Raw genomic sequence first — 57671 nt, forward strand, 5'->3', positions numbered from 1 at the left:
GGTACACGTTAGCGAGCAGTGGTGAAACCGATGCCCCTTGTGCTGATCCTTCGGTCGTCTTTGTGCACTTCGCATCCTCGATGACTCCTGCGGCCAACCATTTGTCGATCAGTCGCAGGATTCTTTTATCCGCAATGCGATGCTCGAGAAACTTCCTCAACCACGTCCGATCCAACTTGGAGAAGAAGTCGCTGATATCAGCGTCGAGTATCCAGTTCACCTTTTTCTCTAAGATCCCGACCGCCAGCGCATCAAGCGCATCGTGGGGGCTACGTCATGGTCGGAACCCGTAGGAGAATCCGAGAAAGTCTTCTAGTATATAGCGTTCAATACCTCCACCACCCAACGTTGGATGATCTTGTCCTCCAGCGTTGCGATACCGAGTGGGCGTTGTCGTCCATCTGGTTTTGGTATGTATACCCTACGAGAAGGGCTTGCCCGTTAGGCACCGTTGTGGACCCTTTGAAGAAGATCCTCGAGGTTCTCCCTCAGATTCTCTTCGTAGGAGTGCCATGTCACGTTATCGATTTCATGGCGCAGCCTTCGGGTTAATCGCTAAATAGGCGGCCTTCAGGCGGTCTGAGTCGATGTGGTGCAATAAGTGCTGTGAACTTTGCTTGCTTGTCCTTTCTTGCTACTTCGCGCACACGATCCAGCCCGTTTGACACACCTTGTCCGCAAGTGGGTCCGGTTCTGAGTCCGGGGCGTGTTAGGTCGGTCGTGTTCCCCTTGGCCAACCCCCTTTCCTCCACTACCCCCTTTCCTCCACTACCTCCTTTCCTCCACTACCTCCGCTACCGGTCCCCCGGTTTTGTTCGACAGCTTCGTAGGTAATATGGGGTTGTCTGACTTCCCGCGCTCGTTCATCTCAGGCGTACGACCTTAGCCTTTCCTGAGCGGCCCACTGGGTGATCAACCCGACTGGCGAGCGCGGGATCTCCCGGTTCTCGCGCATGGAGGTTCCGTAGGTGCCATGGTTCTCTGACCGCGCGGGGCCCACAAGCAACTTGCGATAGCGCTAGCGGTGGTGTTGCCTTCCGCTTCCATAGACAGCGTCGGCACCTCGAATTCTCTGATTACGCGCCTCAATAGCCTGGCCTGCACGTGCCCCTGTCAACGCTTCGCCTGCGTCCTCGCGGACGCCGACGCATGACTCGGGGTCATCGTGGTTCGCTAGACCTTCGATGTAGGGCTCTTTCATCTCTTCCTCCATACCGGTTTATCCCGGCGCACCTACTGGATGGTCCGTCCCCAATCCATAGGCATTTGGTACTTTCCCTCTTGTTGATCTGCAACTTGTAGGTTTTTCCTCATCATTGGGCTTAGCCCATGTAGGTTTTTCCTCATCATTGGGTTTAGCCCATGTAGGTTTAGCCTCATCATTGGGTTTAGGCCATGTGGGTTTAGCCCATGTAGGTTTAGCCTCATCATTGGGCTTAGGCCATGTGGGCTTCGCCAAGAACGTCTAGGACTGGGTTCTCATGTTCCACATAAACGCCTGATGTTAAGGTCATGCCACCTACACGCCGGATGGCACCATATAGCCAAAGGGAGCACTAATTGGGTTAGTCTCCAAGTTGTCCCGAGAGTTCCTAGTCCCTCGGTTTCGACATCATCTATATCAATTTCGAGACACTTGCCGTAGTTGATGAAGATGGTTCGTTTTCACTCGTCTTCTTAACTCATACCTGAAAGAGTCATTGCTCTAACTTTTCCGTACCGCTTTGGACAACAGTCTTTAGCTAATGCCCCGTACGGTGGTTTGGAATCTCCTCCCAAAAGGCGATCCCGGAGGGCGTAGTTCCATCATCTATGTAGCATTGCAGTGTGATTGTTATCAGCTTCTAGGTGATTTACAACCTCTTTCATTCATGACGCACTGCGAAAGATGGGGCTAAGTAACTGGGGCCACGAACTTCTGCAAGTTTCATTCAATACTGTTAAAGGCACAAAGTTCTTATCGCAGAGGCGTCACTTATCAGTTGAGGGGGTTGGAGAACCACATAATGGTTGGGAGAGCCGACATACCTGGACCCCGCTAAAAGCTGAAGGTCCAACTCAGAGTCCACTCGACCGAGTGAACTCACGGGATTATCTATAAATAAGAAGCATCGTTCTTGCGACAGTAAGTCTGTTTTTCATGCACATGGTTTGAGTAAGACACTTTTAGTGGCACTATCAGATGCTGATACAGAAAAGTGGGCACTCTTAGCGAGTCAGCCATTGCCCGGAGACCTTTTTTTGGTACCTAATGATCGACCAAATTCAAACGTGAACCACGGAGTAGTCGCTAAGATTCGTCAACGTCAAAAGCGGTTAACCTACCTCGAAGTAAACCAAGTTGTAGCTGCCTACTTCGGAGGATCGACTACATACGAAATCGCAAGCCAGTTTGGACTTCATCGCCACACAGTTAGTCGGCATCTCAAGGATCGCGGCATTCAGCTCGGTCGACGACGTTAACAGTTCTTTCTCGACGAAATCTTTCGGCCGACCAATTGTCTTCAACTAGGTTGTCAGAAAAGATGTTTTGGCGAAGTCTATTTTTACATTCTCGAGAGTTCATAATGCACATTTAGAGTCGTTTTGGCTTAAAGAGGGTATGGTGACATCTTCATTAGTAACTTGGAGTCAATATTCACGCTAATAAACTCAAGCTCTCGCCTTGTGCCTTTGTTAGCAGTCATGCTGATGGATGAGGTCTAGTCAGCATCGTTCATCAAAAATTAGTCGCTGTTCGTGTTCGCTTGCGGCGTTCTGTATGGTTAACCCCAAATACGTCACCAGTGTTTCCACGATTACTTCCAGCGGTTCAGTAGCATCGAGTACGATGTCGGCGATAATAGCGAGGCCAGATATCTCTTCTTCCACAGCGTGCCTTGGGACTCTCAATGCTTCACCTCGTTGGACAAGCCGTCCTTCCAACGTGTTGGCGTCGCAACTCAGGAATACAAGGACTACTTGAGTGTCCCTCATCACGTCACGTATGCCTGACAAAGCACCAATATGGCGAATCCCATCAACTATCAATACGTCAAATCCACCTGGAAGATCAACAAGCAGTTGGGATACGAACGCGTGCCAACCTTCACGGATCATGGCCGATCCGACTTCTTGCAGGGATAGACGCGTCGATGGCAGCCCTTGTGCTTGGGCTCTAGCGCGCACTACGTCGCCAAAGGACCGCACGTGGCAACCCGACAACGTCTCAGCCAAGGACCAGCAGAGCGTGGTCTTGCCGCTCCCAATGTGGCCACTCACGCATATGACGTGGGTCAAAGCTGCGAATCCTGCTTTTCGCCGCTTTGAGGCGATTGACGCAGGACGACCCATCCACGCTTATCGACTTTAGATACACGAACGCGTGGAAGCTGTGTTGCCATTTCCACCCCCAGAAGCGTCACGTAGTGCTTTCCAATGCGTTGCCGCCAAAAGTCCGAACTCTCAGCACAAATAGCATTAGAATACGTCATTCGTATTAGATCAAGCTCTTTCTTATTTTGGAGGGTTTTACAATCGACCGATGACACTGTAAAATATCCGACCACTGGCCCAGCTTTCAAGAAAACTAGATCACCTACCAACACTCGGTTATACGGAGCAATTGCGTGTTTTGAAAACCTAGATTCAATGGTCTTCTTCCCGCTCAAAACTAATGACAAAAATGGCTCGACAAAAATGGCAAGATGAATGCCCACCGCATCATCAGCGAAACGTGAGCCTAGTTCAGCCCACTCATTAGAACTATCCACTGCGGACCGCAAGTCTGACATAATCTGTTCCGTCGTCATTAGCCATGTTCTCGATCCATGTGTTCCTGAAGTTTGAGTAACAACACATCAAATAGTCGCCGACTCACAGAACTCGAGAAACCGATGCGTCGCCCATGATTAATAATATTGGACAAGGTGAATTGCATATGTTTAAGATCATCATTACACATTTCAATCAGAGTTTCAAGTGGCTTAGGATGAGCAACACCGAATATGCGATTTCCACTTGTCCAGAACCCGATTTGTTGGCGCACGGGATCTCGGCGACTTACCGTTTTCAAAACGTTCCCTGGCACAAGGCTCATTAGGTCTGTCGGTACTCCCGAGGAACGGATCTTTATTCGGACAGGTCCGAATTGAACCTCAGACCATTCCTCCCTTTTCGGAGGCGAAAGGGTTAAAGACGTGGGCCCTACTTTTGAGAGGACCAGTAGATCTCCGTGCCTCCAAGTGTCCGGTACTAGTACACTCACAGATGAGGCTCGTAGTGACATCGCTTCGAAATGCGGTGTTCTATATCCGATAGAGCGGATAATCTCGTCCACTTGGAGGAGACCTAATGCTGGCAAGAGTTCTAATAGCTGCGCTCTCTCTGACATCACGCCTGGACGTGTCGCTAGGCTCGGTTGGCAAAGCAGGACAGATGCGCCCATGCTACAAACACGAGAAGCGGCATCCAGGAACCACAGAGTGTCGTCAAGGTACCAAGGCGGATCGAGAATCGCGGACTCTGCCTGGAGGTATGGCACTTCGTCCTTTGACAGGTCGATAGCGAGAATTCTATGATCTTTACCATTAATCGTTTCTGTCAGATAACTATTGCGATCCAAGAGCACATGATGGTGTTGGGGAAACGTCGATACCCCTAGCCGGTATGTGCTATGTGTGCCAATGTGCACCACGGTCGATAAGTTACTTAGGCCATCAACTGCACGGGATACGAGCTCAGCAGAGCTATCGATAGTGAACCGCCAGTCTGCATCAAACGGATGAGATACCGGGAGAGGCTTATGTCGCGTTGTTGGCCCAGCGGATGATAAGGAAGGGAGATGTCGTCGTTGCGTCTCAAGCTCCCACAGCGTGAGTAGCGTGGTGGGATAATACCCTGGAGAGATCTCAAAGACAGCTTCTAAATCCACTATCGTGCTATCATCTAAACTAGTAAGCCAAACCTCTGCCTCTTCACGGAAGGCCTTATCCTCAAGGTCGAATAGCAAGACTAATCAGTCCTCAGCGATACCAGTGGCATTGACATAAGTAGCTCGTCCTCACGAAATCGCATGCGAAGTTCTTCATTCCAAGCTTGCACGGCCTCCTCCTGTACTGCCAATGAACGGCGGTGTGTCTCGCGAAGGCGAGGTTCAACAACGCCGAAAGGCTGAATTTGCAAAGGAACAAGTCTTAGAGGTAGGTTCTTGTGAATAACCTGCAATCGATCTACAAAGTCACCCATATCTCGTGTAAGTGATGGTGCTTCTGGAACGGTGAATGTGGCATAGGCGTACGTATCAATGCCAAAGTCCACCAGCCGCTTGAAGAGCTTAAACTGGCGGGCGAATAGTGTCTTATCGGCTTTAGTATTAAAAGTGAAGGAGGCTTCATTGAAGCCCTTGAAGCATCCAACTCGGCCATAAAGGCGATATTCTCGCACTAATTCTCGTTCAGAAGGTTGTAGAAATCGCCAAAAATAGTCGTTGCTTAGATTGTCGTCAGACCAAAGGTAGACTGCGTTATCCAATCCGCGCTTGCGCAAGGCCGTCATCATCCAGACGAGCCATTCAGGGGAGAGGTCAGGTTGACCACCAGAGCAATCTATTATTAGCGGGCGATCCGGCTCGCACATATACAAGTCCACTAGCTCTTGTGCCGTGAACCAGCCGGACCTAGTCTCGTTGGCTGAAAGCAAATTGTACGGCACGAAACAATACCAACAACGCCAATTGCATGCGGCAATCTGGAATACCTGCGCAGTCATCACATCTGTTGGATCTAGTGCCAGGCGATACGAGGCAGGTATGATTGGCAATGGATTGGCAGGCCAAGGGTGTGGTGCGCCAATCCGAAAGTGGTGCACACGCCCGTATCCTTTGCAATTTGTGGGCTGCGAAAGATCCTGTTCTTGAGCGGACTGTTCGATACGTGCCAGGAGAATCTCCTGTGTCGATATCCTTACGGCCTTGCTGCGAAGCCTTGCCGAGATTTGTTCATGGTCTAGTGAGGTCATGGCACTCCCAATTTGGTTGGCTTGATGTCTCGTCTCGGCACGGTCTCAAGGACTCCAACCCAAGCACTCTGATTGCTATCTTGCGTTCTACTCTGTTTCCCAATTCCGTCACCTTCACTCGTTGAACTGTACCAACTTGATCCCTAATTGGTACGATAGTGCACGCATCCTATATATGGGTGCTCATAGGTGATAAACCTACTGGTAGTGAGTTTCCTTTATTAAAGACACGCTATTTAGTTATCAGCATGGCATGATTCTACACCGTGTTAGTATTTAGGTCCAGTTAAGCGAAGGAAGTTATAAGGATCATGTGTCCTAACTGTATGTCCGAGAAGAACTTGTCTGTCAAGGAAACTCGACGTACGTATTCGGCGTCGATTTGGCGACTGCCTATACGATTTCGTAACGATCGAGCAGGTCAGTGGCGACCAGTTTCAAGTTCGAGAGCCTGACGGTCACGAAGAGGCGTTCGAACTTGCAAAGCTGCGCAAGGGCAAAGATGATGAACTTAGCTGTACATCCCGGGAAATAACAAGTCGTTCCCGAGAATGCGAACAGAGCCCTCTCAGTCCCAGTCCTATAATCGCGCTGTCCGGGAGGTGCCATTGTTCTACGAAGCCAGTCGAGACATCGTGTTGAGCCGCGCCACAAAAACGCCATTAAATTTCTGGACACCAAAATACATGGCAGATGAAACTTTCTTGCGGTGCAACATTGCAGATTACTTTAGGAAAATGTACAGTGCTCTTACAGCCGTTCAAATATGAAACCTTTTAGTCCCCAGTCCAAGATTGTCAAATGCTTGGCAAATTTATCATTAAACCAATTTTCTCTATCACGATCTCTACGGCCTATGGGATAGCGAGTAGGTTGAGCTTCGCTCGGAGATGGTAAGTCCCTGCTAGCAATACCAAACGTATCTAGGTTTGGATCATCGTAGCCCAATCGCCTCTGTCTCATAGTCTTCGGATGACCTAAACAACTTTGCGGTACTTGAAAACCTAAGTGCGGCAATATGGTCTACTCGACGCAAACATCGAATAACTTCGGCTGCGATCTGACTTGAAGTCACAATCGCCTGACCGCGAAGTTCCCTCTCAACCTCATCTGCGATTTTCGTTGCAAAAGTAAAGACCGTATTATCAGATTCTCCTCGGCCCTTTGATGCCACTCCAATAGATCGTTCCAGCTTTTTCCGATCGTAGCTTCTCCGATCCCCATTCCTTTTCACAACGTAATGAAGTGTAGTATAAGCTGGAAAATGCTTCAGTTCCGGGTAGGTATCGTGAAGCCAACGTCGGAAATCGTCAACGGTCCTCCAACCCCTCGTAGGCTCGCTTCGGTCCAAACGGCCTATTTGGGTAAGTGCATAACGAATATGCCACACATCATTAAAGGCTCTCAAATGAATGAGCACGATATGGCCAAGTTCCTGGCTTCCAATCACACTCTCATGAGAAACCCGGCGAGCCTCTAAATAGATGGATTCAATTAGTTCAGTGAGCCGTCCGTTGTTCGCTACCTCTACCGCAGCTTTCACTATTCCGTTTCTCAACTTAACACGGTCAAACGGCTCTTCCTTGCCGTTCCTCTTTCGCACCTTCAGCGTTATCTCGCTTACATGTTCCACGGTGGTAAAATCGTAGTAACACCCTCCACAGCGTCTTCGTCTCCGGATCCCGCCGTCAGCTGATCTCCGTGTTTCTTTCACAGACAAGTTCTTGCTGGACCCACAATTCGGACACTCCATGCTTCTCTCCCCTAATTATAACTATCACTAGTGTACTGTTCTAACCTACAACCTATGCCCCTACTGGTAGTGCACAACTAGATATGTGAGGTACTAGTTATAGGTTTCGCAAATACGTTCCACGCTTACTAGAGCTGCCTCGGATAGTATGGCGATTGGGATTAGAAACGATCCCAGTAGTAGAGAGGAAAGTAGACATGAACAAGGACCAAGCAATTCAGGCAGCACAGCAAGCGGGTGTACGGCCAGGAGATTACATCACATTGCAAAATCTAGGTCAGATCGAGCACGACCACTGGCATGCTGGTCGGACTTCAGGCCCTACGCACGTAGACGGCTGGAAGGTAGCCAACATCGGAGGCGACTGGCAAGCAGCAAAAATTCATAGCGACTAACACGCCATAGAAGACGGATCTTCAAAGCAAGAAGATCCGTCTTCTATTTTGGAAGCACAACACGTTGACATCCTTGTTCTTCGATTATAAAATGAAAGTTATTCTCATGAATAAATATTCAACCGAAGATGTAATATATAACAACGAACTTCAAATTGTCGAGTCGCTTTTCGCATTTCATCCACAATATTTTTCGATGATTGACTCCCGTCAGCTCGATGCTCTGTCCAGATACTATTTATTTAATAAGCCGTGCCCTGAGAACATATTCGCATATCGCCGCAACCTTGTAATACACGACCGCCTTATCGAACAAACAGCAAGAGAGACATTGTCGAAATTAATGCAAATTTCCGGAATGAATTGAGTCATTGTATATCACTGCTTGAGCGCGTCCTGAGTTGAATAATTCTTTAAGTTCCAAATAGCTGGTTTCTTCTTTCGCCCTAGATACCGTTATTTTCTATAGATATTCCGCTGATGCGATGGCAGAAGGTACGCTATGTCCTTTTACTTCCCTAGGGTCATTACACAACCATTCAAGATGTTACTCATTTTCTATACGACACTTTAACTCTTTATTTCTGAGCGAGCAATTCTCAAGTTTTCTTTGGTAACTTGTGTGGGTGACATCGAAATAGGGGGCTTAAGCTCTGGACTGAAGAACATCACTTCATTACCTCGATAACGATTAGCGGCACTATAACTTAGAGAATACTGGATTGATTGATACCCGCGATATAGGTCAAAGATCGGTGTAACGGCATCATAAGAAACGATCCATGAACTCCGAAGACTTGTTACTCGTATCGCAATCTCTTCGTGGTGCTTATGTTCATAAAAGTTCTTATAGAGACCTCTTCCTTTTTCGTAATACGGAGGATCAATATATGAGAGAGTGCGTTGAGCCGAATCTATTGACCCTGTCTGAAGGAAATCTTTAGCGTCCGCTTGAGTTAAGGTGATTCTATTTCTGAACCGGGCCACTTTTCTAATGCGCTGGATCAAATTAATTTTGTTATATCTTGCATCGAGTTTCCATTGACCATGCTGATCTTTCCCGCCTATTGGTCCACCTGTTATGATTCCCGATCTATTCGTTCGGTTGAGGAAGAAAGTGGAAAACGCAAGGTCTAAATTTGTCGGATCACTGGCTAGTTGTACATCGCGCTGCCGTTCCCATTCTTCAAAAGAGACCTCGGTATCATAAATTTTTCGACAAAGGTCCTCTGTGCAGTTGAGAACCGCATCCCAGAATGCAAAAATGCTCCGGTCCAAATCATTGAGATGAATAGCATTTACATATTCTTCGAAAAGAAGTGCCAATCCCACTGCCGCGCCACCTGCAAAAGGCTCAATATAGTCACATCCAATTAACTGGTTTTGAACGATTAAAAGCTTGATGAAGTTGGCTAGCTTTCTCTTTCCACCTGGATAACGCAGTGGCGACGGATATGTGATCAGAGAAGCGTAATTCAAGCCCAAATCGTCTCTAGAAAAGGTTGAAGTGTGTCCCATCCGGTCCTAATATCAGATGGAGTGGGATTAACGTGAAAATTATGAACATATTGATTGAATGTTGCAGTCGAGGCTTGGATCATGTTTCGGTCATTGTTCGCTACAAGCTCTATAGCCTTTTTAAGCTGATCATTGATTTGCTCTCTCACATAAAGATGCCCAGCTAGGACCTTCATTTTCTTCGCTAATGGGTCAGTTGACTGATATTCGTTGCTCAACTCACCATTGGATTGCAGACTATGCGTAATACTAAGTTCGAGGAACAATCTAAGAAGAATCGCGCCTGCATTAGGATATGTTTCAATATTAAGGGTCTTCAGTTCATTGTAGATCCTATTGATTCTTGGTGGCGGAATATTGAGCATGCAAGAAGAGGGTATAACGACGGTTCGTTCGACCGTATTGCGATGACGGCGACGTTTAGGTGTTTCAACTATTGGTGTGATTCGTCCAGTAACAAGTTCACCTAGCAGTGCAGGTGACTCCCAACGTTCGCTTCTTGGCACCATTGAATTAGGTATATTTTCTGCGAACTTTTCTCGGTTTGCGGCGTGATATACGTCATGCACGTTTGAAGTCCCACTTAGAAAACTTTCGACCACATACGAAAGTCCGTCGACCAGTTCGCTGACCGGATAATAACTTACGATTTGACCATCAACGATTTCAATGCCTAGCTTCTCTCTAACGCTTCTGCTAGAAAAAAGTCTCTCGATATTTGTCAGAATCTTCCGCCCAGAATTTTGTAATTCGGGTTCGAGTGATCCATATTGCAATACGAAGTCAATTACTTGTCCGGCAGGAGATCGGCTCCCGCTATGGCGAGCAGCAAATCGGTCTTTCTCATTCGAATTCCATTCAAACAAACCGGCACCATCATTTAGACCGGTGTGTCTAAGTTCAATCCAGTGATCGGCTTCTTGAGGATTATCAAAGAGACGTGCTTGGATTGTATCGATCGGCTTTTCGTGGAAGCGTGCTGAAAGCGTTCTCAAACGACGCTGATCCTTCGAGGATAGACATTGTTCTAAAATTGATGGCGTGTCTAACGCCTTGAGAGCTAAAACTCGTCTATTCCCTTCGATTACCTTGTATCGCATTTTTTGGTCTTTAGTGGGAATAATTGCAATTAGGTTCATAGGATCTAATCCATTTTTAATTATGTCGTCTGCAAGAACCACTACCTTAGTTCCAAGCATCTTGCCGAGTTCAATGTATACATCTTGCTGTGAATTTTGTTTTTGTCCTAGGCGGGGATTTTCTTCGTCAAGTAGTAAATCACTTACAACAACCTCGACAAGTTCAGCCATCGTTTCAACCCCCTGTAAATCGAACTTGACAAAGCATTCTGATGGTTCGTGATCAACCATCATTCTGCCACAAACCATTAATCGTTTAGATTCGCAGAACAGCTTATTCGTCCGAGAGATGCCAATTTGAGATTTCCGTCGAATTAAGAGTATTGCGTCATCAAAACCCAGCGATTCGGCGCTATGGCGAAGAATTGTCGCTCGAGAGTATTAGCGAACAAGGAATTCTCAATGCCAACGGTCTCAGATGAACTCAGGCTTAGTGGCCTGCTGATATAGGATACGTATCCGCATAAGTGGAAATCCTCAGATAAGAAGAAAGGACAAGAGCAAACTTTGTCATTCTGACATGCCTGATAGTGGCTTACCGGTGAAGGACTTCGTACCTAAACAGATACAGCATCGCTTGCATGCCGACGAGATTATTGAATTGATGGCAGCCTACCAAGCTGGAATCCTAATGAAAGATTTGGCAAAGCGCTACCAGATTGATCGCCGAACGGTATCAGCGATATTGAGGCGACAGGGAGTGGATAAGCGCCCTCGGCGGACCCGTTGATTGATTTGACTGAGAGATCTGTGGAGAGGTCAAGCCCCGCGGCACACTTCAATCCTAAGTCATCAATCATCGATCTTACAAATACCGCAGATTTTCCAACATACTCGCCGATTGCTAAACCAACCCTCAACTCACGAGCTATCATGTCTTTGCAGTACCTCAGGTGCATCTAGCTCCTCGGAGATCAGGATCCCTTGACACTGACTTGGGAGATGGGAGATGAAATATACTATGCCCCAGGCCAACATCGGATCGCTTCTTGGTGACTACCTCAGCGGGTCCTCCACCTACAAGCTCGCTCTCAAATATGGTCTAAACCGCCATACTGTCAGCAGTATCCTCGGAAAGTCTGGCATTCAGCCCGGTTGCCACCAACCCAGCGGCTGATCTTTGCTGAGTTCCCTAGACACTGGCAGAACGAGAGCCTATAAGTCCAGGCTACCTCGGAGGAAGAAGCCCAGTTGATCAAGACCTCGTCGCTACTAGCTCGAACCTCCTTCCATGTGCTGTCCGGCCTCGAGTCACAGTTCCGGAAAGAGCAACTAGTCTTGCAGTTAGGAACGCCGCGAAACGTGGAGTGTATGTGGGGTGTTAGTCCGCTCGATCCATTCGAAAGTTGAATATAAGCACTGGACCAGAGGCTGTCTACACACAGTCGCATTTGGAGGTGATTCTTGCCTCAATTGATTATTGCCGCAGGCAAGCCCTATTTGGTGATGCAGCCCGAACATCGAGCCGACCTTGAGAACCTTGTTTCCCTGCTGAGATCCGGAGGTCTCAGCGCCGACCTTCAGATAACTGAATACGATCCGGGGCGTAGAGGAATCAGTTTCAATCAGGCCGAAGCCGTAGCTATCTATATCGGTGGTGCCATGACCGTAACGGTGATCGCAAACTTGACAAACGATATTTACGACAGGGTCAAGAACTGGGCAATTGCACGCTTCCTTGCAAAGGTAAAGAATGATCCCAATGGCTTGCACCGTCCAGAGACTTTCACGATTTACGGCCCTGACAACGAGATCCTCAAAAGCTGGACGATCGACGACGGAGGCGAACACGAGTCCTAGCGAACGGTCTTCCATAACGACTTCCGTCGATAAACACTCCTGTTAATAGCTTCTCAGCGATTCTTTAATCAATCCGAACCCAAAGCTACTCCGCAACGACGACAAGTGCACGACGCAACGCACCAACTGCGTCGACAACGGCATTCATGATATCCTGATTGCCGTCCCAGAAGCCCAATGGCACAGGATGTTCCGAGGTTCTAGTTAGCGACTGAAGCAGTTCAACTAACCCACGATCCTCAAAGGTTAGTGCCGGATCGTTTCTTTTTCCATACCCCCGAAAAAGTCGCAGTTTCGGTGATCGAAAAGCATCGCCCGCGAGGTCGACCTTGAAAGGGTGGTCAAAAGCGAACAGGTCGTGAAACGCCTGATTCCGGGCATCAGCAATGACTGAACGATATCTCTCTAACGATGGCTTTCCCTTACCCACGAGCGAAAATGGCAACTTGGTGAAGCAATGGGCGAGCTCCACCTGCTCGAAAACTGTTAGCCAGAATATTAGCGGCTTGAGATCACAGATTCCCACCATAAGGCTTAGGAACGCGCGAGCACCGTCGGCAAAATTATAAGCCACCCTCAAGAGTTCGTTGTAGACCTCATCGTCGTCCGACTTGTCGCGGTGGATGAATAGCGCTTCCGAAAACGCTTTCACTTGTTGCTGTATTCGAACGAGCATGTTGCTGAGGATAGATGGAGCCTCGTCCACTATGTCTGTCAAGTCAACAGGACGAGCGACGGTCTCCTGGAGAGCATGAAAAGCAGTCTCAAAGATATCACTCAAGGCTGTGATGTCGATCTCGTGGTGAGCAGCTGTCGCTTGCACTGCCGCCCAAGTCGAATCCAAACTAGTAATGTCACCCAATATGATCGCATCATTCAACAACTCGGCCGCAGAAATTTGGTTTGGCGAATAGCGCAATACCTGAGCCCAAGAAACTCCGACGAGATCAACTTCTGCGGCTTCTGGATCGCCTATTCGACCAACCAAGCTAAACATAATCGAACCCAGCAGCGGCAATTGTTCCAAAATCGCGGTTCTAAGATCAGCGGTATCATACTCTCCAATCACTTTTGCCGGAAGGCGCTTGAATTGCGAAGTGATTCGACTTTTCATTGTTATGATGATCGGTGGTAAGAGGAAGCCCCCATTCTCGTCAACGCGAATCGCAAGATAATGAACGTTTTTGATAGTTGATTGACCCTCGCGAAGTAGAAACGAATTATTGAAAACTATGTGATCGTTAGGGCGAATGGACTCGGCACCCTTCCAGGCGTCGAACGCGTCCGACGCAAGAAGTAATTCGCACTGATCAACCACTGCTCGCTCAATGCGCTCGACTCGTTCCATCATTACCACCACCATGTATTTTCATAATTACTCTTGACACAAGATTCAGATCTTGTACTTCTCTTTGCGTTTCTGAAATGCCTCTTCTCCGCCGTCAAGAATTTCGCAGGCGTGCTCGCGAATGCCGTATCGACCGAGAGTTGTCTTGCTCTTCTCATTCTTTGGTTGGCTATGTTCAAGTGAACCAGTGAGGTACTCGAACGTTCGAGCGTCCCTGTTGGGGCGGTCAGCCCCATTACGGTTCGCCACTATCACCTCTTCGGAGTCAGCACCAATCACCAGGTTCGCGTTGTGACTTACCATGATGATCTGTCGCTCACGCTTCCGCTCAACGAGGTAGGGCACGACCGTGTTGTAGATCGACCGACTATCGAGATCGTCCTCAGGCTGATCGATCAGAAGTGGCCACGGCTCCTGCGACTCATTGAGGAGTAGAGTCAATGCGAAGAGGGCCTGTTTACCTGGAGTCATCGATGATCGACCGAAGCCGCCAATCTTGTCTTCATCGAGTTCTGCTGTAAAGCGAACTTCAGGAGCGGTCGCGAGAACGTTCACAACCGTATCGACGACGGCGTATCCCTTATTGAGCTTTTGCGTGCCGGAGCGAATCGCGGCTAGGAACGATCCAGGATCATCCTGCGCCTTCACGTAGTCAAGTGGCTGCCCAACTTTCTGCACGTAATCAGTGATCTCATTCTTGTTGAACGCTAGTGACAGAGACGTTACTGTATCAGGATCGACTTGAGCTTCCACTCCGAACACGAGGTCTTCCAGAACGCGTCGTTCCTTGGTGAAAGTAGACTTAAGTTGAACGAATGCTTCGCTTCGGGTATTTAAGCTCTTCGCTATCTTCGCCGCCTCATCAGATTGCGCCTTCTCCTTCTTGGTGCGGCTTGACTCTTTCTTGTCAATCTCCCCGAGCGCCTTGACTTGCTTTTTGTGAGCTTCGCTGAGCTTTTCGAGCTCAGCGTTAGCCGTGTGCTTCGCGATAAGCTCAGCGTTATCCCTGGTGATCCGCTCGATTTCGGAATTAAGCTTTGTCAGCACACCGAGCGTAGTAATGAGCGCCTCTGTTAGCTCTTTTTCGACACTCGCATTGAGGGCATCCTTTGATCGCCGACGCTGGTATTCTACCTTAGCGGCAACTACATCTGGCAATTGATCGCCTGACGGTTCCACTCTGACTGAGACCACGACTGAACCTGGCATCACGCTAGCTTCGTCATCGCCTGTCTTCACGGTATATTGAGAGAGCAGACGAACCTCCTCGTCAATTTCAGTCAGGCGAGTATGCCTTTCGTCGAGCTCTCCCGCTATGATTAGATATGAAGCGATCTCTTCGTCAGAAAGCTCTGATTCCTTCTTGATCTGGTCAATCTTCGCCTGAAGGTTGTCGCGTTCAGTCATAATCGCGTTCTTATCGCCAAGGTCGCGAATCGAGGCGCTCAACCCGTCCACGGCAGCTGCTAATTCGAACCACATAACAATGCCGGCACGGATGTCGACGTTTGCGGCCCGGACTTTTGTCAGAGCCTGATCATAGTCTGTCTTGAAGTTCGGGTAGTGACGAAATAGTGACGGCACGATCTTCTGCGTGACCTTGTCGGGGTGTTCGCTGATCACATAAAGTGAGTTCTGCGGTATGTAAATAACCTTACCGCTCGTCACTTCGGCCGACCCCCACTCGACTGAGCACACGACATCACTAACGTCTACCCAGCTCTTTCCAGCGGCCGGACCCACCATGTTGCGATCACCATTCGACACATCTATCTGCTGTTGAATCGTGTCTTCAGGATCAACAGCGTGAGCAATGAAGGCAAGCAATGCCGATTTACCAGATGATCGACTACCGATAATGGAGTTGAGATTTCGGTTGAAGACAATCTCCGTCGGGAAGTCTGCAGTGTTAGAGAACTTCACTCGCGAGATGTATTTGTATGGTTCCTTAAAATCAGGCTCGTTCGTTTGCATAACAACCCGTTGCGCCGGTTCGATGAGGGTCTGTAAAAGACCCTCATAAGTTAGATCTGCCTTAATCCAGGTAATATTCTGCCGCTGTCCTTCGGCATCGCTCTGCTTTCCCAATCCGCTTCGAAGAGTGTCGAAACTGTGGGCATCACAACCACCAAATACAGGCTTAGGAGTAACTTGTTCGTCCGATTCGAGCCGATCAGTGCTGAGAAAATAATCCCTAGATGCAGGTCCAGCAAAGAACGCGTGCGACATCTTGTCAGTCTCATCGCTGAGATTGTTCTTGCGCTTCTTGCTGCCCTTACTTTTATTTCCGGGACGAATGCCGTCTCCTTTGGCCGAAGTGACAATTAACACGTTGTCTTGGAAAATCGCACGCTCTCCGAATGTTTGCTTGATCGCGTGCTCGATACTCGCTCGAGAAACTGTTGCACTCTCAAATTCATTCGCGCTCTTGAGTTCGGCGCAGAAGACGGGCTTCTTCGCCTTCCCAACCGTTGTCTCCGTCTGCAGCGCCATCAGAAACTTGCGTGCATCTGACGCACTAAGATCGGGTCGGAAGAGTAGGTGAATATTTACCGACTGCCCAGCATCATTGAGTACCTCAGGCAGACGGAGCTCCAAGTTCGGGAAGAAAGCCTTGTCAATAAAGCCCGGATAAAAGGACTCGTAATGCTTCTTGAACTCGAAAAAACTGTCAAGCGAGAAGTAGTCTGTGATGCCCACTCCAGCAACATCTGAATCATGAATGACCTCGCAGAACTGCTTCCAGTCAAGATCTTTGTCCGACTTGGTGTACGCATCGCCCGACTTCGTACCCGGCGTGTGGACATGCAGATCCCACTTGCGCCACTCTGATCCGCGCGGAAAGTCCATTAACTATGCCCCTCGTCCACGTCGTCGAACTCATCTCTTCCTGATGCCACTAAGGGCACCTGTAGTGCAGGGGCGAACGACGATCGCGAAGGCGGGTCGAAATCCTCTTCGGCGGAAGCGACACGTGCTTCGATCCGCGCCAATGCGTCCTCCAATTGACATTTGACACCAGGATCATCGAATACTCTCAGGTACGCGGAAACAGTGTCACGAGCAAACTGGTAGCGTTCGGCGGGGCTCACTTCACTGTCGTATCCATCAGCCGACGAGTCGATGAAATCGTCGAGATCCGGTAGGCACTCCTCCTGGAAACGCACGAGTAACGCACCACTCTCCAACTCGGAGAATAACCCAACGACTCCAACATCCAACCAGGAGTTATCAAAATCCTCTATCGCAAGTCGCTCTAGCAATTCCACTGCCTGTAGCCGTAAGTGCTCTGGAAGAACTCCGGCTCGATGTAGACGTGCTAGGAGAAGCGGACGCCAAGAGACGCCCATAAATCCAGCGAAGTTAAGCAGTGTCTTCAAATCTCCGACATGGTCACCGACCCATAGTCGGAGGAAGTCGTCGGAACAACGACGACCGAGAAATTCAGCAAGAGGCGAATACCAGTTATCGGTATCGAGCGTATCGGTCAAACAAACGCGGGCTGACACCTTCGTATAAAGCGAGGCAGGAACAACCACGAGCAATCCTTGCTCTCCACCACCGCAATCGATCTGTCGGAGCATCTCATCGTTGGTCAGTCCGTCTAGAAGAATCTCCACCGCATTGGGATCGTCGGCGATCATAGATGCAAATCCCTCTCGAATGGTGGGATGTTGAAAGCGCCACAGCTGGTTTCCATCATCCGTAGACGACAAGGCCAAGAACGTCCCTCGCAGATGCTGAAAGGCGGTCAACACCTCCTGCTCGGTAGACCCCATTCTTGCCACGGCATGCAAGGCAGTTTCAGACAGATTAACTGGAACAGGAAGTCCATCTCCGGCCAGGTAGACGCATGCGAGTGCGGCGCGATCCTGGTCGGCAAGTTGAAACAACACATCCTTGAGGAACTGTGCCGGATGATCAAAGAAGTCCATCAACTTCCGGTTGTCTGTGATTGAAGTCGTGAAGCGAGTTTGACTCAGACGGCGAGCAAGTTCTGGCTGAAAGCGCTCGGAGACTGCTAGGTCAGGAAGGTTTGATCGCCAACGACGTAGTCTCTCACCGGGCTGATTTCCAGCCTTCAGATGGCTATAGAGTATTTGCCGCTTCTCGGAGTTCGTAAGTTGTGCAACATCTACGACAACCGCTTGCTCGTGTAACAATGGGTACACATACTCCTTCAGGTGCACTCTGGCTTGTCGATATATGTAGTCGCGGCTCGTGAGGATAATCTTGGCGCCGCCTTTCACGGCGGTCATTACTTGGTCCATACGCCGGGACCACTGGTCAGTCAATTGCGAATCATGCCGAATTGCACCAAACGCATCATCCACCCAAAATAGCTGGTCAGGTTCGCGTGGATTCCATGCAGCAATGAGTTCTTCCGCTGAGTCAACCCTTCGTACTCCACAACGCCATACGTCCAGTGCTACAACCGATAAGGTCGCTGCTATCGTCGACTTCCCTGCTGCGGGCGCTCCGAGCAACAATGTAAAGCCGTGCCCAGCCAGGGCGTCGGCGGCTTGCCGATAAGAAGCTGTTGGAACGAAGGTTGCAACGTCGTCGCCCAGCCGCGACAACAGTGCAATAGCCTGCTGCAACCGCCGATTATCTAGAATTTGACCTAGATCACCCAGGCCATAAACCCGAGGGACGTATCGGCGAAGGCCTGCCTCTTTGCTGATCTGTTGACAAATCCAGTGACCGTCGAACACTTCGACGGCATTGATTCCCCTCGCTCGTAGTTCCTCTTGGATCCATCCCTCGGTCTTGCCGGTGACTCGCAAATTCGTCATAAGTATGTAAGCATCACATAACCCGCGCTCATGAAGGCTGGCGGCTTTCTCGAGTTCCTCTGCAAGCGCACTGGGAGTCAGCGTTTCTCGGCCGGACGCACTGAATTTGCACTGCATGACAGTCGCGGCTGCTGGGGCAGCTCTGCTCGCTGCTCCCACCTCGGTCCCGAATGTCGTGGTCCAATTCCCGTAGAAGGCGCCATCACGACCGCCATCGTTACTGTCGGCAAATGTTTTAAATGTCGCGCCGAGGACAGTTTGGAGTATAACCGCGCTCAGATCCTGGAAGGCACGCCATCCAAGCTTGTGTAAGTCATAGGACAGCGACTCTGTCATGCAACCGCCCCCACGCGGTTGATAATCTCGCTAAGGACTTGAGGTACGATCCCCTTAGATTCCAGTGTCACCGTGCGGTATGCAGCCTGGTTTTTATTCAGAGACATGACCACTTCATTCTCCAATTCCTCATACGCGGCTATCCACTCGGGCCAGTTAGTCTCCAGGAATCCCTCGAGATGGTCGGATAACACCGCAACGGTGTTAGTCACCTGTTCCCCTGGAAAGTCAACTTCCGGAAGCACGAAATACTTGAGCAAGTTCCGGTTGCCTGTGATATGAGTCGCTCTCTCCGCGTCTATCTTCTCTTGTGATTTATTGATCGCATGGGCACGTGCCTCAAATCCGGAATCTCCATCGAATAGGGAATAAGTGGGAATTCCGAGCGATGTGAGGATCGCATGGGCAAGCGGCAGATTGGCCTTGCCCCCAACAGCCACGATCGAAGTCCCTAGTGCCTCCAACGCTCCAACGGCCTCACGATCACCAATGCCATAGAAGACCGCAACTTCGGTCAGCCCTTCCACTAATAGCACTCTGGTGGCAAAAAGTGCGACTGAGAGCTGGTTCGAGATTGTCCCGTCAAGTTGCCGATCAACCGTCGTTGGCTTCACGATGGTCGCCAACGCAGCCTTTACCTGCTTAAGAGACGATGAATGAACTGTGACTACTGGGTGTTCTCCAACTGTCCGAGTAAGTCGACGCACCTGTGCAAATTGCCGAGCCTCTACAAAATATGGACTATGTGTGGCGTAGCAGACTTGAATACGCTTGGTGTCGTCTTCGGCCAAAGAACGAAGGACTTTGGCGAAGGCTTGCGCCTGGATTGGATGCTGGAAGAGTTCTGGCTCCTCAATTGCAAGACAGATGACACCGTCGCTCGAAGCCGCTCCGGACTGCGCGAGTAGCTGAAGTGCAGAGATGAGGAGCGTCCTTTGAAAGCCATGCCCCTGGCGTTCGACCGCAGTACTGGTTACACCGTCGAGTACAAACACGTCGAATGTAGTCCTTGGTGCCTTTAGCTCGACATTTGAAGGAGTAATCGAGACTGAGCGCCCCGGGGCATAGCTACTAACAACATCATTCAAGCTAGCCGTCATAGCCTCGAGCTGTCCTTTGAACTTCTCGTCGTAAACCTTCTGTTGCGCGAGCTGGCTTTCTTTAACGATCTTGCCGATCTCTTCGTCGGCGGCGGCTCGATCAATGGATCGCTCGAGAATCTTGCCTATGATACTCGCCTTGACGTCCTGAGATTCCTCGCTTGCTCTCATATCGGCCGTGACTAGTACAAAGTCGAATAGGCCGCTCATCTTCCCGCCACTGTTGAAGCCGAAGAAATTGGTTTGCAAGCTTTCGGGCACATCCTCAAGCCTGTCAGTGTTGGACGCTTCCCACGTGGTTAGCGCCGAGTCAATCGTCGGCCCGGTGGATGCAGAGGGGAGCTCGAGTCCCGGCTGAGCCGTTCGAAGGGCGGCATAATGTTCCTTCTTTGCCGTAACCGTCGCTGCCGCTTTGATTTCGTTGAACACCGTATAGCCCTTTGCGTTCGCAGACAAGTACTCATCGCCCTCAGGAGTGCGGCGTTTCCACGCCGTAAAAGTATCGACTCCGTCAGGCGCATACTTACCAAGCTCGGCGCGATCAGCGTCGCTCAAATTCCCAAAGGTAACTTGTACTTCGATGTCTTCATCCACTGCTCCAAAGGAGCAGTCCTCCTCGGTGAGATCTCCATTCTTGCTTCCGTTGAAGAACCAGTTGAGCGCACGCAATACCGTGGACTTGCCGGTGCCATTGGGTCCAATGAAAGTAGTGACGACGTCGAACTCAATCGAAACGTCTTTCAAAGTCCGAAAATTCTTAATTCGAACATATCGAATTTTCACAGGACGCTCTCCTCGTTCGACGCAAACATCTCTGCCTGCTCAAGCACCAGTTCCACAGCCTTCTCTGACCGATCCGGCGGATAGTCGTACTTAGCGAGCAGTCGTCGAATCTTGGCTCTCATCGCTGCACGTACCGATTCCTTCAGGTTCCAATCGATGGTGGTACTGGTCCGAACTGCCTGGACAAGTTCAGCCGCAATCTTCTTGAGTGTCTCATCACCAAGCTCAAGGACTGCTGAGTCATTCTGGAGAATCGCGTCGTAGAGAGCTGCTTCTGGGATAGTCAGTCCCAGCTCTTTGTGACGCTTACCTTGATCTCGCATATCCTTGGCAAGCTTGACTAACTCAGCGATTATTTCCGCTGTAGTCAAGGACCGGTTCGTGTATCGGTTGATCGCCTCCTCAAGCTGCTCGGAGAACTTTCTTGCCTGGACAATGTTGGTTCGCTGGATGGTTCTGATCTGGTCGTTGATAAGCCGCTTTAGCAGTCCCATCTGAAGATTGGGCTTGTCCTTGCTGGCGAGAGACTCAAGAAACTCATTCGAAAGAATCGAAAGGTCGGGGGTCTCGATACCAGCGAGCTTGTAAATGTCTACTACTTCATCGGCAGCGATGGCCTCATTGACAAGTTGACCAATAGCGGTGTCAATCTCAACGGTGCCTGAGCCACCCTGTCCCGAATCAGGGTTCTGGATCTTTATAATCGCTGCCCGCACGTCAACAAAGAGACGAATATCGTCTCGGAGAGCCACGGCTTCGTCTCTGGCGCCGCAGAGCGCGTACGCCTTGGCCAGCGCTAGCACCTGATCGAGATACCGCTCGGTTCGATCGGGGTCTGCCATTACAAAGTCGAGCACCTTGGCGTGTTGTGATAGTCGGTCGGCAGAGGAGAGATTTGGGGAAGAATCGAAAATGCATCCGTGGAGAAGAGACAAGATAACGTCGTGCTTCTCCTCCATAACGGCAACAATCTCGTCGATCGGCACACCAGCTTGATCCCGATCGCTCGGCGAGTACTCGGCCAGGGCATCTTGGAGATTGGTAGCGATGCCGATATAGTCGACGATCAAGCCACCCGGTTTATCGAGGAAGGTGCGGTTGACTCTGGCGATAGCCTGCATAAGACCAGCGCCCTGCATTGGCTTGTCGACATACATCGTATGCATCGAAGGTGAGTCGAATCCGGTTAGCCACATATCCCTGACAATCACGAGTTCCAGTGGATCCTCTGGATTCTTTGCTCTTGCCTTCAGCTCCTTGCGGACGTCTTTAGAGTAGATATGAGGTTGGAATTCTGCTGGGTCAGCAGCTGAGCCGGTCATGACGACCTTGATCTTGCCTTGAGTCGGATCGTCGCTATGCCATTCAGGACGTAGGGCGACGATCTTGGCATACAGCTCAACGGCGATGCGCCGTGACATGGCAACAATCATGCCTTTGCCAAATAGTGCAGATCTACGCTTCTCCCAGTGATCGACGATATCCCGAGCTATAAGGTCGAGCCGGGCATCAGCTCCGACGATCGCTTCAAGACGAGCCCAACGGGACTTGGCCTTGTTAGCTGCTGACTCCTCCACAGTCTCGGTGATCTCATCGGCGAGAGCATCCAAGGTGGCATAGTCAGCGGCATCAAGAGCGACCTTGACAAGGCGGGACTCATAGAAAATACGGACGGTCGCACCATCTTCAACGGCTCGAGTCAGATCGTAGACATCGATGTACTCACCGAACACTGCACGAGTTGACTTATCGTTGGATTCGATAGGTGTGCCAGTAAAACCGAGGAACGTGGCGTTTGGCAGAGCATCACGCATGTGTTTAGCTAAACCCGATTTGAGGGTACCGTCGGGGTTCAGTGAGGCAGAAAAGCCATAGTGGGAGCGATGAGCCTCATCAGCAACTACGACGACATTTCGACGATTGGTCAAGATGGGATTGGAATCACCACCTTCTTCTGGGGCGAACTTCTGCAGGGTGGTAAAGACGATTCCACCCGAGGCTCGACGGAGCATTTCTCGAAGGCTGGGGCGAGAGTCAGCCTGGACCGGTCGCTCGGGGAGAATCTCAGCAGGTGCAAAGACTTCGCCAAAGAGCTGATCATCTAGATCGTTGCGATCAGTAATAAAGACCAAGGTGGGATTGCCCATACGAGGATCCTGCATAATCTTGGCGGCATAAAACAGCATTTCGATGGACTTACCAGAACCCTGAGTGTGCCAAACAACGCCTCCCCGGCGATCTCCGTTAGGGCCAGAGGCTTCAATGGTGGATTCAACCGCAGCATTAACAGCCCAGTACTGGTGATACTTGGCCACTCGCTTGACGAGACCCTTGGACTCGTCACTGAAGAGCACGAAATTCTGGATGATATCCAGAAAGCGTTTTTGGTCAAAGACTCCCTTGATGAGTACCTCAAGAGCCGGACGCTCGGTGATAACCTCCCGGCCGTCGATAGTCTTCCATGGAGCATAATGCTCGAACCCGCCCGAGAATGAGCTCATCGATGCACTGATCCCGTCGGAGATGACGGTAACGGAGTTGTGCAGAAAGATTGCAGGGATTTGATTCCGATAGGTCTGGATCTGGTTCCAAGCACCCCTGAGGGTGGCATTTTCGTCAGCAAGATTCTTGAGTTCCAGTAGGCCAATCGGTAGACCATTGATAAACACCACGATGTCGGGACGACGGTTCTTGTGATTCTCGATTACGGTGAATTGGTTCACCACCAGCCAATCGTTGTTATCTGGATGATCGAAATCGATGAGCTTGAGCTGCTCGGTACGAACCATACCGTCTTTGCCACGATGCTCTACCGGCACACCTCTGGTGAGCAGTTGGTGAACACGGGCATTCTCTGATAGTTCGTTCTGTGACTCAGCACGCTCGAGTCGCTTGATGGCATCGTGAATAAGAGCATCGTCAAACTGAGAGTTGATTCGCTCCGCAGCCCTGAGGAGACGGTCCTGGAGTACCACCTCCCGATAATCGCTACGTTCGGGTCTCTCTCCGTCGGGAGCAATACGAGGCCCCCACTCCGTCTGATAACCAAGCTGGCGAAAGTACTCCAGTGCGGCATCTTCGACAGTTCCCTCGTTGAGCTTGCTCATACAACAGCCTCGACGACTTCTTGAGCTTCGGGAACGCGAATATGACCGGAGAGGAGTTCAGGGAGGAGGGCGTCCCGGAGTATCGAGAGCGAGCTATTTTCGTGGTCTGCTGCGATTGCACGATTTACAATCGGCATTGATTCTTGCGTCCAATTTACAAGCGAACCATCGTTAGCAAAGTCGACTTGCTGTGCTAGCACCGCATGCCTGTTCAATCCTGGTACCGCGGAATCCGAATTCATAGCTGATAGGTCAAGGCTCTTCAACGCAAAAAAACTTGCCAAAAGAGAAACAGCGGTGTCCGGTCGAACATAGAACGTAGTATCGATTGGATAGCAAGGCCCTGCCGACCAATGGACGGTACCAATACTCCCCTTGCGACCAACGATTACAGCTGGACCACGAATCAAACTGTTGCTGTGGTATCCTGTGATTCCACTACTCCCGTAGACCGGAACGGTGCCCGAATGCCTATCGGTAGCGGGGAGTGCCTTGCCGTACTCCAAAGACATTATGTCTCCTAGTGTGCGAGCCTCAGCACTGGATGTAATCGCTCCGTACTTACATTCGACCAGCGCCCACGCCTGACTGACTATCCGCCTATTCGACTCAATCTTGTCATCCAACGCTCCGAGCGTGGCCGCGATACCTCGCTGCTCGATAAGATTCGGTACAGTAACCGGAATTTTTTCTAGATCGCCTTGCCTCAAGTATGGGAGTGCACTGCCCTCAGCCCATTTACTGAGTCCTAAAGTGGCCAATAGATAGTACAAGAATCTCGGGTCTACCATTTCCAGACAGGCTATAGCTGCCATCATGTTGTTGTCGATCAGAGTCGGTCGTGTGATGATTCTTAACCGTTCCGATTTTAGCGCCTCCCCTATCTTTGCAAACACAATCGAATTGGCTGGTATGAGCTTCGCTCGAAGGTGCACAATGACCTTGCCTGAAACCCAATTATTGGCACCCAGTATCCACATATGATTCTCTGGCAGGTTCATGTCGCTGACTTTTATAAATGGTATGGAGCCACTCCGCGAGCCTTGGTCGACGCGTGGAAATGCGCCTCCAGCTTGGAAGTTGCACAACCGCCCCAGCATCACGCTTCTCCAACTCACAGGATCAGCCCTCCAAGCCGCTCCCGAATGACTTCCTCTAGTCGGCGTCCTTCCTTGAACTCAGCAAACAGCTCCCCTTGAAGCCGTGCAATCTTCTCATCGATCGGCTCATCGTCGATCTCTGCGTCAGCAGCACCTACGTAACGTCCTGGAGTTAGAACAAAGTCATGTTTGGCGATCTCCTCTAGGTTGGCAGATTTGACAAAACCGGGTACATCTTCGTAAGGAACCTCAGGATCACGACTTCGCCAAGCGTGATAGACGCCCGCGATCTTTGATATGTCTCCCTCCGACAGCACTCGTAGACGGCGGCTCTCCATTGTTCCAAACTTTCGAGCATCGATAAACAACACCTCGCCTGTGCGCTTGCGATGCCCATTACCGTGACGGTTCTTCGAAACGAACCACAGGCTCACTGGAATACCAGTTCCAAAAAAGAGCTTGTCCGGCATCGAGATGATGCAGTCAACTAAATCCGCCTCGACCAGCTTGCGACGTATCTCTCCTTCGCCACTGGTCTTGGATGACAGCGAACCGTTGGCGAGCACAAAACCCGCCGTACCGTTGGGTGCCAGATGATAGACGAAGTGTTGAACCCAAGCGAAGTTCGCATTGCCTTCTGACGGAGTGCCGTACTTCCAACGAGGATCATCGGACAACTTGGCGTTCCACCACTTGGAATCATTGAATGGTGGATTGGCGATTACAAAGTCAGCCCGCAGATCAGGATGTAGATCCTGAGTAAACGAGTCAGCGGAACGATCACCAAGATCAGCTTCGATCCCTCGGAGTGCCAAGTTCATCTTGGCAAGCTTCCAAGTGGCATCGGTGAATTCTTGACCATAGACAGAGATGTCGGTGCGTCGACCGCCGTGAGCTTTGACGAACTCGGATGACTGAACGAACATACCACCCGATCCACAGGCAGGATCGTAAACCCGACCCTTGTAGGGCTCGATCATCTCAACTAGCACACGAACAATGGAACGCGGCGTAAAAAACGATCCAGCATCCTTGCCGGTCTCCTTGCCAGCAAACTGACCAAGGAAGTACTCATAGACCCGACCCAGGATGTCATCACTACCGTGGTCATCGGATTCTGTAAAACCGATTGATCCAATCAGGTCAACAAGTTGGCCCAGGCGGCCCTTGTCAAGACCCTCTCGACCGTAGTTACGAGGAAGAACGCCACGGATGATCGGATTCTCTTTCTCAATGAGATCCATTGCTCGATCGATAACCTGGCCGATGTCAGGAAGCTTCGCTTTCGATTGGAGGTACTGCCAACGAGCATCTTCAGGAACCCAAAAGACGTTGTGGCTGGTGTACTCATCTCTAGATTCCAGGAGATGTCCCCTCGTTTCAGCATTGGGAATGTAATCGCTGGATGATGGGTCGGAGAATGAGGCTTCTAAGTGTTGGTGTCGGGCTTCGAAACGATCCGAGATGTACTTTAGGAAGACGAGTCCAAGGACCACATGCTTGTACTCAGATGGCTCCTGGTTGCCTCGAAGCGCATCAGCTGCCTCCCAAAGCCGAGCTTCGAGTGTCTTTTGTGGTTTCTGTTTCGTCGTCCTCGCCATTACTGCAATTCTCCCATGGACACAAACGTGTCAATTCTATTCATCCAAAAATGCCTGCATTATCCTACACAATGACTGTGACAGTTATTATTTAAGAACATGCATACGTTCAAATTAGGATAATTATACGTATGTAATTATACCACAAATAGTGTCCAGTTTAAAGAGCATTAGTGCTAAATGTCCTGCTCCCAACCCGCAAGACGGAGCAATGCCTCGGCATTGAACTCGGCATCGCCGTGGGCAATATATTGCCCGTAGTTGTCAATATAGCGCTGAATTAGTACCTTAACCGAAGCAATTTCGTAATCCCTTGCCTCGATAGCTTCAGCCAAGACCCGCTCACTAGTAGCGAGTTCCGTTGGGTCGTGCGGCCATACCTTCAATCGCTCGACGCGAAGGATGTTGGCTCGTAGCGCATAGACATGTGCCCATAGTCGGGATAGGGCTTCTTGATGCTCGGCAGCATCCTTTGATGAGATGTCTCCCACAGTGATGATCGGCGTATCTCCGCTGGATTCAAGTGGAGGTGGCAAGGTACGAGACCTGGGAATGTAGTTTTGGGAGTCTTGGTGAATCTGCCAAGCCAGAAGTCGGACAATCTTTGGCTCAATGTGTTTTCGGAAATGATCGGCCTCGTATCCGGCTTCTCTGGCGGCTCGTTGACGTCTGGCGGTTACTATTTGACCCCTCGTCCCGGGAGCGAGACCGAAGAGCACACGGGCGGGCTCGCTAAGTTCGTCGTCGGGTAAGAAGGCCAGTTGACTCTTGAGGATTCCGTCTAACGCCTTAATACGGCTCAGGCGATCAGAAGGATCGATGCTGCGAGCAACGACGCCACGAAGTCCGAGCAGGACAGCGTTATCGTATTCGGGACGAACGGGCAGCCCAGAGGTCACAATCGGACGAAGCGCTTTCGCAATCTCCTCGACTGACGGCGGTGTGATCTGGGTCTCAAGAAAAGTCTCCACATCTAAAAGTTACCCGTGAATTACCCACAGGGTGACCGTGAAACTACCCATACGTGGCGATCAGGCTGGATCTCGGGTGGAAATACCTCCATCCATGAAACGCAAGAAATTGGAGGCCGCCATGCGCGATTCCCAGATAGCCGTTCGTAACGGTTCAATGTCCCTTCAACCACTCGACCAGATGACGCCCTCGCTTGCCCGTCAAACTCGGCGCCAGATCGAGCGTGTCGTCGGAGCGGGCATGGTCAAAGAAGCCCACGAGCAAGTTCGGGCCATTCTGGCTAATACCGCACTTGAAAATGTCGGCGCACTGAGTGCCCTCGAAGCCCATCTAATCAGTATTGCTCCACTCGGAGAAGCCCGTTACAAGCACATCGTCGATGCTTACGCCATGGGTGCAGCTCGAGAGATCACGAAATGGTGAGGCTGATCGAGACTTCTGTGCTGGCTTTCATGGCACCTATGGCAACTCTTGCAATTGTAATTGCTATCAACGATGTCTCCGAGCGATGGCAAAAGCATCACCGGGCGAGGTATCACAGATTGGTCGATGCGGCGTTCAGAGAGCAACTCGAGCAGGAGGCTCGGATGCATGAGGTCGCCGCCGTACTCAGGTACAAGGCACACGAAGCGCGTAAAGCCATGATTCGAGAGGCACATCGAGCTTCTCAACTGTCGAACGATGCCGAATCGTAGCCAGAATCACAACACGAACCAACGAGACCCTAAATGACATGTTCTCTTCGACGGTGGACTGACCGGTCGCTCAAAGCCAGTACCAGCCAGAACCTTGTCGGAAGGGATCTCGTGAGGTGCAATCAGAGTAAAGCAGCGGGCTGGAAAGGTCCGTTGCAACGAAAGGAGGACCAATGCAAGAAATAAAGAAATATCGGACGATCATGGCGGATCCGCCATGGGACGTACAGCAAAAAGGCAAGAACTCACTTGGTGCGGAGCGCCATTACGAACTCATGACCCTAAATCAAATAGCAGCTATGCCGATTGGCGATTTAGTGGACCCAGAAGCCAGCCACTGTTGGCTATGGGTTACAAATGCAACACTGCGCCATGGCTATGACATCTTAGAGGCCTGGGGATTCACGCCACGAAGTCCGTTGACCTGGATAAAGCCACGCTTTACTTTGGGGCAGTACCTTCGCAATGCAACCGAGCACCTTCTGCTAGGCACAAAGGGGAAAGCACCGGTGCGTTTTCGGTCCCAGCCAACCTGGATGTTCGCTCCGCTACAGGATCACTCCCATAAGCCAGAGGAGCAGTATGCCGTAATCGAGCGCATCTCACCTGGTCCATACCTGGAGCTATTCGCCCGGAGACGTCAGCCTGGTTGGGATGCCTGGGGAAATCAGATCGAATCAGATATCGACATGCCAGGTTATCCGGTACCGAATTCACCGTCAACGAGGAACAAATCATGAGAGGAGGTAGAGACAATGTCAAACGAACCGACCGGTGCAGTCCACGAACTGCGCAGACTTGTCGTCTCGATACTCGGTACGGTCATTATGGCGTGGATTGCCGTCAAGTTAGTGGTTTCAATCTGGGAGCCACTGCTGGCAATCGTGATCTCCATCACAGTTATCGCTGTGTTTCTCCGGTGGTGGCGCTGGCACAGATAGCAATGACCTTGACCGTTGCACCGGGATCATTCATAAGAAAAGACGGGTGGGAGAAACACGGTTTCACTTGCCCTGAGCTAGGAAGGGGTGGAACACAATGAGCAAGAAGCGGAATAAGAATAGTAGCCGACATGGTACGACGAGATCAAACCGCGTTCGCATCCTGCCAATACATCACGACCAACCCGACCTTCACAAGCTCGGACGAGCCTTTATCGCCCTTGCGCTGCATGAAGCGGCTCAAGAGAAACAAGCGCAACAACAAACCGAACAGGCAGACAATTATGAAAATCAGAAGGAGGCAACGTGAATGTCTCCTCGAAAACACGTTGTTGGTATGAAATCAGCTGGCCACGACCCTTTGATCCTGAGAGCGCGATCGAACTCTTGAGTCGGCTCTCAGCGGATCGATCACTTGGCACGATGATCTGGGAGACCTGGGGACAAGATGGTGCTATTCGAAATCTAGTCGGCATTGACCCAGGACGTGAAGCAATACTTCGAAGAGTGGTAACGACAACGGTCGATGGGGCTCAGGTAATTGAAAAAGGAGGGCGAATACCGATCACCCAAGCCATCACTCTCCGGTTCACCAAAGCCCACCTGGCCATTGACACCGAACGTATCACGGCAACTGTTCGAGCTGTTCTCGCTGGCCTTGCTGCTCCAAGAGGCGAACATGAAGACGTAGTCCTGCAAGTACTCCTTGGACCTCGAACCTCTCCTTCAATGCTTCCCGCCAAGTTGAGCGACGCTGAAGCCACGTGGTTAGACCTGATTCGGGGTTCGATCAATCCGGCTTCGGCTGAACAACGCAAATCGCTCAAAACCAGAGCGAGTCATCATGGCTTTCAAGCAGCAATCCGCATTGGGGCCAAAGCCGAGAGAAAAGATCGCGCCAGATCTCTTATTGCAGGCGTAATCGCTGGAACAAAGGTTGCAGAATCGGCCGGAGTACGCATCCGTACCATCCGAGAATCACCGCAGGCGATAATGCTTGGACGACAACCGTGGCGCTGGCCGCTTCGTATGTCGGTACTGGAACTGGCTGGTGTCATGGGCTGGCCGCTCGGAGAGGGTCCGCTTCCTGGTGTAGCGCCAGAACACCCAAAACAACTTGCAGCTCCATCGTGGCTCAAGAATAGTGAACGAGCTTTCGCGGTTTCAACAGTTACCGGTACTCAGCTACGACTTGGCGTATCTTCCAGCGATTCCCTGCAACACACAGTTTTGCTTGGTCCAACAGGATCTGGCAAATCGACCACCATGTTGAATCTCATCTGCGCCGACATCAACGCTGGCAGAGGCGTGTTAGTCATCGATCCAAAGTTCGACCTCACTAATGAGGTACTGGGTCGGATTCCAGATTCTCGGAAACAAGATGTCGTCGTTATCGATCCCGCTAATGACGCACCCGTCGGGCTGAATCCACTCGGTGGCGCCAGACGCAACCCTGAGCTGGTTGCTGACTCCATCCTGGCTGTCTTCAAATCACTATTCGCAGATTCTTGGGGTCCCCGCACCCAGGATATCCTGACAAGTGCGCTCATCACGTTAGCAAGGCAGCCAACAGCGAGTTTGGTATGGCTTCCAGCATTATTAACGGATCCGAGCTTTCGACATCGCCTGACAAGACACATTACCGATGAGATCGGACTTGGGTCATTCTGGTCAGCCTACGATGCCATGTCGCCACAACTCCAAGCCCAGGTCATCGCACCGGTGATGAACAAGTTACGCCAATTTCTGCTCCGCCCCGCTCTACGAGCCATACTTAGCCAAACTGAACCCAGATTCTCGATGGAAGACCTCTTTACCAAGCGGCGCATCGTGTTGGTCTCGCTCAATAAGGGCCTAATTGGTGCAGAAAGCGCGAGACTGCTTGGTTCGTTGGTGGTAAGCCAACTCTGGCCCCTAACCCTCGCACGTGCCGCCTTACCGCCCGAACGACGTCACGTTACAAACGTCTACATCGATGAGGTTCAAGATTATTTGGCACTGCCAACTGATCTCGCTGATGCTCTATCGCAAGCCCGAAGTCTTGGCGTCGGACTAACGATTGCGCACCAGTACCGAAGCCAACTTCCCCCGTCACTGCGTGCTGGTATTGACTCCAACGCCAGAACCAAGATCGTCTTTGGACTTGATGCTTCCGACGCTGCTGAAATGACCAAGATGGCACCAAATCTTGAGGCGGAAGACTTCATGTTGCTACCCAGATTCTCTGTCTACACCCAGCTCATGGTAAACGGAAACGCCAGCGGGTGGATCTCCGGTCGAACACTTCCTGCGCCGAAGCTGATCTCCGACCCGGTTGCACTGAGGCAAACAAGTGCCATCAACTACGGTCGATCCAAAGACGAAGTCGAGGCAGATATCTTGAGCACCATTGGTTCTGCTCGCAAACAAGATCACTCTGGCGCTAGCGATCAGATCGGTCGTCGACCTCGGAGAACGTCATGAGTCCCGTATTCATGGAAGACTCTTGTCGATCCGAGCGTCGGGTCACGACGACGAGCAACTTTTGGGGAGGCCGCACGTTCCCTCAAAGAACCCCAACAAGGGATAAGACTCCTCTGCATCACCGATGCTGTGGAGTCTTTCACCACTGGCGGGGGTTGCAATGACCGGGCAGTTGCCTGTCAAACGGACTGGGCGTCGTGAGTTGGAAGTCATTGGTAAGTCTCTTAGTAATTATGATCTTGCAATTCTTGAGTCCGTGGCCAAACATCGCTTTCTCACGACTAATCAAATCTGTAGATTCCACTTCACCAACAAACCAACCAAGACCGCAGCGTTAAGGTCAGCTAACCGAACGCTTGCCAGGTTGCGAGAGTTACGGCTTCTCGTCAATCTGGAACGGCGAATCGGTGGAGTCCGTGCCGGGTCTGGATCCTTTGTCTGGACTCTCGGTATAACCGGTGCCCGAATTCTAAATAATGATGATGCTGACGGCAGTACTAGTGGCCGATACCGGGAACACGAACCAACGACCACCTTTCTTGAACACCACCTCGCTGTAGCAGAAGTTCACCTGGAACTTCAGATGATCGCCGCTGGTCAGGCAGTAGCACTGAGCAACCTGCAACTTGAGCCGACATGTTGGAGGTCGTATCTCGGACTCGGTGGCGAGACGAGATGGCTAAAACCTGATCTGGCGGCCACAACTACCACAGACGACTTTGAGGATCGCTGGTTCTTCGAGATCAACCGAGGAACCGAGCCACCTTCTCGGGTGCTTCGTAAGTGCCAGCAATTCCGGGGTTATAGAGCTACCGGCATCGAACAGCGCCGTATCGGAGTCTTTCCAGCGGTGGTGTGGATCGTTCCAAGTTCCAAGCGGGTCCAGAGCCTACAGATCTACCTCAAGGAGCATGAAGTAATGAGCGATCGGCTGTTTTCCTTTATAACACTCGATCAGCTGGGAGATCTGGTAGTTAGCGGTCCCGAAGGGAAAGGAGGTATCCAGTGAGTTATCCCCAGAAACCAGACGAAACACCAGCTGATGGACTTGATCAATCTGACAATCAGAGGTACAACATGAGTGACCTAAACGGAGAACCAAGTCCAATGGAAGCAGCCACATATATGCCAAGACCATCGCTCACCGAAGCCATCAAAGAGTCCCTAGCGCCCAAGGTCGCCATCTCATATTTGCGAGTCTCAACCCGTGACCAAGCAACACGAGGCGGGGAGGCGGAAGGATTTTCCATTCCCGCCCAACGAGATGCCAACAGACATAAGGCGGCATCGCTTGGAGCCATTGTCATCAAGGAGTTCGTTGACCGGGGCGCCTCTGCCCGATCGGCAAACCGACCTGAGCTGCAGCGCATGCTCGAATATATCCAAGAGCACGAAATCGATTATGTCATCGTGCATAAACTCGATCGCCTGGCACGCAACCGAGCCGATGACGTCGAGATCAGCCAGTCACTCACCAATTCCCGGGTAAGGCTCGTATCCACGACCGAAAGCATCGACGAAACCCCATCGGGAATGTTGCTCCATGGGATTATGAGCTCTATTGCCGAGTTCTACTCCCGCAATCTTGCCAACGAGGTCATCAAGGGTATGACACAAAAAGCTCGAGGTGGCGGCACCGTCTCCAAGGCTCCCCTTGGTTACCGCAACGTGCATAATTCAAGCGCCGAAGGACGCGAAATCCGAACCGTCGAGGTCGACCAAGATCGGGCACCTTTGATTACATGGGCCTTTGAAACCTATGCCACCGGCGAATGGACCATGTCCTCACTGGCTGAACGACTGGCGAGCCGCGGACTAACTACCAAGGCAACGCCAAGGATTCCATCGAAACCAATGACCGAGTCCTATCTCAACAAAATCCTCATCAACCCCTACTACAAGGGTCAAGTTCACTTCCAAGGTGCCTTGCTACCTGGAAAACACGAACCGCTAGTCGATGAGGTAACCTGGCAACGGGTACAAAGCGTCATCGCCTCACACGTCAACGGTGAGAGAACCCGGACTTATCCTCATTTTCTAAAAAGCACCGTGTTCTGCGGATCATGTGGATCCCGGTTGCTAGTACAGATCGCCAAGTCCCGTTCGGGGATGCGATATGGATATTTCATGTGTTCGGCTCGCCACGCCAAACGCAACGATTGTGAACAAAAGTCCGTTCTGATCGACGAAGTAGAAGAGAAGATCGCCGAATACTACAAAGGAATCTCCATCAGTGCAGAGTTTCGACGCCAGGTTGAATCCACCTTGCTTATTGAGTTGAAACGAGCTCGCCAAGAAACAGACGATGAGCAAGAGGACATGCGCCGGGAACAGGAAAAGCTGATCCGGGAACGCGACAAGCTGATGCAGGCACACTACGGCGGTGCTATTCCACTCGACGTTCTTAAAACAGAACAAGACCGGATCGCATCTGGGATGGCGCGCATCGCCAGCCGGATCGAGGCATCAACTTCGCATTTTGACATTGTCGAAGGGAACCTCACAAAGGCGCTCGATCTGCTCGAGGACTGCGCTACCGCTTATAGCTGCGCTCCAGATCACATCAAGCGAATGTTCAATCAGGCCTTCTTCAATAGGATTCTGGTAAATCCAGATCTCGGCATTCGAGCCGAGCTGGCACCACCGTTTGATAATCTGCTCTCTCCGGAGCTGCGTGTAGCGGTTCGGGGTGACCAGCAAGAAGATGACGGCATCCAGGAAAACAAAGAGTCCACTCGACCGAGTGGACTCGAGGGATTATCTATAAATAAGAGGCATCGTTCTCCCAACCATCAGTCGATTTTTCATGCACATGGTTTGAGTAAGACACTTTTGGTGGGCGCTAAGGGACTCGAACCCCCGACCTGCTGAGTGTAAATCAGCTGCTCTAACCAACTGAGCTAAACGCCCGAAAGGACTCATTAAACTCTAGCCACTTATGCCTAAGTTTCAACCTAGTTCAACGATAAATCGTTCAAGGCTGGGATATCTTCATCTTTGGCAAACTATCGCAAATGATCCCAGCCAAACTTTCATCAGCGGCCGCCATGATATGACGACGCCCGCCAAAGAAATCTCCCCTCAACAACCTTTGCGGATCTATCACTTTTGCAAACGCGCCTGCCTCTTCGATAATCGCCACACCTGCCAAGTAATCCCATGTTGCGAGTCCACTATAGGAAAAATCGACAAACGCGTCAAGCTGCGACGACGCCACCATACAAAGCTCAAGGGCTGCAGACCCAAATGCCCGAAATTGACCCCAGCCAAGATGACGAGGTGGATATCCGTTGACAGCGACGACTGATTTAGATAGCGATCTCTCTCTGGCTTGCACATGGATTTGATTCCCGTTCCAATATGCTCCCTCACCTCGCAATGACCAATAGGTTGAACCGTTGGTAAGCTCCCCAACATATCCGCCCAAGAGCTCATCGCCTCGTATTAGGGCGCAAGAGATTGCAGAAAACGGAATCCCCCGCGATGCATTGGTGGAGCCATCAACAGGATCAAGTACGACGGTTAGAGCTGAGTCACTTAAAAATGATTTGGTAAATCCCGACTCTTCTGAGAAGACGTTGAATCCTCGTTTGACAAAGAAATCTATGCAAAGGTCGTCAACTTCAACGTCGCCTTTATGTTGACCTGGGATATCATCGGTTGGACCCCACTCAAGTTCCCCACCGTGTATGAGATTTCGAACCGAAGTCGTAAGGTCATTGCATTCTTCTATAAACCTTGAATAATTGATAATCTCATCCTCGTCTTAATCACTTGCCTATATAAGTCTAAATACTACAATTGCAGTTAGCGAGCAGGGGATCGCCGAGCCGAGCGGAGGTCATCGTACCACTGCAACTTAGCCTGTCGATACATCGGATGCCCAGGTAGATAGAGTCGAAGAAAAATTCCGAGTGCCCAAACCACCTTTCTTCGCAAGATCGATACCACCTGAGATCGATTTATCCCATAGTGCTCCTTCGCAAAAGCCGGCAATAGATCCAGCGCAGAATCCGCTATCAGCGGCCACAGTACCGAAAGTACTCCCGCGCCATCTGGAAACTGAGGCTTCACAAGATCGTCAAACGCCTGACGCGCACCATTTGAAATACCGATATATGGAGCATTCGCTATAGCATCGCCAAGGTCCGAAACATTCAACACCACCTTAGATGGTGATGCGCCAAGGCCGAAAGCAATGACGGATTGCTCTTGTAGATAAAGATTTTTTTCCTCAAAGGATAATTCATGAACAAAAAAACAATAGCTAGTCAACATTGAATCCACAAAACAGTTGTGGATAAATGCAAGTAATATCGGATCATCTGCGCGATATGAGATTCCACTTTCAGGATCTACACCAACTACTCGCCGATGTATAGCCTTGACACCTTCAATTTCATCCCAAGCTTGAGATTTACTTCCAAAGGTCGTTGTCATTACAAAGTTTGATGTACGCGCCAAACGTCCCCATGGATCACTTCTGTAGTTGGAATATCCAGCTACGGCCGCCATTGATGGGATAGACAGAGCTTGAACAAGCAGCGCCCTTATACCTCCGATAAACGAAGTGGGGTCTGCATGGATCCTCCATGAAATACTTTCAGGGCCCATAATTCCCAGGGAGTCACTTTTCGAAATTGAATATCTGTCCATAGCCCGCCTTGTAACATCTCAGAGCCACCACCAGAACGACCAAATCGGAAAGATCAATGGCACTTCGGGAAAGTTGTCAACGGCTTCAATCCTAGAACTCTATCGAAGATACACGCAATCATCCACCATTTCGAACCTAAATGTGCGTACCACAGAAGATCGAAACCCCTTATTTATCGAACCAAGACATCTAAGCTATAGCAAGTGAGTACTAATAGAGCCAAAAGCGACGATATCTTCAAACGGCTTCGAGGCTACTTCGGTGGGCCAAAGCCATATAATGATGCCCCCAAGCACGGTCTCACCTCATTGAAAGCTCACATATTTCTCCCAGCCTTAGTCTCTTTCGCGTGCGCACCACTGTTGTCAAGCTGTGGTTCGTCGGCTGGTACCAACGGGACGAAGGCATGCCAACTGGTCAATCAAGCACTCCTAGAGCTCAAAGCACCAATTACACCCCAAAAGAATCAAAATGCGTTGGGACTCCTCCGTCGAGCACTACCCTATGCTGCGATTGCCGCAGGATCAAATGGTGACTGGCAGCCCCTAGAGGCAACACTTTCGGAGACGAATAGGGTGAAGATCACAAATCTACAATCTGCACTAACCGCCGAATGCGCTAATGGTAATGCAGGAAATATTAACGGTTCTGGAGTCTTCGAGCAGGCGTCCATTCCACAGAACTCAAATAGTGCTGGATAGTTGCGCCAGATCACAATTCATAAGGAATGGTCCGATTGCATCTCTTGAGTGTCTACCGTAATGAATTGATAAATTCCGAAGTGGAGATCTAAACAATTGATCAAATTACTAGCAACCGACCTAGATGGAACTCTACTTGACGCAAACGGAAAAGTAAGCAGACAAAATATTGACGCAATCGCTGCGATCAATAAAATGGGCATACCAACGATAGCAGCGACCGCTCGATCCCCGCGTTCGGCTAGCAAGATATCAAAGACAGCTGGCCTTGGCCCCTATGCCATTTGTGCAAATGGGGCGATCGTATACGATTTGCAGTCGAAGACCCTACTGCGCCATGATCCGATTAGTCAAAAGGTATCCAAATCAATAATTTCAATCCTTAGGGATGAATTTGAAGCTGTAATCCTGGCTGGAGAATACGTTGACGACTTCTTCGCCGAGGCAAATTTCTTCAAAAGACCCATTCCCGATTTGATCATTCCAACAACAAAAGACCTACTGACCAAGGTCGATCAGGGCATGACAAAAGTGATCGGCAGAGTCCCAGGAAAAAGCTCCGAAGAGCTTCGAGATCACCTAGCGCCAATGCTAAGCCAATTTGTCGACGTAACGATATCGGGACCTGATTGGATTGAATTTGCTGCACACGGAATAACAAAAGCACACGGAGTTACCATTGTGTGTGAAATAATTGGTATCTCTCCGTCTCAAGTAGCTGCCATAGGAGACCAAAGAAACGATCTGGACATGCTAAATCTTGTTGGCTATCCATTTACCCTACAAAGCGCTCATCCGGACTTATTCTCAATTACTGATCGCGTCGTTCCACATCACGATGACTCTGGATTTTCGCAATTGGCGCTCGAGATCGAAAAGATAATTGCACAAAATTGAGTCATGATATACAAAAACTAGCGCACGGATTCTACAAGAGACCTTATTCGCGCGGAAACAAATCGAACTCTAACTTCCATTGAATTTCAAAACACGTATCCACGATGGCCAAAGCTAGTAGCCACTAAGATTTCTGCCCGCCTCGTTATTCTCGGAGTGTCCGCGACCTTCAGGTTTGCATGAATACTGTCAAGGTTGAGGTCGCAATCAATTGTGAAAAACCATCCATCCATTGATTTCACCAATAGGGTGCAATACAAAAGCCACCTCTAGGGCCCGTGTGAAAAAACTTTCCTGGGCAACAGAGATTGAAAACCTACTCGGCGCCTAAAGCGTACGACAAGTTTGTATAGATCTACCAAAAGTCCGCTTACACACAATTTGTAGAGAACCACTGATTCAATCCAAACCGCACCACATACTGGTAATGAGCAATGTTCCGTTCGTGCTGAATAGGTCTGTAAACACACTTTGGAAACTGCTATTCCGCATGGTTCGCGATTAATTTTTCTTGGTGAAAACTCACCGCGAACCATGCTGAATGATGCATCAGACCTAACATTGCTCATTTTCATCAACGTAGCTTCAAGATGCCAAAGTGGTGGAGGTGCTTGGTGTCGAGGTCGAGCTATTGCTTGGGATTGAGGTTGAAGTAGTTCCAAACACAGTTGTAGAGGTTGAGGTTGAGGTTGAGGTCGACCCGTGAGATCCAGTGGTCGTTGTGGATCCACCTAAAACTGTGGTAGTGGTGGAAGTTGTAGTTGACGAAGTTGTGGTAGTGGTGGTGGTGGTGGAAGCCTTCGGAGCAACCGTCGTTTCAAGCGGATGTGCAATAGTTGTAGTAGTAGTTGGAACGACTGCATAAATTGGAACAGGCTCAGCTTTTGGCTGTGGCCTTAGGTCCAGGTAAATCCCCAATAATGCAAAAAAAAGCACAGACAATATAACTGTCGATCGGCGCGGCCGATGAAATCGTCGAAACTTCACATCAGTGCTTTGATTTGGGATCTCATGGCTCATAGTCACGGCCCGAAGTTATAATTTACTGAATCAGGATTAAAGAGCGCACCTGATTGACCCAACAATGTAATACCGCGCATCCTTATCTCTCGACCAACTTCCCATTGTTGTGCTGGCAAAGTTCGGCCCAAAATCCTAATCGTAACCATTCCTGGAGATATCGTCTCGATTCCCGTTACAACCAACGGGCCTACCAATACATTGACCCAACGAGGATCTTGAGTAATCGAAGTTGCTAAATTCTCCAACTCGCGTCGAACCATCGCAAGATCTACGTCTTGGCGAATTGGAAAATCAACTACGACCTGAGACCATTCTCGCGATAAGTTGACTACTTGCCTTATCTCCGAATTTGGCAAGATGATCTGCTCTCCCGAAAGGTTTCGAATTCGCGTAATCCTAAGAGTCACCTCTTCTACGGTTCCCGTAATTCCAGCTAAGACCCCCGGAGCCGATATACGAATAATATCCCCCACTCCATATTGCCGCTCAGCAAAGATGAAAAAGCCCGCCAGGAGGTCCTGAACGACCGTCTGGGCTCCAAATCCAAGCGCAACTCCAATAACGGTTGCAGGAGCCACAAGCGAAGTGATCGGAACTCGAAGCTGAATCAGAACCAGAATCAGAGCGACACTGTAAATGATCGCTACTGCTGCCCAATCAACGGCTTGGACGACAGCAGAGACGTACTTATTTCTCTCAGAGAGGACGAACTCATCTCTAATCTGTTGCGACGCCACTCGCTTTAGATAGCTTGAAACCTTAGTACCAACAAAGTGCACCGATCTTGCAGCCAAAACAGAACCGATAACCATCAGAGCAACCACGAGTCCAACGTCTCGCACCCAGATACCGATTGCCTCTGTAATACCGCTCACATTTATGTGCACCTCTTACACAATAGCCAAATCACATCGACTATTGTCAAAAAAACTACCCCATGGAGGCGCCGCTGTTTCAAATTACGCCAATGAACTCTGGCTCCCGCTTAAATGTACGCATCCCCAACTCGCCAACTGGCCAAATGGTCAACTACCCGAGTTGATACTTTTCTTGCGATGTCTGGCCAAACAACTTGATAAAACCACTTTAAGGGGCCATTACTCGAAAATTCAAAGATGACCCAGTCCCGAAGTGTACCAGAACCATCACCAGCGAAGACATCTAAATCCGCCCACACCCGAGCGATGCTAAACCATTTATTCGCATAACACTCTGAAATGCTCCAATGAGCCCTTTTAATTTCTTGTAAGGTGTGTTAATCTTCTCGTGACATGCTTACACCCGAGGAACTCGCCACTATTGAAGCATTCATGGCGAAGACTGAAAACATCGACGAATATAAGCGGGCGCTGGCAGTTCTCACCCTTGAAGATGGGAGTCCCCTCAACAGGACAGGCCTCTCTGTCAAGCATGTACAGCGAATTCGACGGTCATTCCGCAGCGTTGGCACTGAGGCATTCAAGGACAAGCGCCATAACAACGCTCCGGTACTTCTCTCAAAGTCTCAAAGAGATGAAGTGGCAATCATGCTCACGACTACAACTCCCAATGACCACGGCTATAGCAGTTCCCCGTTTTGGTCAACACGGATCCTGGCTACAGTACTCAAGCGCAGATACGGTGTTCTCTATGCCTCTAGCACTAGCTATTACGTTCTGTTTCGGGAAAGTAAGTTCAGCTTCCATCTGCCGGGCAAACAGTACGAGAAGGCTGATCCACAAGCAGTAGCTGAATGGAAAGACGAGCAGCAAGAACGTCTGAAAGAGGCATTCTCTGATCCAGATACGGTGATTCTCTGTGAAGACGAGATGGTTCTCACTCAGGCGACAACTACTCAGAAAGTGTGGATACCGAAAGGAACCACACCAGCTGTAATTGAGACCAATGGAACCAGAAAGAACCGGAGCATCTATGGGTTTTTGAACCTCAAGACAGGCAAGGAGCATGCATTTGCAACAGAGCGCCAGACTATGCATGAAACAGCGGCCATACTGCTGGCGATCCGCAAGATTTACCCAAGAGAGAAGATTCTGCTTATATGGGATGGGGCAGGATGGCACAGAGGGAGCGTCGCTCAAGAGGCAATTAGGGAGCATCACATCGAAGCAGTCCATTTCCCTCCGTATTCTCCGCAACTCAATCCCCAGGAACACGTTTGGAAGCAAGGGCGCTCTGCTGTAACCCACAATCGCTTCATTCCCAAGATTGAACCAGTCACAAAGGAATTAGTCGACTATCTCAACACGACGACATTCCCATACTCTTTACTTGATTTCAAGGAGCAAGTCAGAGTGTGAGCTCTATAGTTCCACCGATACGTGAAATAAAATCTAGCCAAAGGGACCCAAAGGGATGCAGATTCGAACAATCCAATGATTCCAATCCGGATAAGTTAAGTGACTCTAGTGCTATATAAGGCGTTCATGAAATGACCCAGACCCACCGAATTAGTAGGATGAAAACAAATCTAAACAGATTAGCGCAGTCAGCTTTCGAGTGCAACGATCAACAAACTCATCGATGCTACGACTAAGGGCTAGTAGCGCGAGCCATCGGCTCGATCGTTCAGGGCCAAACCTATCTAGCATCAAAGCGTTATGCTAGATAGGCAACCCGAACTCCGCCCCAGTGGGCTCCATTTACCCAAATAGGAGATGAGACATCCTTCATAAGGGCGTACTTTCCACCACCCATATCTCGTCGGTAAGTCTGCAATAGAACATGCTCTTGATTTCTTCCCGCAGCAAGTCCAGTTCGATCCGCAAAAATTCGTCGATTTCTGCAATTGGCAGCATTCCAAATCGGATCAGGTCCTTGGGGCTTGGAGAACTTTAGATTATGGGTAGGTAAATATCCATTTCGATCAACTGCCACACAAAAAACTACCCGCTCATCCATCTCAAGAGCCTTCTCCTGGGCCGAGACAAAAAGTTCATCGCTCAGACGAACAAACTTGGTTAAGTGTTGGATAGGGTTGCTTCCAGACACAGGAACGTAATCTGAATCAAATAGTTCAGATTCGCTAATCTTTCCGCTTGAGAGCGCATTCTCCAAGAGACGCGAGAACTCCGCGGCCGTGTTGATCGCCAAGTTGATAAAGGAGGTATCGATCGTCTCCACATCCGAGGTATTGGCCGTCTGCAACAGCACTTCGACGGAGTCCAAAAGGTCTGAACTCTTCGTCTTAGCCAGACCAAGTTCCTTAGAACTTGAATCCACCCCTTCAATTAGCATGGCCAAGGAGTTATTGAATGAAGTCATCTGGCCGCTAGATTCTTGTGCCGCGTTTGCCATCTCTGAGACATCTCCATCCACCTTGGCGACTGCCACTGAAACACCTGAGATGACTTCAGCTATCTGGTTAGTCCCAGCTTCAGTCGCGCTGGCCCCTTGGCGGGCCTTTTGGGCACTAGCTTCGAGGCTTCCAACCCGATCTGTCAAACCGGCCAATTTGTCGCCTATCGAAGCAGCCATTGAAATTGTTTGATCTGCTAAGTCTCTGATGGAATTAGCAATAACAGCAAATGAGGTTCCATGCTTGCCAGAGCGTACTGCTTCAATCCTGGCATTAAGGGCCAAGATGTGGGTCTGTTGGGCGATCTTATCGATTTGAGAAGCAACTCCTGCGACCGACTGAAGCTCCACACCGAGCTCTACGAGTTCATCACTAGTGCTAGATACCCATGAAGCCAACGTCCGAATCTCAGACAACGAGCTTCCCACGGTGCCTCTAGAAGACTCTAGGAGACTATCGACATCTTGAGCGACCACTTGGGTAGATTGAGCAAGTTGAGCAACTTTTTCATTGGATGAAACAACATCCCTAGCGACACCACCCATCTCTTGAAAATACTTGGCCTGTTCTTCAAGCTTTGTTGCGAGACTATCTAGCATTCCCCAGATGTCCACAACATCGATTCCAAGGCTTGAAGCCGAAGCGACCATTCGCGCCACTACAACTTCCGTACTTTCAACGTTGAAAGTACCGAAGTTGGAGCGACTCGTCGTCGCCTTGTGCATACCTCTGGTCAACATCCGCATTTCGAAACCGCCTCAAAGACCCAACCTGTCATAGAATCTTGTATCGGCGCATCAGGGCTTTCATTTAGTTTTGTTATCAAACTATTCAAAAAACTTTAGCTCACAATTGAAATGTAAAGCAAGTAACCACTGACCTCCTCGGTTTGCCATTCTTATCCTAAAAAAACCAAAATCAACATCCTGAAACTAAGGTGTATGAACGAATCCCACGCCAAGGAATGAACCTTCTCACGATACGCGACACGACTCTCCCTAAATCAAAGGAGAATGGTAGTCATGGGAGAATTGCATCCAAAAGAGGCAACGCCTCGTAGAAAGTTTGACTCGGATTTCAAAAGTGACGCAGTCAAACTTGTAGAGATTGGAAATCGATCCATTAAGCAGGTGGCTAATGAGTTGGGTATCCCGGAGGCAACTCTTAATAATCGGGTCTACAACGTTCGGAGAGCAAAGAAGGCTTCCGGTGAGACTACACCGAACCTCATTGAAGAAAGAGCTCGTATATCAAACAGTCTTCGGCACCAGAGAGGAGGCAAGAATAGAGATCTTCGACTGGATCCAATGGTACAACCGGAAGAGGAGACATTCAATTATTGGTGACATTTCGCCAATTGATTTTGAAAAGTCAGCTATGGTGAAAGCTGCATAGATAAGCGGAGTTCCGTGTCGCGTTTGGTGAGTAATTCCAGAAATTCGCATCTACTTGACGAAACTCTAAATTCAATTCTCCACCAGGGCCGCTGCCTGGATAGGCGTAATTCCAACGGCCGCAGCTGCCTCTGCTAACGTCAACGAATCCTCTATAACGAGCTTTCGAAGAGCTTCCCTTGCAAGTTTCAACGCATCACTATGAGATCTTCTAAGGGCGGCGGCGATTGAATCGTAGTCCGCAGTACTACTGTCTTCAAGCCTAAGGATATCGACTCTTGTCGCGGAAAAAGTAGGGCCATCATTGACCGGCTTTGTCGTATAATTTCGTCTAAATTCAATACACAACGGTTCCAGACCCATAGATAAAGCAACTACCGAGCGTAGCTCCCATTGAGCAGAAACTGGATCCGTAGCCAAGGAAGACAGATCGGGGTCATCCAACAAGGAGGCAAGCCAGAGATTTTCTGCAACCCTTCGCAGAGTTATCTCAAGAGTCACCTTTTCTGTCAATTCCCTATCCCTCACGCCATAATAAGTCGACCACAAAGAAAAATTAGTTAAGCCTTTTCATCAATTACTTATCCCGCATAAAAAAACAAACGCATATAATTCTTCTAACGGTCGACCTAAAATCAAAGTGCAAGAGCCGGTCGTGACCTTGATACATCAACAAGCCATAGGTGATCGTCGAAGATATAGTAGTAACCAGCCTGTCCAAAGTCTCGAGCCAGGCGATCAACCAAATCGAAGCCTTTTGCAAAAAATGCAGTGCCACTCTCGCTCCAGCCACTGCTCCAACCTCGACTGGGCCAAAATTTGACTTTCTGGTTACTTAACTCCAATAAGAGGCGTGCCTGTCTTGCGTGGTTAGTACGGCTTGACAACCTCTGCGCATTTGGATTCCAGGCTGTCAAGATAAAAAAAGGTAATTCAGATGCATATACCGAGGCAGTCTCGACAAACTTGCGATAGGAATCAGCGAGTAATTTGCCATCACAAAGTAGATAGGAATCTCTACCAATAAAAACCTCCAGAGAGACCTCGCTCCAGAGCTCCCAGATCTCATCACTAACTTCAACCATATCAATTCAAGATAAACCCCACGAAGGGCAAAACAGCAGTTTCGTTGGTTTCTGTGAGTGAACACTCCCCTTCTAAATCCTATCCAGTCGATCTCGAGACTTGGAGATAATTATTAGCGTATCCGCCTAGCAATAACACCACTTAGGAACATAACCACCGAGTGGCACTTCTAAGTAGACCTGGAATAAAACCAAGATATTATAGACAGACCCCGACTAGGCAAAAAGGCGTTTATTCTCCAGCCAGCAACCTAAAAAAGCTTGTAAAATATTTATTTGGAGCTAGGGATAAAACTTCTTCGAATTTCGCTTCACGATAGCGTGAACGAATAGAAGGTACGATTATTGAAGTTGAGAAAAACTATGCAGCTTACCAATTGCACCAATCGATACCATTCGAATTTGAACAACGCCAATCAGAAAAAAGCGCCGCATCTCTTATCTCAAAAATAGATCCGATCAAAAAAAACCGATACTCTCCTGCCCAAATCAAATAGCGAATGCAAAAATAGGCGAATCGCAAATGCAACAAACACTAATATTCTCAATGGTGGCCAAAGATTTAAGATAGTAGCGGAGATTTATATGCGCGAAAGTGCGAGAAGTCCTGTTCTATCGCTCTTCTACTATTGCCTTGATCGCGTTGCTGGTGCTCTATATCGTCAAATAGCGTCTTGGCAGTTTGCATCAACTTCTCAGAGGGCGATGGCGAAGCCGAGTCTTTGCGAGGGGCATTGGCTAAAGTAACTGCGGTAGCGGCTTATCTTTAAATAGCTTAGACTCCAATTCAACCGTGGTACGGCTCTAATTATGAAAAGAAACTTCGCTCAATGCAAACTTCGCTCTCTCCAAGATTGGCACGATACTAAAGATACCTTGGGAAGCTCGCACCTTTTAATATCTCACCAAAACCCGGACCCTAGTCGGATAGGCACGACTCATTGCCGAGCCGTGCCCCCTTAAGATCCTGGCGGGCAACTTTCATCGCACTAGGCTCAAGCCTTATGAAGGCCCCTTTCGGGACCCGGTCATACAGTTACCAATTTGCCATGGAGGTATAGCCTTTACGACGTAGGCTTGTGACCTTCTGAAGTTACTACTAAAGTTCCGACCGATCGATCTTATCCCAATGTGTTTCGTCAGTAGGACCACACTGTGGCGTTAGCCATGTTAATTTGCCTTCCTAGCCTATGAGGTTCTATGAATCACGTAACTAAGACCGTCTCGTAACTAAGACCGTCTCGTAACTAAGACCATTTCACACCTTGGCACCACAGAGAAGTCTGCTTGGCTCCGCACCAGGTAACGTCTCACCAGGTAATGTCTCAAGGTGTATCCGTCTCATTGCAAGCGCGCGTTTCGCTTTGCCTCCAATTGAATATTTCACCAATCCGTATGCTCGCATCCCCATCGACCTTCCTTGTAGTTGGCTTGCCCAATTGCTTGGGCGGAGATAGCGGCTTAGAAATGTTCCACCGAAATAACATACGCTGGGGTTAGGGCCTGCCTTTTCACCGGACGGAATTATTGTCAGCGCGCATCTATAAGACAATGATTCGACCGTTCCAGATAGCTTTTGGTCTAAGCCCATAAGCAACTTTGGCTTGTTTGCAATAACGATCTTTAACCAGCAGTTCATATATGTTGCTCATACCCAGCTAGGCCTACCTCCATGCTGCCTGGTTCCTTATTGTCTGGCCCCTTAGGGCCTTGTCGCTGGCAGTGTCGGCTTCACCTCACGGATTTGGCCTACGAGATTCCCCGCGGGTACTTTTCCGACAGCTCCACACTTAATGCTAGATAAGGCATAGCAACTGCATTCTGAGTCAGAAAATATTACCCGAAAGAGTTGATCTATGAATTGCACAATTGGCTCCTAGAGCGACATCGATCATTACACAAAGTCGATTCCGCCAATCTTTCCCGATGAAAACTCCTTCCTAGGAGGTCGCTCACTCAGTTGTAGACAAAGCTAGTGTCGTGATCTCTAAAGACCTAAGCTGTCCTATCACCAAGAAACAGTCTTGGAAGAAGTACACCAGAAGAATGTCGTCATGGGTAAAAGGCACACTTGTCGAAGCCCTTGAATCCACAACACAACAGGCCAAAGCAAGGCATGACCTTGTGAATGCAGCCTATAGGTCGCAAATGGACTCGAACTCACATCTAGGGAAGGGAAGGTAGTCGTGAGGGAGATAAGTTTTACTGTGCAAACGGGGATGTTCTCCAAGTCGACCTCAACGCTGCTTTGAACTTGCTACATAGATGCTCGGATCAAGAGATAACTCTCTACAGCCCGTATAGGGAAGTCCGAGGTATCTCAATAGCTCGTTCTCCAGCGCAACGATGCGTCAAGGGGCACGAGTTGAAAGAGACCAAAATCTCCTATCAAACGCGTGCGGATAAGCCTAAAGGCTCTGAGCAGTTATGCTAAGGTTTTTGGCAGCAGGCCTAGAATCTACGAGCCAAAAAAAGATAGATTAGGCAGGACCAAAAAGCAGTGACTTTCTCATAGTCAGCCCCATTAGCAAAGGTAGACCGACAGAGATCGACTTGGTCATTAAAAAGCTCGATATCAACTGTATCTAACCACCCCAACTCGTTAGAAGTTCAAATTAGCTTTAGATGCATCAGCCAAGATTCAGTGTGAGAAGATTAAAGAAAAATACGTTGAAAAACTGATCGCTCAGACAGCTATCCCAAGGACGTTAAATGGATATCAAGGAACGCTCGACGCGCGCTTGGCAAGGAAATATAGACGATACCAAAACTGAAAATTTGAATACCGCAGATAATCAGATCTATGAAATAACTGATCGAATTGCCTTCGTGCACTCCTTTGCTAACGTGGCTGTTGTTGATGTCGGAGAGACAATCACAATGGTCGACACAGGAGGGTATGGGCTGGCCAAAAAAGTCCATGCGGCCGTTAGATCCTGGTCAAAAAAGGATCTCGAAGTCGCAATCTACTCTCATGGCCATATAGACCATGTCTTTGGAGTCCCGGTCTTTCAGGCGAACCAGAGCCGGCCTATCACGGTTATCGCCCATGAGAACCTCAAGCATCGATTCGACAGATATATTGAAAGCGCTGGCTTCAACGAGATAATAAACAAGCGACAATTCCAAAATCATAAATTCGTGTGGCCGAAAGACTTCCGCTATCCCGACCGCGAGTATCGTCAAACATTGGAGTTGAAGGTCGGCGATACCGACATAGCTCTGAGTCATTCCAAGGGAGAGACTGACGACCATACCATGAGTTGGTTTCCCGAATCCAAAATGCTTGCATGCGGCGACCTCTTTACCTGGGTATCGCCAAATGCGGGTAATCCTCAAAAGGTTCAGCGGTACCCAAAGGAATGGGCAGAGTCACTAATCGAAATGGCCCAGATCGGGGCGGAACTCCTCATACCTGGTCATGGACTACCTCTTTTTGGGGCCGAAAGGATCAAGACCACACTTTTGAATTCAGCCGAACTGCTTGGGTCGATAGTATCTCAAACCCTTGCAATGATGAATGAAGGCCTCATTCTATCGGAGATAATAAAGACGCTAAGACCACCCTCACACCTTCTCGAACTGCCCTACCTTAAGCCAATATACGATGAACCCGAATTCATAATTAGAGCGGTTTGGCGCAAGTATGGTGGGTGGTACGAAGGCGAGCCAGGCGATTTAAAACCGCCATCCCTTGATGCCCTATCCTTTGAACTTCTCTCTCAAATCCAGAGTATTGACGCATTTCTAGACAGAGCAGAAGAACTTTCCTATAAAGCCGACGATCAATCAATGAGGATCGCCTGCCAGATGATTGACATAGCATTCAACTCACTTAAAGAGAGTCAAAAGGTCGCAGACCTACGCGCTTCTATATACCTTCGTCGATCAGAGAGAGAACTATCCTTGATGGCAAAGGGCATCTATACCTGGGCTGTCCGTGAAGCGACCGACCGGTCGCAAACACTTCAAAATAAAAGCTCCACTCAACTAGACCATCTCTAGTCAATAGTCAACGCCCAAATACCTGCTTAGAAGGTACAAACACAAAAGTCAAAAACCATAGGGAGACCATGTGAAATCAAGCAATAGAAGTCAGTATCAAAGATTGGAACTATCCACCGTTACTGGAATCCACATCCTCACAGGGTCTCTCACCGCAACGAATAAGTCAAGCAGTACTCTTGTTAGTCACAAAAAGCTTACAATATTGCTACCCAAAAAGCGTACTGTCAAATAGCACAACAAAACCTACTCTCTCCAGGTAGTGCTACCGTCTTTAAAAGCATGGAATCCACAAGGTAAAATCGCCTCAATTGATCACTCCGTCCCCGAGACAAAGTCTTAGCAATTAGACGTCACGACGGGGAGTCTAGAAGAACCAGTAATTAAAAATCTAACTCCATTGAAAGGAACTTCCAGACTGAAACATAGATAGATCACTCAGAGCACACGGTATTACAAATATTGTCAAAATCTACAGTCCGAATGCACAAAAATCCACTCAACCCATCAGCTACGGAGTATATTTATCACTATTAGATACAGTGTGCAAATCTGCTCAAAGGAGAACCGATGCTTACCGAATCCGACATAGCACTCTTGAAGGGAAAAGAATTCGCCATAATCGGCACCAATTCCCAAGAAAAGGGGCCGCAGTTAACACCAGTGTGGATCGACACCGACGGTACTAACGTGATATTCAATACGTCAAAGGGCCGAGTAAAACACAGAAATATCTTAGCCGACCCGAATATCACCATATGTATCGTCGACTCAGCTAACCCATACCATTGGATCAGCATAAGTGGCGTTGCAGAGATGACCGAGGAAGGCGCCGACGCGCACATCGACTTTCTGGCAAAAAAATACCTAGACCAAGAGTCCTACCCTTACCGAGGCCCTGGGGAAGTTCGGGTCATCGTCAAGGTAAGACCAACATCGCGCGCCAGTTCATAGGGCGTTTTCCTTTAGCTTTAGTGAGATGAAGAGTCTTTGTGAAATCCCTCGAATTGCTATGTCCGTTCAATTCACGAGCAAACCTAGACTCTTTCATCTAGCTATTTAAATCATCAAATTGGCTTTCACAGCCTCGATTTTACAACAAACATATTAACGTATAGTAATCTTTATAAAGTAGCATTATTGTGAAATTCAATGATTAAAGTCAATATTGATACGAGCTACGAGACAAGCAGTTATTTCTTAAGGCTCCACTAAACAATGATTACCATGTTTCATAATTTATCGATAATTATTTATGAATTATCTAGTGCTATTTTGGAATATTTTGACAGTAATTCTATAAATATATCGCAAGGCTTGAGTGTATGCTAAGGACGCAATTCTCAGTTAGTTCACCTCCATCGACCGAGTATACCATGTCGATAGAGGTAGTTAGTTCCACAGATTTGCCAAACTGACAGCATTATCCAACTCGTTTCCTAAAACAGTTACATCCTACATTCCAAATAGCTCATGTTGATAATGGAACCCAAACGCCCCGCACATCGATCTTCGCATCTTGAGAAAACACCGTCGACCTCACACGCGCACGTAAAGCCACTCTCGCGTAGTGACGGAATGCGACGGCCAATGTGGTACAATCGTTAATCAAGCCGTCGATCCTCTCGGGCATATCTCTCAAACTTGACCAATCAAAAACAGCTCTGATCTTTTTCAACCTTTCAATTCTTACAAATCGCTACAACTTAAAACTTTCAGCTCGTGTCATTCGATGCTGTCACAGGAGTCAGATAGCCTCAACTGTAAAGCGAAAACCACTTTCACAATCTCGAGAAATAGTCGTTGTTTGTTGAGAAATTCTTCTGGTCTATCAACGACTTTGCAAAGATAATAGCGCAGCGTACATATCAACTTCTTCTCGCGAACCATCGCCAATCCAAATGCCAAATAGCAAGGTGTAACAAGGATGACGATAACCACTACTCCAAATCTAAATAATGCGGTCCTAGAGCGGCTTCATCGAGAAGTATCCGGGATAATTTCTCAAACTGACTGGGCTAATATCGCAAAAGCGAGCGCGCTTTTAAATAATTTCTCCCCTAGAAATGCAGTCCTGATATCGATTCAATCCAAGGACAGAGGCACGCCAGTGAGTCATCTCTGTGGCTACAAGAACTGGCAAAAGCTTGGCAGATCTATCAAGGTTGGAGAAAAGGGCTATTCCATTTTGGCACCGATCTTTGAAGCCAAATCAAAGCCTCAGAATCCAACTTCAATGGCTGAGCGCTACGAAGAACAAGCAGAGGACGAGCCAAAAAAGGTGACGCGATTTAGATGGGTAACCATCTTCGACGTAAGCCAGACCGTAGGCGCAGAGATAACACCGCCAGCTCCTCAGCTGTTGACTATGGTTGCCAAACAAGCGCCTGAATTGGTGATCTTGCTCTCGCGAGCCATCGCCAATCGGGGATTTGAGGTGATCTACAGCCATCTAGAGGGCGCAAATGGCCTCAGCGACTTCAAATTGCGTCAAGTCGTAATCCACCATGAACTACCGCCAACACAACGAGCAAAGACGTTAGCCCATGAACTCAGCCACATAATCCTGCACCAAAAGGGAGTTCGCTCTAGGGCTATTGCTGAGATTGAGGCCGAAACAACTGCCTTTATTGTGATGTCTAACTTTGGAATCGATTCAGACGACTACAGTTTTGCATATATAGCTAGCTGGTCGAACGGGGATCTCTATTCCGTAATAAGCGTCGCGGAAAGATCTCAATCTGCAGCCCGAGAGATCACTGCAGAGTTAGTGGGGTCAAATGAATATCCACACCAAGACTACTAACACACTTGCAATAAAACACCGGATATTTGTTTTTAGCTCACCCATTCAAATTCGCCAGTGTATCTTTTGTTAGATACCAAACGAAAAAACAACCAATGCTTTGATTGCCTAATGATTTGCTTGATTTCACATGACATTTAAGAACAATATTCGAGGCGGAACATGACCAGATCATCTGCGAGCTTAGCTTCGACCTTCTTCAATGACGAGCACATCGCCGTTGCGGAAGCGGTCGACATCTACCTTGACTCCTTAGGAGATCGCAAAAACGAACTTTTAAGCAAGATCTTCCAAGAGAAACGCTATCCCGAGGAACTCATGGTAGCGATGGCAAAACTTGGACTTTTTGGAACTTTAATTCCCAAGGATTATGGTGGATCAGAGGTCGGACTTCTGGCTATGGTCGTAGCAATGGAGAGGTTTTCCGCCTATGGACTTGAGAACACCCTAGCTTTACTCACCACAATGGATACCTTAGCAATAATGGAGGGTGGCACGGAGCCCCAAAAAGCCGACTTGCTTCCGCGAATAGCCCAGGGCGAACTCAAGCTAGCATTTGCTATAACCGAGCCTGACGCTGGAACGAATTCATTCAATATGAGACTTAGGGCGACCAAGGAAGATGACGGATACCACCTAAATGGCGAGAAGGCCTGGATAACCGGAGTTGATCGTGCCGAAAAGCTTCTCGTTGTCGCGCGGACAACCTCCATCGCGGATCTCAAGGCCGCCAACCTGCCAAAGGCATATGGACTGTCGCTATTTCTAATACCCACAGATCTAGATAATCTAAAGCTCGACAAGATGCGCACATACGGAATAGAAGGATTCTCGCAATTCCACCTTCATTTCGACGACTGTGTAATACCGACCGATTCGTTGATCGGAGAAGAAAATCTCGGAGCAAAAGTTTTGTTTCACGCACTCAACCCAGAGCGCATAGTGGGGGCATCCTTCGCGGTGGGGATGACTGACTACTTCGTCACCAAAGCAGTCGAATACGCAAAAGAACGAAAGGTATTTGGGGATCAACCCATTGGATCCTACCAAGGGGTTGCTCATCCATTAGCGCGAATCCGCACGAACCAAGAGGCTGCCCGACTACTGACCTACCAGGCTGCAAGCCTTTACGATAAAAAAGCTCCCTCTTCGGTCGTTGGAACTTATGCAAATATGGCCAAATATCTTGCATCCGAGACCTGCTTCGAAGCAGCTGACCGGGCCATTCAGACCTTTGGAGGAGGAGGTTTCGTGGAAGACAACATGATAATTCAGATGTTAGCCGGAGCACGTCTATCCAAGACCGCACCGATAAATAATGAGATGGTTCTCAACTTTATAGCCGAACACGACCTTGGCCTACCTCGCTCATATTAGAAAGATTTAAAACCTAGAGCCAAAGACCTCCAAAAAAGTCAGTAAAAGTGCGCTCGCGATATCCAACAGGCAACCACGGACTTTCAAGTCTGGGATTTGCTTGTTCGGTGAAATATGATTTATTAGTAAATAAGGTATTGGTGGTTTTGAAAGTCCTAAGGAGCTACGGCGCTCGAGGTTTAGACCTAAATAACTCAAACAACTTTCAGGACCAATCATCCGATCAATTGATCAAAATAGATAAAAGGGGTTACCGATATGGGCAACCGGCAAGAGCGTCTATTGCGCGCTATCGAACGAGTAAAAGCTGGTGGACCACCGCGAGGTCACGCAAAGCTGGTCGAATCAAATCGACTATTTGTAAGAGATAGGCTCAAACTTTTCTTCGATAATCAAAATGTTGAAGCCGAAGTTGGAACGATGGCGCGCAACTTCGAAGAAGAGCTTGCCTGTGATGGAGTTGTGACCGGAAGCGCGACAGTCTCGGGGACCAAGATCATATTTACTGCTAGCGACTACAGCGTAAAGGCAGGTTCGATTGGCAAATACCACGGTGAAAAGTTAATTCGCGCACAAGAGTCCGCCATTAGAGCAAAACGTCCAATACTCTATCTAGTAGACTCATCCGGCGCTCGAATTGACGAGACGGCTGGCCATCACGTGGATAAAAAAGGCGGAGGACAGCTCTTTTACCTCCATTCGATAATGTCTGGTTTCATACCTCAGGTCGGCGTATTATACGGCACCTGCTTTGCTGGCACCGCTTACACTCCTGTCTTTTGCGACCTCTTAGTTATGATGGAAGATGCAGCTATGGCCATCGCATCACCTCGTATGGTTGAAATGGCGATAGGACAAAAGCTATCTCCTCAAGAACTAGGTGGTGCCAAGATGCACGCTGAGGTATCTGGCTCAGTAGATTTCATCGCCAAGACCGAGGTCGAAGCAGCTGATATCGTAAGAGCGATCTTTGAGTACCTTCCCTCTTCATGTGAAGAAAAGACCCCGCTTCGCCCCGCCAAACTCCCGAGTCGAAGCCCAGATGAGATCGATGACATAATTCCTGACGATCCGAATCGTCCCTATCAAATAAGAGATCTAATCGATGCCTTCGTGGATGCAGATAGCTTCTTGGAGGTCAAAGCGCACTATGCGAAAGAGCTTTGCGTTGGATTCGCCAGAATCGATGGAAGAGCTGTCGGAATTGTAGCGAACAATCCCGCTGTAAAAGGTGGCACCATCTTCCCCGAGTCATCAGACAAGGGAGCCGAGTTCGTTTGGCTCTGTGACGCCTACCAAATTCCCCTGGTCTACCTGGTTGACACACCAGGCTTCATGGTCGGAAGCGCAGTTGAGAGGGCTGGAATCCTAAAGCGCGGACGCAAGTTTATCTTCGCCACATCTAGCGCTACAGTGCCACGAATCTGTGTAATCGTTCGCAAATCCTATGGGGCAGGAATCTATGCTATGTCTGGTCCTGCTTACGATCCCGATGTTACCTTAGCGCTTCCATCTGCAGAAATTGCAGTAATGGGACCAGAGGCAGCCGTAAATGCCGTCTATTTCAACAAGCTAGCAGCGATTGCTGATCCAGAGGAACGAAAGGCGGAGACCCTACGCCTGCGTCAGGAGTACAAGGAGAGCTACAACATCTATCAGTTGGCGGGTGAAATGGTTGTAGATGAGTTAATAATTCCAAGCGAGCTCCGAAGCCAACTTTGTCACTATTTGGACCTTTATCAGAATAAGGTCACGCTACGGCCAACTCGTCGCCATGGCACAATCATCTAGCCCATAAAAGGTAATTAAATTATCAATTGATGATTAGCGTTAGCCCGATCCCCTTTTTGATCGCAGTCAACCGCATCGAACCCGGAAGAGAAACATTCCTATTGCGCCTCATCTGATGACGGGGCGCTGGTGTGGTGACCCTTTGCATCCGTTACAAGCTCACCTAGGATTCCTTGAGCCGCCATTGAGGCTTTAAGGTCACCCCCGCGACCTCTCAATATAAATGCAAAGACAACTCCAAGAAGACTACCAACTAGCGGACCAACGATATAGACCCAAATGTGAGAGTAGTTTCCTTCAAAGACCGCTGGTCCCAATGTTCGAACGGGATTCATCGATGCACCGCTGATTGGCGAGGCCCACAGGCCAGCCAAAGCAATATAACCACCAACCGCCAGAGCCGAAAGTCCACCGACGTTTTGAGCACCTGAGGACGTTCCCAATATCGTAGAGATCAATCCAAAGGTAAGAAACACCTCCATCGAACCAGCCTGAAAATCAGTAATGTTATGCCCAGGCAACGTCATGCCCAAATTCCCATGGTTGCCCAAGGTGGCATCTAAAAACCAACCCGCCAGGAGAGCCCCGGCAATCTGAGCGGCAAAATAAGCAGGAATCCTCTTGATAGGAAATTCCCGACGCAGAGCAAAGGCAATTGTGACAATTGGATTCAGATGGGCCCCAGAGATCGTTCCCATAAAAAGAATTATCGCCGTCACCATCAAACCCGGAGCTATAACGTCCGCACCTCTCGAAATGGCCCCATGCGATATAGCACTCACAACACTGCCGCCGGCAGCGACGGTGACCAAAAGAAAGGTGCCTACCAATTCAGCCGCGATTCGGCGCCACTCAAAGGCCAAGTTATTGAAGTCAAATTCCCAAATGGCGCGATGCTTGTTAAAAACCATCTGGCCTTCAATTGCATTTGCCGAAGGAGAAGACGATATCTCGGGGACTTTCTTCGTCATATCAAACACCTTTCATAATCTGAGTTGCTCGAATTCCACCAAATAAAAAGTGCCACAAGCCAAACCACCAATGAGAGCGAGATACAACAAGAAGATAGCGACTCGATCCCAAAAATCAAAATGATCGAAAGATATAGCATCAGCTAAACCATCTTAGAGGAGACTTCTCTGCCGGGAATGGCTACCTTTCAAAAATTACACCGTCTCTAAAGCACTAACAGGATCGACAAAATTCATGCGAAAAACAAACGATCTCTAAAATGCAAATCCAGATCAAACCCTTAACACTGGACAATTCCTTTGAGATTAGAGATCCGTTGAAACTTGCACTTCCAAGAAGACCTTACTCTTGGGCAATGGCCAAAATCAATCACCCGAAGCTAAAGCGGCCATCTACTTCTAGTTCAAGCCTAACACCAAAGAACATTCCGGCCATGAATACCAGCCATTTCGAGCCAAGATTGAAGCCGCTTGGTCCTGTGTAGCGGGAGATGCATCGGATGGTATTCCTGGAAATCCAAGGCTATGCCAAGTTGAAATAGAGAATTGATAGGCGCCAAAATAACCATTACCCGTATTATCTTGATAGTTTCCTCCAGATTCGCACCGTCGCAATGCGGCAAGCGAAGCAGCAGATATCGGTGCTGGATGACCTCCCCAATTTGAAACGCCAGCACCCCTTCCAGCACCGCTCGAAACACTCGATAGGCCACTAGAGGTCGGCGCCCCCTGGGAGCTCTGGGCGTTATGGGCCGAAACTACCCTTTTGGCTTGAAGTTCTAGGGCTAGCCTCTGGGCGATCTGTTGTTGAACGAGATTGGAAATTTGTGAATTCACTGAAGCCAACGTCGATTGTTCACTAGAAACCGCAGCCAAGAGGCTACTCTCTGAAGCATCGATCCTCGCCTTAGCAGTTGTGGCCGCATCCTGCGCAGCCTTCGCGCTAGCCAAGTCGCCACTCAGCGTACGAAGAGCGGAGTTGTAAGAGAAGATTGCGGTACTTACGTCAAGTCCCATAACACGCTCAAACTCAATACGAGCGACATACTCACTTTGCGACATGGATAATTCTGTAAAAATATCGGTGATTCCCGAGAGGTTCATATATTGGCTTATGGCAATCTTAGATAATAGGGCTTTGTGCTTTTCCACATTCGCTTGGGCCGTTGCGAGCCGCCGTTCGTCACCTTTGAGCTGAGCGTTCACAGTGGACAACTCAGCTACAGCTTGAAGATGCGCAATGGAAAGGGTGTGAATCTGGCTACTTTGATCCGCAATAGTAGTAGCAAGTTGCGAGGCCTCAGCTTGTAGAGACGACTTGGAGATGCCATATGCCGAATCGACAAAGACAAAAGGCGTTACATAAAGAATAATACCTACTACGGAGACTGTAACGCGTCCGGCAAGCTTCATTTGACTACTTATCATTCACTTGTGAACCGTAGATACTCCGTGATGCTCTCATCAAACACATCAGCCACTATTGTGCCAACGCACCGGCTTGTCCAAACCAATAAACTAATCAAAATCATAATGCTATAAGAAAATACCCATGCAGCCCTTAGGAAATAAAAGTATCCATAGCGGATCGTTACAATTCACCAGCTAAAACCTCCCCTGGATTTAGATAAGGGAGGCTCTAGCTAAAACAAATAAGTTCCACTGACCTGAACTAGCTATCTTAATACCGAAGAAGAAGTTCCGGTGAAGTCGCCTCTTAGCGTTCGCTTTAGCACTTTACCAGTGGCATTTCGGGGCAAAGCATCCACAAAATAAATTATCGTTGGCGCTTTGTATCGAGCCATCTTTGACCTAGCAAAATCAA

The 57671-nt window shown here is 49.2% G+C and carries 48 protein-coding genes, 1 tRNA gene and 3 pseudogenes (1 of these 52 running past the window's edge); 25 read left to right on the forward strand and 27 right to left on the reverse strand.

Annotation, left to right across the window (positions count from 1 at the left end; all coding sequences use genetic code 11):
• A pseudogene (locus tag AXFE_RS20355) lies at nucleotides 1-220 on the reverse strand (reverse transcriptase domain-containing protein); the annotation flags it as partial.
• Nucleotides 221-2169: 1949 nt separating this feature from the next.
• Here AXFE_RS20355 and AXFE_RS04355 point away from each other — a divergent pair.
• Nucleotides 2170-2463: a hypothetical protein gene (locus AXFE_RS04355; protein WP_052604663.1), complete on the forward strand. Its 294-nt coding sequence runs from the start codon at nucleotides 2170-2172 to the stop codon at nucleotides 2461-2463.
• A 243-nt stretch (nucleotides 2464-2706) separates the two neighbouring features.
• On the opposite strand, the gene AXFE_RS04360 is transcribed toward AXFE_RS04355, so the two are convergent.
• On the reverse strand, nucleotides 2707-3333 hold the full coding sequence (locus tag AXFE_RS04360) for an AAA family ATPase (protein ID WP_082058472.1): 627 nt from the start codon (nucleotides 3331-3333) through the stop codon (nucleotides 2707-2709).
• On the reverse strand, nucleotides 3276-3773 hold the full coding sequence (locus AXFE_RS04365) for an ASCH domain-containing protein (RefSeq protein WP_160291726.1): 498 nt from the start codon (nucleotides 3771-3773) through the stop codon (nucleotides 3276-3278). Before AXFE_RS04365 ends, AXFE_RS04360 begins: the two co-directional genes overlap by 58 nt.
• A gap of 559 nt (nucleotides 3774-4332) precedes the next feature.
• Here AXFE_RS04365 and AXFE_RS19055 point away from each other — a divergent pair.
• Nucleotides 4333-4545: a hypothetical protein gene (locus AXFE_RS19055; protein ID WP_152625855.1), complete on the forward strand. Its 213-nt coding sequence runs from the start codon at nucleotides 4333-4335 to the stop codon at nucleotides 4543-4545.
• Nucleotides 4546-4992: 447 nt separating this feature from the next.
• Here the strand turns inward: AXFE_RS19055 and AXFE_RS04375 are convergent, their stop codons facing one another.
• From AXFE_RS04375 to AXFE_RS21310, 3 genes and pseudogenes are all read right to left on the reverse strand, one after another.
• Nucleotides 4993-5997 carry a hypothetical protein gene (locus tag AXFE_RS04375; protein WP_052604667.1) on the reverse strand — a complete coding sequence of 335 codons (1005 nt, stop codon included), beginning with the start codon at nucleotides 5995-5997 and terminating at the stop codon, nucleotides 4993-4995.
• Nucleotides 5998-6931: 934 nt separating this feature from the next.
• Nucleotides 6932-7630 (reverse strand): ATP cone domain-containing protein, encoded by a 699-nt coding sequence (locus AXFE_RS04390; protein WP_052604670.1) that lies wholly within the window; start codon nucleotides 7628-7630, stop codon nucleotides 6932-6934.
• Between the two features lie 6 nt (nucleotides 7631-7636).
• Nucleotides 7637-7750, reverse strand: a pseudogene (locus AXFE_RS21310) (NrdR family transcriptional regulator); the annotation flags it as partial.
• A 197-nt stretch (nucleotides 7751-7947) separates the two neighbouring features.
• Here AXFE_RS21310 and AXFE_RS04395 point away from each other — a divergent pair.
• Complete coding sequence (locus tag AXFE_RS04395; protein ID WP_152625856.1) at nucleotides 7948-8145, forward strand: hypothetical protein; 198 nt, start codon at nucleotides 7948-7950, stop codon at nucleotides 8143-8145.
• 106 nt (nucleotides 8146-8251) lie between these two features.
• Nucleotides 8252-8512: a hypothetical protein gene (locus AXFE_RS04400; RefSeq protein WP_152625857.1), complete on the forward strand. Its 261-nt coding sequence runs from the start codon at nucleotides 8252-8254 to the stop codon at nucleotides 8510-8512.
• Nucleotides 8513-8715: 203 nt separating this feature from the next.
• Here AXFE_RS04400 and AXFE_RS04405 read toward each other — a convergent pair whose 3' ends face one another.
• The gene (locus AXFE_RS04405) at nucleotides 8716-9624 is read right to left on the reverse strand and encodes a DNA adenine methylase (RefSeq protein WP_200891185.1); all 909 of its coding nucleotides are present in this window, start codon (nucleotides 9622-9624) and stop codon (nucleotides 8716-8718) included.
• Nucleotides 9621-10973 carry a hypothetical protein gene (locus tag AXFE_RS04410; protein ID WP_152625858.1) on the reverse strand — a complete coding sequence of 451 codons (1353 nt, stop codon included), beginning with the start codon at nucleotides 10971-10973 and terminating at the stop codon, nucleotides 9621-9623. The genes AXFE_RS04405 and AXFE_RS04410 overlap by 4 nt, the downstream gene beginning before the upstream one ends.
• Before the next feature lie 370 nt (nucleotides 10974-11343).
• Between AXFE_RS04410 and AXFE_RS19060 the strand changes: the two genes are divergently transcribed.
• Complete coding sequence (locus AXFE_RS19060; protein WP_152625859.1) at nucleotides 11344-11532, forward strand: hypothetical protein; 189 nt, start codon at nucleotides 11344-11346, stop codon at nucleotides 11530-11532.
• A 674-nt stretch (nucleotides 11533-12206) separates the two neighbouring features.
• A complete protein-coding gene (locus AXFE_RS04420; protein ID WP_052604675.1) occupies nucleotides 12207-12602 on the forward strand; it encodes a hypothetical protein in 396 nt (131 codons plus the stop codon).
• An 85-nt stretch (nucleotides 12603-12687) separates the two neighbouring features.
• On the opposite strand, the gene AXFE_RS04425 is transcribed toward AXFE_RS04420, so the two are convergent.
• From AXFE_RS04425 to AXFE_RS04460, 8 genes are all read right to left on the reverse strand, one after another.
• The gene (locus AXFE_RS04425; protein WP_052604676.1) at nucleotides 12688-13953 is read right to left on the reverse strand and encodes a hypothetical protein; all 1266 of its coding nucleotides are present in this window, start codon (nucleotides 13951-13953) and stop codon (nucleotides 12688-12690) included.
• A 42-nt stretch (nucleotides 13954-13995) separates the two neighbouring features.
• Entirely contained in the window at nucleotides 13996-16800 is a 2805-nt protein-coding gene (locus AXFE_RS04430; RefSeq protein ID WP_052604677.1) for a TrlF family AAA-like ATPase, read from the reverse strand.
• Entirely contained in the window at nucleotides 16800-19082 is a 2283-nt protein-coding gene (locus tag AXFE_RS04435; protein ID WP_052604678.1) for an nSTAND3 domain-containing NTPase, read from the reverse strand. Before AXFE_RS04435 ends, AXFE_RS04430 begins: the two co-directional genes overlap by 1 nt.
• Nucleotides 19079-20965, reverse strand: a complete 1887-nt coding sequence (locus AXFE_RS04440) for an ATP-dependent nuclease (protein ID WP_052604679.1) — start codon at nucleotides 20963-20965, stop codon at nucleotides 19079-19081. Before AXFE_RS04440 ends, AXFE_RS04435 begins: the two co-directional genes overlap by 4 nt.
• Nucleotides 20962-24072: a type I restriction endonuclease subunit R gene (locus AXFE_RS04445; RefSeq protein WP_052604680.1), complete on the reverse strand. Its 3111-nt coding sequence runs from the start codon at nucleotides 24070-24072 to the stop codon at nucleotides 20962-20964. The genes AXFE_RS04440 and AXFE_RS04445 overlap by 4 nt, the downstream gene beginning before the upstream one ends.
• Complete coding sequence (locus AXFE_RS04450) at nucleotides 24069-25190, reverse strand: restriction endonuclease subunit S (RefSeq protein ID WP_152625861.1); 1122 nt, start codon at nucleotides 25188-25190, stop codon at nucleotides 24069-24071. The genes AXFE_RS04445 and AXFE_RS04450 overlap by 4 nt, the downstream gene beginning before the upstream one ends.
• Nucleotides 25187-26773: a class I SAM-dependent DNA methyltransferase gene (locus tag AXFE_RS04455; protein WP_052604682.1), complete on the reverse strand. Its 1587-nt coding sequence runs from the start codon at nucleotides 26771-26773 to the stop codon at nucleotides 25187-25189. The genes AXFE_RS04450 and AXFE_RS04455 overlap by 4 nt, the downstream gene beginning before the upstream one ends.
• A gap of 176 nt (nucleotides 26774-26949) precedes the next feature.
• Nucleotides 26950-27744: a hypothetical protein gene (locus AXFE_RS04460; RefSeq protein WP_052604683.1), complete on the reverse strand. Its 795-nt coding sequence runs from the start codon at nucleotides 27742-27744 to the stop codon at nucleotides 26950-26952.
• Nucleotides 27745-27781: 37 nt separating this feature from the next.
• Between AXFE_RS04460 and AXFE_RS04465 the strand changes: the two genes are divergently transcribed.
• The 8 genes from AXFE_RS04465 (at nucleotide 27782) to AXFE_RS18305 (ending at nucleotide 34715) form a co-directional block, all read left to right on the forward strand.
• On the forward strand, nucleotides 27782-28168 hold the full coding sequence (locus AXFE_RS04465; protein ID WP_152625862.1) for a hypothetical protein: 387 nt from the start codon (nucleotides 27782-27784) through the stop codon (nucleotides 28166-28168).
• Nucleotides 28162-28440: a hypothetical protein gene (locus tag AXFE_RS04470; RefSeq protein ID WP_052604685.1), complete on the forward strand. Its 279-nt coding sequence runs from the start codon at nucleotides 28162-28164 to the stop codon at nucleotides 28438-28440. Before AXFE_RS04465 ends, AXFE_RS04470 begins: the two co-directional genes overlap by 7 nt.
• A gap of 173 nt (nucleotides 28441-28613) precedes the next feature.
• Nucleotides 28614-29180, forward strand: coding sequence for an MT-A70 family methyltransferase (locus AXFE_RS04475; protein WP_052604686.1), 567 nt, complete (start codon nucleotides 28614-28616; stop codon nucleotides 29178-29180).
• Nucleotides 29181-29195: 15 nt separating this feature from the next.
• Entirely contained in the window at nucleotides 29196-29381 is a 186-nt protein-coding gene (locus tag AXFE_RS04480) for a hypothetical protein (RefSeq protein WP_052604687.1), read from the forward strand.
• 97 nt (nucleotides 29382-29478) lie between these two features.
• Nucleotides 29479-29691 carry a hypothetical protein gene (locus tag AXFE_RS04485; protein ID WP_052604688.1) on the forward strand — a complete coding sequence of 71 codons (213 nt, stop codon included), beginning with the start codon at nucleotides 29479-29481 and terminating at the stop codon, nucleotides 29689-29691.
• The gene (locus tag AXFE_RS04490) at nucleotides 29688-31844 is read left to right on the forward strand and encodes a type IV secretory system conjugative DNA transfer family protein (RefSeq protein ID WP_052604689.1); all 2157 of its coding nucleotides are present in this window, start codon (nucleotides 29688-29690) and stop codon (nucleotides 31842-31844) included. Before AXFE_RS04485 ends, AXFE_RS04490 begins: the two co-directional genes overlap by 4 nt.
• Before the next feature lie 160 nt (nucleotides 31845-32004).
• Complete coding sequence (locus AXFE_RS04495; protein ID WP_235347603.1) at nucleotides 32005-32853, forward strand: replication-relaxation family protein; 849 nt, start codon at nucleotides 32005-32007, stop codon at nucleotides 32851-32853.
• The gene (locus AXFE_RS18305) at nucleotides 32850-34715 is read left to right on the forward strand and encodes a recombinase family protein (RefSeq protein ID WP_152625863.1); all 1866 of its coding nucleotides are present in this window, start codon (nucleotides 32850-32852) and stop codon (nucleotides 34713-34715) included. Before AXFE_RS04495 ends, AXFE_RS18305 begins: the two co-directional genes overlap by 4 nt.
• Here AXFE_RS18305 and AXFE_RS04520 read toward each other — a convergent pair.
• The 3 genes from AXFE_RS04520 to AXFE_RS04530 form a co-directional block, all read right to left on the reverse strand.
• A tRNA-Val gene (locus tag AXFE_RS04520) sits at nucleotides 34678-34754 on the reverse strand. The two genes, AXFE_RS18305 and AXFE_RS04520, sit on opposite strands and share 38 nt — an antisense overlap.
• A gap of 64 nt (nucleotides 34755-34818) precedes the next feature.
• Nucleotides 34819-35598, reverse strand: coding sequence for an inositol monophosphatase family protein (locus AXFE_RS18310; RefSeq protein ID WP_082058474.1), 780 nt, complete (start codon nucleotides 35596-35598; stop codon nucleotides 34819-34821).
• Nucleotides 35599-35651: 53 nt separating this feature from the next.
• The gene (locus AXFE_RS04530; protein WP_052604696.1) at nucleotides 35652-36500 is read right to left on the reverse strand and encodes an oxygenase MpaB family protein; all 849 of its coding nucleotides are present in this window, start codon (nucleotides 36498-36500) and stop codon (nucleotides 35652-35654) included.
• 204 nt (nucleotides 36501-36704) lie between these two features.
• Between AXFE_RS04530 and AXFE_RS04535 the strand changes: the two genes are divergently transcribed.
• The 3 genes from AXFE_RS04535 (at nucleotide 36705) to AXFE_RS19870 (ending at nucleotide 38964) form a co-directional block, all read left to right on the forward strand.
• A complete protein-coding gene (locus AXFE_RS04535; protein ID WP_052604697.1) occupies nucleotides 36705-37202 on the forward strand; it encodes a hypothetical protein in 498 nt (165 codons plus the stop codon).
• Nucleotides 37203-37298: 96 nt separating this feature from the next.
• Nucleotides 37299-38099: a Cof-type HAD-IIB family hydrolase gene (locus AXFE_RS04540; RefSeq protein WP_052604698.1), complete on the forward strand. Its 801-nt coding sequence runs from the start codon at nucleotides 37299-37301 to the stop codon at nucleotides 38097-38099.
• 721 nt (nucleotides 38100-38820) lie between these two features.
• Entirely contained in the window at nucleotides 38821-38964 is a 144-nt protein-coding gene (locus tag AXFE_RS19870; protein WP_160291729.1) for a hypothetical protein, read from the forward strand.
• A 157-nt stretch (nucleotides 38965-39121) separates the two neighbouring features.
• Here the strand turns inward: AXFE_RS19870 and AXFE_RS04545 are convergent, their stop codons facing one another.
• Entirely contained in the window at nucleotides 39122-39997 is an 876-nt protein-coding gene (locus tag AXFE_RS04545; RefSeq protein WP_052604699.1) for a mechanosensitive ion channel family protein, read from the reverse strand.
• Nucleotides 39998-40393: 396 nt separating this feature from the next.
• Between AXFE_RS04545 and AXFE_RS04555 the strand changes: the two genes are divergently transcribed.
• A complete protein-coding gene (locus tag AXFE_RS04555) occupies nucleotides 40394-41419 on the forward strand; it encodes an IS630 family transposase (RefSeq protein ID WP_052604701.1) in 1026 nt (341 codons plus the stop codon).
• A 298-nt stretch (nucleotides 41420-41717) separates the two neighbouring features.
• Here the strand turns inward: AXFE_RS04555 and AXFE_RS04560 are convergent, their stop codons facing one another.
• Nucleotides 41718-43163, reverse strand: coding sequence for a methyl-accepting chemotaxis protein (locus AXFE_RS04560; protein WP_082058476.1), 1446 nt, complete (start codon nucleotides 43161-43163; stop codon nucleotides 41718-41720).
• Between the two features lie 276 nt (nucleotides 43164-43439).
• Here AXFE_RS04560 and AXFE_RS20690 point away from each other — a divergent pair.
• Both AXFE_RS20690 and AXFE_RS21315 read left to right on the forward strand, forming a co-directional pair.
• Nucleotides 43440-43604 (forward strand): annotated as a pseudogene (locus AXFE_RS20690) (transposase); the annotation flags it as partial.
• The gene (locus AXFE_RS21315; protein ID WP_407071670.1) at nucleotides 43555-43812 is read left to right on the forward strand and encodes an IS3 family transposase; all 258 of its coding nucleotides are present in this window, start codon (nucleotides 43555-43557) and stop codon (nucleotides 43810-43812) included. The pseudogene AXFE_RS20690 and the gene AXFE_RS21315, both read left to right, overlap by 50 nt.
• 71 nt (nucleotides 43813-43883) lie before the next feature.
• Here the strand turns inward: AXFE_RS21315 and AXFE_RS04570 are convergent, their stop codons facing one another.
• From AXFE_RS04570 to AXFE_RS04580, 3 genes are all read right to left on the reverse strand, one after another.
• Nucleotides 43884-44324, reverse strand: coding sequence for a hypothetical protein (locus tag AXFE_RS04570; RefSeq protein ID WP_052604704.1), 441 nt, complete (start codon nucleotides 44322-44324; stop codon nucleotides 43884-43886).
• A gap of 122 nt (nucleotides 44325-44446) precedes the next feature.
• Nucleotides 44447-44896 (reverse strand): DUF3293 domain-containing protein, encoded by a 450-nt coding sequence (locus AXFE_RS04575; RefSeq protein ID WP_052604705.1) that lies wholly within the window; start codon nucleotides 44894-44896, stop codon nucleotides 44447-44449.
• Between the two features lie 1258 nt (nucleotides 44897-46154).
• Nucleotides 46155-46535 (reverse strand): hypothetical protein, encoded by a 381-nt coding sequence (locus AXFE_RS04580; protein ID WP_052604706.1) that lies wholly within the window; start codon nucleotides 46533-46535, stop codon nucleotides 46155-46157.
• Between the two features lie 1073 nt (nucleotides 46536-47608).
• On the opposite strand from AXFE_RS04580, the gene AXFE_RS04590 reads away from it, so the two are divergent.
• The 5 genes from AXFE_RS04590 to AXFE_RS04610 all read left to right on the forward strand — a co-directional run bounded on the left by AXFE_RS04590 (nucleotide 47609) and on the right by AXFE_RS04610 (nucleotide 54875).
• Nucleotides 47609-48901, forward strand: coding sequence for an alkyl sulfatase dimerization domain-containing protein (locus AXFE_RS04590; protein WP_052604708.1), 1293 nt, complete (start codon nucleotides 47609-47611; stop codon nucleotides 48899-48901).
• Between the two features lie 570 nt (nucleotides 48902-49471).
• Entirely contained in the window at nucleotides 49472-49855 is a 384-nt protein-coding gene (locus AXFE_RS04595; protein ID WP_052604709.1) for a PPOX class F420-dependent oxidoreductase, read from the forward strand.
• 973 nt (nucleotides 49856-50828) lie between these two features.
• Entirely contained in the window at nucleotides 50829-51707 is an 879-nt protein-coding gene (locus AXFE_RS04600) for an ImmA/IrrE family metallo-endopeptidase (RefSeq protein ID WP_052604710.1), read from the forward strand.
• Nucleotides 51708-51869: 162 nt separating this feature from the next.
• Nucleotides 51870-53084: an acyl-CoA dehydrogenase family protein gene (locus tag AXFE_RS04605; RefSeq protein ID WP_052604711.1), complete on the forward strand. Its 1215-nt coding sequence runs from the start codon at nucleotides 51870-51872 to the stop codon at nucleotides 53082-53084.
• Nucleotides 53085-53342: 258 nt separating this feature from the next.
• Nucleotides 53343-54875, forward strand: coding sequence for an acyl-CoA carboxylase subunit beta (locus AXFE_RS04610; RefSeq protein ID WP_052604712.1), 1533 nt, complete (start codon nucleotides 53343-53345; stop codon nucleotides 54873-54875).
• Between the two features lie 98 nt (nucleotides 54876-54973).
• Here the strand turns inward: AXFE_RS04610 and AXFE_RS04615 are convergent, their stop codons facing one another.
• From AXFE_RS04615 to AXFE_RS04625, 3 genes are all read right to left on the reverse strand, one after another.
• Nucleotides 54974-55846: an MIP/aquaporin family protein gene (locus AXFE_RS04615; RefSeq protein ID WP_082058478.1), complete on the reverse strand. Its 873-nt coding sequence runs from the start codon at nucleotides 55844-55846 to the stop codon at nucleotides 54974-54976.
• Nucleotides 55847-56245: 399 nt separating this feature from the next.
• Nucleotides 56246-57259 carry a transglycosylase family protein gene (locus AXFE_RS21200; protein ID WP_052604713.1) on the reverse strand — a complete coding sequence of 338 codons (1014 nt, stop codon included), beginning with the start codon at nucleotides 57257-57259 and terminating at the stop codon, nucleotides 56246-56248.
• Nucleotides 57260-57522: 263 nt separating this feature from the next.
• Nucleotides 57523-57671, reverse strand: the end of a protein-coding gene (locus AXFE_RS04625) for an acyl-CoA synthetase (protein ID WP_200891186.1). Its footprint extends 1423 nt past the window's final position; the window shows 149 of its 1572 coding nt (coding positions 1424-1572); the start codon falls outside the window, past its right edge; the stop codon is at nucleotides 57523-57525.

Source organism: Acidithrix ferrooxidans (genome assembly GCF_000949295.1).
Lineage (GTDB): Bacteria > Actinomycetota > Acidimicrobiia > Acidimicrobiales > Acidimicrobiaceae > Acidithrix > Acidithrix ferrooxidans.

Excerpts from the sequence above, each read along its gene's own strand:
- AXFE_RS04360 (WP_082058472.1), bottom strand. The coding sequence starts at position 3,333 with ATGGGTCGTCCTGCGTCAATCGCCTCAAAGCGGCGAAAAGCAGGATTC.
- AXFE_RS04365 (WP_160291726.1), bottom strand. The coding sequence starts at position 3,773 with ATGTCAGACTTGCGGTCCGCAGTGGATAGTTCTAATGAGTGGGCTGAA.
- AXFE_RS19055 (WP_152625855.1), top strand. The coding sequence starts at position 4,333 with ATGCTGGCAAGAGTTCTAATAGCTGCGCTCTCTCTGACATCACGCCTG.
- AXFE_RS04375 (WP_052604667.1), bottom strand. The coding sequence starts at position 5,997 with ATGACCTCACTAGACCATGAACAAATCTCGGCAAGGCTTCGCAGCAAG.
- AXFE_RS04395 (WP_152625856.1), top strand. The coding sequence starts at position 7,948 with ATGAACAAGGACCAAGCAATTCAGGCAGCACAGCAAGCGGGTGTACGG.
- AXFE_RS04400 (WP_152625857.1), top strand. The coding sequence starts at position 8,252 with ATGAATAAATATTCAACCGAAGATGTAATATATAACAACGAACTTCAA.
- AXFE_RS04410 (WP_152625858.1), bottom strand. The coding sequence starts at position 10,973 with ATGGCTGAACTTGTCGAGGTTGTTGTAAGTGATTTACTACTTGACGAA.
- AXFE_RS04425 (WP_052604676.1), bottom strand. The coding sequence starts at position 13,953 with ATGATGGAACGAGTCGAGCGCATTGAGCGAGCAGTGGTTGATCAGTGC.
- AXFE_RS04430 (WP_052604677.1), bottom strand. The coding sequence starts at position 16,800 with ATGGACTTTCCGCGCGGATCAGAGTGGCGCAAGTGGGATCTGCATGTC.
- AXFE_RS04435 (WP_052604678.1), bottom strand. The coding sequence starts at position 19,082 with ATGACAGAGTCGCTGTCCTATGACTTACACAAGCTTGGATGGCGTGCC.
- AXFE_RS04445 (WP_052604680.1), bottom strand. The coding sequence starts at position 24,072 with ATGAGCAAGCTCAACGAGGGAACTGTCGAAGATGCCGCACTGGAGTAC.
- AXFE_RS04455 (WP_052604682.1), bottom strand. The coding sequence starts at position 26,773 with ATGGCGAGGACGACGAAACAGAAACCACAAAAGACACTCGAAGCTCGG.
- AXFE_RS04470 (WP_052604685.1), top strand. The coding sequence starts at position 28,162 with ATGGTGAGGCTGATCGAGACTTCTGTGCTGGCTTTCATGGCACCTATG.
- AXFE_RS04475 (WP_052604686.1), top strand. The coding sequence starts at position 28,614 with ATGCAAGAAATAAAGAAATATCGGACGATCATGGCGGATCCGCCATGG.
- AXFE_RS04480 (WP_052604687.1), top strand. The coding sequence starts at position 29,196 with ATGTCAAACGAACCGACCGGTGCAGTCCACGAACTGCGCAGACTTGTC.
- AXFE_RS04485 (WP_052604688.1), top strand. The coding sequence starts at position 29,479 with ATGAGCAAGAAGCGGAATAAGAATAGTAGCCGACATGGTACGACGAGA.
- AXFE_RS04495 (WP_235347603.1), top strand. The coding sequence starts at position 32,005 with ATGACCGGGCAGTTGCCTGTCAAACGGACTGGGCGTCGTGAGTTGGAA.
- AXFE_RS04530 (WP_052604696.1), bottom strand. The coding sequence starts at position 36,500 with ATGGACAGATATTCAATTTCGAAAAGTGACTCCCTGGGAATTATGGGC.
- AXFE_RS04555 (WP_052604701.1), top strand. The coding sequence starts at position 40,394 with ATGCTTACACCCGAGGAACTCGCCACTATTGAAGCATTCATGGCGAAG.
- AXFE_RS04560 (WP_082058476.1), bottom strand. The coding sequence starts at position 43,163 with ATGCGGATGTTGACCAGAGGTATGCACAAGGCGACGACGAGTCGCTCC.
- AXFE_RS21315 (WP_407071670.1), top strand. The coding sequence starts at position 43,555 with ATGAGTTGGGTATCCCGGAGGCAACTCTTAATAATCGGGTCTACAACG.
- AXFE_RS04575 (WP_052604705.1), bottom strand. The coding sequence starts at position 44,896 with ATGGTTGAAGTTAGTGATGAGATCTGGGAGCTCTGGAGCGAGGTCTCT.
- AXFE_RS04580 (WP_052604706.1), bottom strand. The coding sequence starts at position 46,535 with ATGAACTGCTGGTTAAAGATCGTTATTGCAAACAAGCCAAAGTTGCTT.
- AXFE_RS04590 (WP_052604708.1), top strand. The coding sequence starts at position 47,609 with ATGGATATCAAGGAACGCTCGACGCGCGCTTGGCAAGGAAATATAGAC.
- AXFE_RS04595 (WP_052604709.1), top strand. The coding sequence starts at position 49,472 with ATGCTTACCGAATCCGACATAGCACTCTTGAAGGGAAAAGAATTCGCC.
- AXFE_RS04600 (WP_052604710.1), top strand. The coding sequence starts at position 50,829 with ATGACGATAACCACTACTCCAAATCTAAATAATGCGGTCCTAGAGCGG.
- AXFE_RS04605 (WP_052604711.1), top strand. The coding sequence starts at position 51,870 with ATGACCAGATCATCTGCGAGCTTAGCTTCGACCTTCTTCAATGACGAG.
- AXFE_RS04610 (WP_052604712.1), top strand. The coding sequence starts at position 53,343 with ATGGGCAACCGGCAAGAGCGTCTATTGCGCGCTATCGAACGAGTAAAA.
- AXFE_RS04615 (WP_082058478.1), bottom strand. The coding sequence starts at position 55,846 with ATGACGAAGAAAGTCCCCGAGATATCGTCTTCTCCTTCGGCAAATGCA.
- AXFE_RS21200 (WP_052604713.1), bottom strand. The coding sequence starts at position 57,259 with ATGAAGCTTGCCGGACGCGTTACAGTCTCCGTAGTAGGTATTATTCTT.